Genomic DNA, 43,504 nt, shown 5'->3' with positions numbered 1-43,504 from the left:
GCTCCCGGTAGACGACCGGGTTGATAGGCCGGAGGTGGAAGCACGGTAACGTGTGGAGCTGACCGGTACTAATAGGCCGAGGACTTGACCACAAATTTTCTTGCTCGCGTCCACTAGGCAATTCTGAGACAGCAAACGGCGTTGTTCGTTTGACAGTTTCATAGGGTTACGGCGGTTATGGCGGGAAGGAAACACCCGGTTACATTCCGAACCCGGAAGTTAAGCTTCTCTGCGCCGATGGTACTGCACTCGGGAGGGTGTGGGAGAGTAGGTCACCGCCGGACAATCTTTGGGAAGGGCTCCGACTTCGGTCGGGGCCCTTTCTGCATTTCCGGGGGTATTTCCTTGTGTCGGGTGCTGGGGGTGGGCACCGGCTCAGGGGACAGGCTGATGGCGGGCCTCGGCGGACCGGTGGGACGGTAAATCGGCTTGCGGCTGGAGGGTGCGCTGTTCTGAGGCGCGGTACGGCTTTCGGCGGGTCCTAGTGGGTTCTGCTTCTGGTCAGTCCGAGCCGGCCCGTTTTGGAGACTGAGGGCTCGTGTCCCGCCCCGCTTCGAAGGAGGCTGAGGGGGCGTATCCGGCGCCGCCTCGCAGGAGACCCGTGAGGCTCGTCTCCGGCCCCTGAGCTGACGTTCCTCAAGCGCCGTCCTTGGGGGCGGCCCTACGCCTCCGCTGAGTGCCGGCCGTCAACCGCCTGCGCGCGGTGGCGCTGATCCCGCGACCGCAGACAGACTTCAGGTGTCGTCAGCCCGCACGCCCAGCACATCTCCGCGTTTCAGACCGGTCCCCGCCTACGTAGAGCCGATGGGGACTGGGCGGAGGTAGTGAGGCGAGTGTGGGTGCGTCATGCCCTCCACCTGATGTATCTCCGGCATACGCCAGGCATGCCCCGGACTGTCACCGCGTCCCAGGCTTCCCCGGGCTCTCGGGATCTCTCAGCCTCCTGGTCAGGCGCCCGGCCAGGAGGCTGGCTGGCCTTGATGCGCCGTCGATTCATGGAGTGGCGCTGGGTGGCCCTGCTGGTGGGAGCAGTGGGTTGGGGCGCCCCGGATCGTTCTCCCCAGCAGAGTCACTCACAGGCCCACCAACCGCGCCTCACACGCACCCCGCCACCTGACGCGGTGCAAGGCTGGGGTGTGGTTGTGAAGGTGGGAGACGGGAGAAGGGCCTCACGCTGGGTGCGTGGGGCCCTTCTGTTGTTGGGGGTCAGGATTTGGTGTTGACGTAGGTGACGGCGTATCTGGTGGCTACGGAGGTCCAGGGGACGGTGATCACTACGCCGTTGCGTTCGAAGACGCGGGCCTTTTCGGCCTCGGTGCCGTACTTCTGGGGGAGGGTGGCCAGTTCGGTGGCTTTGCCGGTGGCGGCGTCCAGGCGGATGAGGCGGGGGGCCAGGTCGCGGCGGTCGCCGGTTTCGACGGCCAGCAGGCCCTGGTCGTCGGCGCGGACGTAGGTGAGGATCGTGTCATGGGTGCCGGACGATTCCCACAGCTGCTTGCCGGTCTTCAGGTCGTAGGCGAGGGCCTTGTTGCGGGAGCGCATGCTCTGCGGGACGTTCTCCGGGAACGTGGCCAGGTAGAGGCGGTCGCCGTGGATGGTGTAGCGGTGTTGTTCGAACAGGCCGTTGACCATGGCCACGGTGTTCATGGCGAGCATGTCCACCTCGGGGGTCTTGAACTCGGTCACCTTGGTCGCGGCGTCGGAGTAGACCGTGAAGTTGTTCTGGCCGCCGGACTCGCTGCGGATGATGGCAGGAGAGGCTGACAGAAGGCTGGTCATGAGGCTGAGCTCGCCCAGCGTGGCCTGCTTGGTGATCTTGCCGGTCTTCGGGTCGAGGTACTGGAGGCGGGTGCCGCCTCTGAAGGTGCAGTCGAGGATGACGGCGACCCGGGTGGGGGCGGTGTTGATGTCCTTGATGTGGCAGCCGTCGTCGGGGGACGCGGCGGCGCTCCACATTTTGTGGCCGTCGGAGAGGCGGTAGGCGACCACCGCGTCGTCCAGCTCGGTGACGGCCACGCCGTCGGCGCTCATGATGCGGGGGACGTTGATGGAGTTGGCGAGGGTGGACTTCTCGGCCGGGATCTTGATCTTCCAGGTGAGCTTGCCCGTGGTGGCGTCGATGCCGGCCAGGTGGTCGCACGAGTTGCTGCTGCCGTACGCGATGGCGGCCTTGCCGCCGGACAGGTCCGGGGTGGCGCCGCAGAGCTGGGCGCCCGGCGAGGGGATGCCCCAGGAACGCTTTCCGGACGCCAGGTCGTAGGCGAGGACGCCGTCCTTCTGGGCGCGGATGACGACCTTGTCGGTCAGCCAGCTGCCGAAGGCCAGGGCGGTGGTGAAGTCCCAGCTTCCGGCGTTGGGGAGGGGGACGTCCCATTCTGCCCCGTCGCCGCCCCCGTCGCCGAATGCGGTGATGCCGCCGCCGGTCGTTCCGGTGGTGGCGACGAACCAGGCGGTGCCCGTGCTGACGGAGAGGAGGACCACGGCCGCGCCGGTGGCCAGCAGGGCGGTCTTCCACTTGGGCCGGGGGCGCTGCTGCGGGGGTGCGGGCTGGCCGCCGTACGGTGTGCCGCTGCCGGGTGCGGGGGGCTGCGGGGGTTGGCCGTAGGGCGAGGGTGCGCCGGGGGAGGGAGGGTTCGGCGGGTAGGTGGGCTGGTTGCCTGCGGGCGGTGGGTATGGGGGCTGGTTGCCCGTGGGGGGTGGGTAGGTGGGTTGGTTGCCTGGTGGCGGTGGGTATGCGGCTGGGTTGCCCGTTGGCGGGGCATACGCGCCGGGAGAAGGAGCGTAAGGATTGGCGGGCGGTTGCGGGTAGCCCGCGGGTGGGTAGGCGGCCGGGGCCGTGCCCTGCGGGGGGTACGCGGCCGGGCTCTGGGGCCACGGCTGCGCGGGCGGAGGGTAGGAGCCGGCGTTGGGAGCCGGCTGGCCGTACGGGTTGGGGGGTGGGGAGCCGTACGGGCCGGGTGGGGTGTTGGAGTGGTCGGTCATGGTTGCCCCCGTTCAGGCCAGCTGCCCGCGGACGTACGACGCCCACTGCCGTTCGAAGTCCGCCTTGCTCACGCCCAGCACCTTGAACAGTGCCGCCTCGCTGTCGTCGCCCTTGGCCCGGTAGGCCGCGATCACCGCGCTGGTCAGCTTCTGCTCGCCGTACCGCTGGGCGATGTAGCGCATGGCCAGGTGTCCCATCAGGTAGTGCACGTTCGTCATGCCGTTGGCGTCCCACGACGGGTTGTCGGGGAGCTGGCCCGAGAAGCGGGTGCTGAGGCGGCCGGCCAGGTAGGCGCGGCCTTCCTGGAAGCGGATGTTCTGGTTGATGGGGTGGCCGCGGTTGGCGGAGTACTCGGCGAAGCCCTCGATGACCCAGTTGGGCTTGCCGAAGAGGGAGAAGTCGGCGCTGTCCAGCCCGGCCAGCAGGGAGTGGGCCAGCTCGTGCGTGCTGATCTCCAGGATGCCCTCGGACGATCGGAAGAAGGACGTGGTGGTGTCCATGACCACCCGGGTGCCGCCGACCTTGACGTCGTCGCCCAGGGAGGCCCAGGCGAGCATGGGGATGGACACGCCCGCTTCGTGCGCCTTCTCCTTGCGGAACAGGTTGCCGAGCTGGTTCTGCCCCCCGACCAGCGCGACCGCGAACCCGGCCGGCACGGGCGCGGTGGCGTCGCCGTTGCGTTTCCAGAAGTCCAGGTTCTTCTTCGCCGCGTTGGCGACCACCGGGGCGACGCGCCTGGCCATGGCCGCGTCCTGGGGACGGGCCAGGACGATGCTGGCGCCCGCGCGGACCACGGTGATGTCGGGCCAGATGTCCCACGGGCCCGGGTAGTACACGGACTTGCTGCCCTCGCTCACCATGGGTGGCGGCGCGCCGTCCACCTTGGTGACGACCAGTGGCGCGTCCTTGGACGCCTTCTCCAGCGTCCAGCGGTACCACTCCGAGACCGGCCGCAGGTCGATGCCGGCGAACCGGTGGACGAACGCGACGTCCTGGGTGAACTTCAGGGCCCGCCCGAAGCTGTCCTCGGCGCGGCCCTCGCGACGCATCACCTTGTACGACGCCTCACTGAGCGGCACCTTGCGCAGGTTCGTGAACACCTTGCGCTGGTCGCGGACGAGCGCCGCGTTGCCCTTGTCGAAGATCGAGGTGAACGCGTCTGCGTTCCCGCTGCTCAGCGCCTTGCCGTGCTCGTAGACCAGCTTCTCGATCTCCTGGTCGGTGACGATCACGGCGTTCGGGTCGCTCTTGCCCGACGCCTCCTGGCGGCGTAACGGGTCCTGGACGCCGTTGATGCGGCCGCGCAGGACGAGGCCGACGCCGGCGCCCACGGCGATCGCCACCACGAGCGAGACGATGCCCATGGTGACCCAGAAGCCGGTCCGGCGCCTGGGCGGAGAAGGAGGATTGGATGGAGGTGGCGGCTGCATGGCCGGCCACTGTTGCTGCTGCTGTTGCCCCTGATACTGCGGAAAACTCGGCCCCGTTGTCACTTTTGCCCCGAGAGTGCTGACAAACCCCGAAAGAGGGGAATCGTACCAGTGGCCACATCGCGAGTCTTCGGGGTGGTCGGGTTCTTTGTGGAGTGGTGAGTAGGTGAAGATGTTTTCCGGCGACTCGTAGCGCGGTGTTGCCATTTTTCGTGATAATTCACCGCATGATCGCGGGCAGCGTGAGGACGCTTCCACGGCTGGCCATCGCGCTCGCCCTCCTGCCGCCGCTGCTCGCCCCAGGCACAGCCGCGGGGACGGCACTGCCGACGCACGCGGCGCCGGGGACCGTGAGCGCACACGTGGCGGTGCCAGGGCAGGGGAGCGTGGACGCGGCCCCGGAGCCGGTGACCGTGCGCGCCGCGCCCGGGCCGGTACGCATGCCGCACCACCTCGGCCCCCCGGCGATCGCCGTAACGGTCCCGGCCAAGAAGGCGAAGGCCGTGAGAACCGTCCAGGCCAAGACGGAGGCCGTGAGAACCGTCCAGGCCAAGAAGATCACCGAGCGGCTCGACCGCTTCCTGGCGGGCCGGCCGGGCCCGGTCACGGCCATGGTCAAGGATCTGACGACCGGCCGCGTCTACCGCTACCACCCGGGCGAACGGCTGATCACCGCCAGCACGGCCAAGGTCCAGATCCTGATGGCGCTGCTGCTCGGGAAACCGTGGCGCAGGCTGCCCGAGCCCGTCAGGCGCGACGCCGAGCTCATGATCCGCTACAGCGACAACCACGCGGCCGACCGCCTGTGGTTGCGCATCGGCGGCGCGGCGGGCTTCACCGAGGCCGGCAGGAGGTTCGGGCTCAGGCACACCAGGGGCGTCCCGGGAGACTGCGTCGACCTCTACTGCTGGGGCATCACCGAGACGTCGGTGGACGACCAGGTCCGCCTGATGAAGGCGCTGGTGTCCGGGAAGAGCCCGCTCAAGGCGAAGGAGCGCGCGCAAGTGCTCAAACTGATGGGCGCGGTCGTCCGCGGCCAGGACTGGGGCGTCTCCGCCGCGGCCTGCGCGGGCGAGCGCGTGCGTCTGAAGAACGGCTGGCTGAAGCGCGTCTCCAACGGGCGCTGGGCCACGGTCAGCGTGGGGCTGATCCGGGGCCGCGGCCACGACTACGCGGTCGCCGTCCTCACCGAGGGCAGCGCCGAGGTGGGGGACGGCATCGCGACCGTCGAGGGCGTCGCCGCGCGGATCATGCGGGACTTCCGGAGGTGCCGGGCGTGACCAGCCGGTAGCCGACGCCGCGCACGGTCTGGATGAGCTGGTCGTCGTTGTCGCCGAGGCGCGCCCGCAGCCGTTTGACGTGCACCGCGATCGTGTTCGTGGACGTGGTCGCGGCGGCGTGCCACACGTGCCGCATGATCTGCTCGCGGGTGACCGTGCGGTCGGCGTTGCGCATCAGGTACTGCAGCAGCTCGAACTCGCGCAGCGGGAGGTGCACGGCGCGGCCCTCGACGCGTACCTGGTAGGCCTGGACGTCCAGTTCGACGCCGCCGACGGCCAGGACCTTGCGGGACTCGGGGGAGGACGCCTGGATGAACGGCAGCAGTTCCGGCACCCGGTACGGCCGGGCCACGCAGGCCGCCGCCCCCGCCGCGAGCGCGCGTACGGCCTGCTCGGCGTTCCCCTCGCCGACGCCGAGCAGGACGGGCACGGCTCGCGCGAGCCGTACCGCGCGGACGAAGTCGACCGCGTCGATGACCGGGAGCGTGGCCGACACGAGCACCACGTCCGGCTGCAGCGCTCCTGCCTGGAGCAGCCCTTGGGCGCCGTCCGGCGCGCCGGTGACGGCCACGCCCTCGCGTTCCAGCGCCGTGGCCAGGTCGTCGACCACGGCGTCGTCGGGGTCGGCGATGAGCAGTACGGGCTTGGTCCGCGTGTCCCCGTTCATCGTGGATGCCGCCTGCTGTGGGGTCATCAGCCGAAGCGTCCCGTGATGTAGTCCTCTGTTGCCTTCTCCGAAGGGTTGGTGAACATGCGGGAGGTCTCGTCCATCTCGATGACCTTGCCGGGCTTGCCCTGGGCGGCCAGGTTGAAGAACGCGGTCCGGTCGCTGACCCGGGCGGCCTGCTGCATGTTGTGGGTCACGATCACGATCGTGAACTCTTCCTTGAGCTGGGCCATCAGGTCCTCGATGGCCAGCGTCGAGATCGGGTCGAGCGCCGAGCACGGCTCGTCCATGAGCAGGACCTGCGGCTTGACCGCGATCGCGCGGGCGATGCACAGACGCTGCTGCTGACCGCCGGACAGGCCGGCGCCGGGCTTGTTCAGCCGGTCCTTGACCTCGTTCCAGAGGTTGGCGCCCTTCAGCGACTCCTCCACGATGCCGTCGAGGGTGGACTTGCCGACCCGGCCGTTGAGGCGGAGCCCGGCGGCCACGTTCTCGTAGATCGACATCGTGGGGAACGGGTTGGGGCGCTGGAAGACCATGCCGACCATGCGCCGGACCGAGACGGGTTCGACGGTGGGGGCGTACAGGTCTTCGCCGTCGAGCATGACCTTGCCCTCGACGCGGGCGCCGGGGATCACCTCGTGCATGCGGTTGAGCGTGCGCAGGAACGTCGACTTGCCGCATCCGGACGGGCCGATGAACGCGGTGATCGAGCGCGGCTCGATGGTCATCGACACGTCCTCGATCGCCTTGTGCGACCCGTAGTACGCGTCGAGGCCCGAGACCTGGATCTGCTTGGACATTGTGGCGGTTACCCCCTATCGGCCCCTGGCGGGCCTGCGCCACCAGGCGATCAGGCGCGCCACCAGGTTGAGCAGCATGACGATCAGGATCAGCGTGAGGGCTCCGGCCCAGGCGCGGTCGATGGCGGTGTCGTTGGGACGGGCCGCCTGGTCGAAGACGAAGAGCGGAAGGCCCATCTGCGGCCCGCTGAACGGATCGTTGTTGATGGAGTCGGTGAAGAACACCGTGAGCAGCAGCGGCGCGGTCTCGCCGGCCACGCGGGCGACGGCCAGCATGACGCCGGTGACGATGCCGGTGAACGCGGTCGGCAGCACGACCTTCAGGATCGTGCGCCACTTGGCCACGCCCAGCGCGTACGAGGCTTCGCGCAGGTCGTTGGGCACCAGCCGGAGCATTTCCTCGGCCGATCTGACCACGGTCGGCATCATCAGGATCGACAGCGCCAGCGCGCCGGCGAAGCCGGAGAACGGGTTGCCCAGGAAGAGCACCCAGAAGGCCAGGATGAACAGGCCGGAAACGACTGAAGGGACGCCGGTCATGACGTCCACGAAGAAGCTGATGGCCCGGCTCAGGCGGCCGCCTTGGCCGTACTCGACCAGGTAGATGGCGGTGAACAGGCCGATCGGGACCGAGATGAGCGAGGCCAGCAGGACCTGCTCCAAGGTGCCGACGATGGCGTGGTAGGCGCCGCCGCCGACGTCGCGGGCGCCGATGTTCCGCATCGAGTGGGTGAGGAACTCCAGGTCGAAGCGGGCCAGGCCGTTCGAGATCACCAGCCAGAGGACCGAGATGAGCGGCACCACGGCCAGCGCGAACGCCAGGTAGACCAGCCCCTGGACGAACCTGTCCTTGATCCGGCGGCCGGTCGAGATGTGCTGAATGGTCATGCCCCCACCGCCCTGAACTCCTTGCGCCGGTTGATCACCATGCGTGCGCCCATGTTGACCAGCAGCGTGATGACGAACAGCACCAGACCGGAGGCGATCAGCGCGCCCCGGCCGACCTGGGTGGCCTCGCCGAAGCCGTTGGCGATGTTGGCCGCGATGCTGTTGGCGTGCGGGGTGAGGATCTCGAAGCTGATGTCGAAGGTGGCGGGGAAGATCAGCGCGACCGCGATGGTCTCGCCCATCGCGCGGCCGAGGCCGAGCATGGCGGCGCTGATGACGCCGGGCCGGCCGAACGGCAGCACGGCCATCCTGATCATCTCCCAGCGGGTGGCGCCGAGCGCCAGGGCCGCCTCCTCGTTCATCTTCGGGGCCTGGAGGAAGACCTCGCGCGAGATGGCCGCGATGATCGGCAGGATCATGATCGCCAGGACGATGCCGCCGGCGAGCATGGTCTTGCCGCCGATGGCCCCCTCGCCGGAGAACAGCGGGAACCAGCCCAGGTGCTCGTTGAGCCACTGCGACGGCGTGCGCAGCAGCGGCACCAGGAACGTCACGCCCCACAGGCCGTAGACGACGCTGGGCACGGCGGCCAGCAGGTCGACCAGGTAGCCGAGCGGCCCGGCCAGGCGGCGGGGCGCGTAGTGGGAGATGAACAGCGCCACGCCCACCGCGATGGGGGTGGCGATGACCAGCGCGATCGCCGAGCTGAGGACGGTGCCGAAGGCCAGCGCGCCGATGCCGAAGACCTGGCTGCCGTTGGGCTCCCAGATCAGGTCGGTGAAGAAGTTGCCCTTGTTCGCCTGCAGGGCCGGGACGGCCTCGCTGATGAGGAACACGGCGATGGCCGCCATGATCCCCAGCAGCAGGACGCCGGCACCGGTGGAGACGAACTTGAAGGGGCCTTCACCATGGCTGCGCCGCGAGGCGGACCGGCGCGTGGCCGGCCCGCCCCCACGGGTACGAACGTTGGTCGTCATGCTGTGCTAGGAGATCGCGCCGACGGCGGTGCGGACCTTGGTGAGCAGCTCGCCCGCGAGCGGGGCGTAGCCGAGGTCCTTCAGCGCGGCCTGGCCCTCGTCGCTGGAGGTGTAGGTGAGGAACTCCTTGACGATCTTGGCCTGCTCGGGCGCGAGGCCCTTCTCGCAGGTGATCTCGTACGTCACCAGCACGATCGGGTACGCGCCCGCCGTCTTGGTGGCGTAGTCGATGCTCAGCTTCAGGTCGTTGCCGGTGCCGGTGATCTCGGCGGTCTCGACCGTCTTGGCCGCGCTGTCGGCGGTCAGCTCGACGAACTCGCCGGAGCCGTTGGCCACCTTGGCCTTGCTGAGCTGGGAGTTCTCGGCGAAGGAGAGCTCGACGTAGCCGATGGAGCCCTCGGTGCTCTTGACGCTGGCCGCGACCTGGTCCGAGCCCTTGGCGCCCTGGCCCTTGGCCTCGGCGGGCCACGCCTTGGCGGGCTCGTACGGCCAGCCGGCGGTCGCCTTGAGGAACTTGGTGAAGTTGTCGCTGGTGCCCGACTCGTCCGAGCGATGGAAGGCCGAGATCGGCGTGGACGGGAGCTTGGCGTCGGGGTTGTCGGCCTTGATGGCCGCGTCGTCCCACTTGGTGATCTTGCTGTCGAAGATGCCGCCGATGGTCTTGGGCGACAGCTGCAGGCCGTCCACGCCGGGGAGGTTGTAGACCACCGCGACCGGGCCGGTCACCATCGGGATGTTGATGGCCTTGCCGGTCTTGCACCGGGCGTCGGCCTGGGCGGGCTCGCCCTTGTCGTCCTTGAGAGCGGAGTCCGAACCCGCGAAGTCGACCGTGCCCGCGATGAACGACTGCACACCGGCACCCGAACCGCTCGGCTGGTAGTTCAGGCTCACGCCCGAGTTCTTGGCCTGGAAGTCCTTCTTCCACTGGTCGATCGCGTTGGCCTGGGCCGACGAGCCGGCGGCGTTGATGGTGCCGCTCAGGCCGTTGTCGTTGCCCGCGGCGGGAGCACTGGCGGAGCTGGTGCCGGTCGTGCCCCCGGAGCTGTTGTTGTCTGTGCCGCACGCAGCGAGCGAGAGCGCGCCGACGACGGCGACGGCGGCGAGCCGGCCTGCATACTTCACGGTTGGGTTCCCCTCACTTGGTCCTTAGTCGTCCATGAAGCTATGCAGGCAAAGTGACTCAGACCCCCCAACAAGGGTGAACGTTCGGTGAACGCGCCTGGTCGTCTCCATCAATGTGACCAGCGAAGATGGGATGCATGAGCTATCGCGTGTGTCTCGTGTGCATGGGCAACATCTGCCGTTCCCCGATGGCGGAGGTGGTGCTCCGCCGGACCCTGGAGGAGCGCGGGCTCGGCGGCCGGGTCGTCGTCGAGAGCGCGGGCACCGGCGGCTGGCACGCCGGCGATCCGATGGACGAGCGGGCGCTGGGCATCCTGGCCGAGCACGGCTACGACGGCGCCGCCCATCGCGCCAGGCAGTTCACGCGGGACTGGTTCGACCGCTACGACCTGGTGCTGGCGATGGACCGCGACAACGCGGCCAACCTGCGCCGCCTGGCGCCCGCCGGCGTCGAGGTGCGCCTGTTCCGCTCGTTCGACCCCGGCGCGCCGGACGGCGCCGAGGTGCCCGACCCCTATTACGGTGGCCGCGAGGGTTTCGAGGAGGTGCTGACCATGCTGGAGACGGCCTCCAAGGGCGTGGCCGCGCACATCGCCGATGAGATCGACTGAGGACCTCGGCTCCTCCCACGGCCGGCGGCTCCAGCGCGGCGTGCTGGAGGACGGGCGGCAGGTGTTCGCCAAGATCGGTCCCGCCTCCGACATGTTCGCCTCCGAGGCCGCCGGGTTGCGCTGGCTGGGCGAGGCGATCACCGTGCCCGAGGTCCTGGAGGCCGGACCCGACCGGCTGGTGTTGTCGTGGGTGCCGCAGGAGGCGCCCACCGCCGAGGCGGCCCTGCGGTTCGGCCGTGACCTGGCCCGTCTGCACCGCGCCGGGGCGGCCGGGTTCGGCGCGCCCTGGCCGGGGTTCATCGCCGAGCTGCCCATGGACAACTCGCCCGACGGTGACTGGCCGTCCTTCTACGCCTCCCGGCGGGTGTTGCCGTTCCTGCGCCGGGCGCGGCTGCCGGCCGCGGACGTGACGCTGGTCGAGCGGGCCGTGGCGCGGTTCGCCGAGGTGGCCGGGCCGCCGGAGCCGCCCGCCCGCGTCCATGGGGATCTGTGGAGCGGGAACGTGTTGTGGTCCGGCGGCACCGGGGTGCTCGTCGATCCGGCGGCCCACGGCGGGCACCGGGAGACGGATCTGGCCATGCTGGCCCTGTTCGGGCTGCCGTACCTGGATCGGGTGATGGGGGCGTACCAGGAGGAGTTCCCGCTCGCGCCGGGGTGGCGGGCGCGGGTGCCGCTGCACCAGCTCCATCCGCTGCTGGTGCACGTGGTGCTGTACGGAGCCTCCTACCGCGACTCGTTGATGAATGCGGTCGCCCGGGTGTTGTCGCTCTGAACAACCGATAAAGAAATAGGGGATCCAGCCTCGCGATGCATTTCTCCGCCCAAGGGGAGGAAAGAGGACGGCGGCCGGGTAAAGTTGGCGGATTTCGTATCCGGCGGCCCCGGCCGAAAACTCATTAAGGCGTTTCCTTCTTCCCCCTGAGTCAATTGGAGGGCGCATGGCGGACGACTCCACGCACGGCGCACTGGCCCTGACCCCGCTGGTCTGGGGCCCGCCCGGAGCCCGTCCCGACGAACGCAGGCTGCGTCAGCTCGGGCAGGCGCTGGCCGAGGTGCTGACGGGCCGCCGTCCGCCGGAGTCGGTGGCCGACCGGCTCACCGGCGGGGCCTACCGCGACCTCGTCAGGGCCGGGCGGATGATCTCCGCCGATCGGCCGCCGTTCGTCGGGAGCCCGCACGTCAAGGAGCCGAGGGACGGGGCCGTCGAGATGTGCGTGCTGGTGCACTGCGGCGAGCGCAGCCACGTCCTGGCCGTACGGCTGGAGCGGCACGGCCATCGATGGTTGTGCACCGACTTCGAGACGGCCTGAAGCGGGCTCAGGAGGTGATCGTGGTGCCGTTGAGCCGGTTCAGCACCTCGTCGTGGAGGGCGCCGTTCGTGCAGACCAGGCTGCCGCCCTCCAGGCCGCGCACGCCGGCGAGGTCGGTCCAGACGCCGCCGGCCTCCTCGACGATCACGGTCAGGGCCGCCATGTCCCAGGGCGACAGCTCCGGCTCGGCGGAGATGTCGGCCGAGCCCTCGGCGACCATCATGTGCGACCAGAAGTCGCCGTACGCTCGGGTGCGCCAGCAGGCGCGGCCGAGGTCGAGGAAGTTGTCCAGCTTGCCGAGTTCCTCCCAGCCGCCGAAGCTGGAGTAGGAGAAGGAGGCGTCCTCCAGCGCGGTGACCGAGGAGACGCTCATCCTGGTGGCCTTCGCCAGGCTCCTGCCGGTCCAGGCGCCGCCGCCGGTGGCCGCCCACCAGCGACGGCCGAGCGCGGGGGCCGACACCAGGCCGACGACGACCTTGCCGTACTCCATGAGCGCGATCAGCGTGGCCCAGACGGGCACGCCGCGCACGTAGTTCTTGGTGCCGTCGATGGGGTCGATGATCCACGACCGGGCTCCCCACCCGGTCTTGCCGAACTCCTCGCCCACCACCGCGTCGCGCGGCCGGGCCCGGCGCAGCGTGCCGCGGATGGCCTCCTCGACGGCGCGGTCGGCGTCGCTGACCGGCGTCAGGTCGGGCTTGGTCTCGACCTTGAGGTCGACCGCCTTGAAGCGCCGCATGGTCAGGTCGTCGGCGGCGTCCGCCATGACGTGAGCGAGGCGTAGATCGTCGTTGTAACCCTGCACGGTCAGCCACGCTATCGCGTCGGTCGTGCCGGACATCAGTCACCGGCGACCCTTTTCTGGTAACTCCCTTTTCACCTACTGACCAGTAACATGTCTCCTATGTCCACTGATGTAGGTGCCTTCCTTCTCGAAACCGTTCCCTTCGCCCGGACGTTGGGGATCGTGTTCGACTCGGTCGAGGACGGCCGGGCGGAATGCCGGCTGCCCGACCGGCCCGAACTGCACAACCACGTGGCCGGGCCGCACGCGGGCACGCTGTTCACCCTGGCCGAGTCGGCGTCGGGCGCGGCGGTGCTGTCCAGGTTCGGCGACCAGCTCAGCCGCAGCGTGCCGCTGCCCACGACGGCGACCATCGAGTTCCGGAAGGTGGCCCTGGGGGAGGTGCGGGCCGAGGCGCGCGTGGCCGCATCGAGGGAGGAGGTCGTCGGCAAGCTGGACGCCGGCGAGCGGCCCGTCTTCGACGTGCTGGTCGACGTGCGCGACGCGGCCGGCACCCTGGTCTCCAGCCTCACCGTCACCTGGACGCTGCGCCCCAACCGCCGCTGAACGGCCGGTGATCAGGCGGCGGGCTCGTCGGGGGCGCCCTCGCGGCTGGACAGCAGGCGGCGCAGCGACTCCAGGCGGGCCGGGTCGGCGTTGCCCGCGGCCGCCCAGGCGTCGAGCGCGCAGCCGTCGCCGAGATGGGTGCAGCCCTTCGGGCAGGTGACCGTGCCCTCCACCAGGTCGGGGAAGGCGGCCAGCACGGTCTCGACCGACACGTGGGCCAGGCCGAAGCTGCGCACCCCCGGCGTGTCGATGATCCAGCCGCCCTCGGGCAGCTCCAGCGCGACGGCCGAGGTGGAGGTGTGCCGGCCGCGGCCGGTGACCGCGTTGACGTGCGAGACCGCGCGGTTGGCATCGGGCACCAGGGCGTTGACCAGGGTGGACTTGCCCACGCCCGAATGGCCCACCAGCACGCTGATGCGACCGGCCAGGTGGTCGCGCAGCTCGTCGAGGGAGCCGCCCTTGTGGACCACGATGTGCGGCACGCCCAGCGGCTCGTACAGGGCGACCAGCTCGTCGGGTGGGGCGAGGTCGGACTTGGTCAGGCAGAGCAGGGCGTCGATCTCGGCGTCGAACGCCGCCACCAGGATCCGGTCGATCATCCGGGGCCGGGGCGGCGGGTCGGCCAGCGCCGTGACGATCACGAGCTGGTCGGCGTTGGCCACGACCGGGCGCTCGATGCCGTCGGTGTCGTCGGTGTCGTCGGCCGAGCGGCGCAACATCGAGGTGCGCGGCTCCACCCGGACCACCCTGGCCAGCGTGTCGGGCAGGCCCGACACGTCGCCGACCAGGGCCACCCGGTCGCCGACCACGATGCCCTTGCGGCCCAGCTCGCGGGCCTTCATGGCGACCACGAGCCGGCGCTGCTGCTGCTTGCGCTTGTGGCCGCGGTCGGGCTCGACCAGGGTGGTGTAGCGGCCCCGGTCGACGGCGACCACGAAGCCCTCCACGGCGTCCTCGTGCGCGGGACGGATGCGGGTGCGCGGGCGCGAGCCCTTGCCCGGCCTGACCCGTACGTCGTCCTCGTCGTATTCCCGCTTTCTCAGCGGTCCGCTCCCATGCGCTCGCTTCCTCTCACGCCGGACCCTCCTGCGAAGTGCCCCCGCCGCCTGCCGCGAAACGCGCGATCATCGCCGCTCATCGGGCCTCCAGCATCGCCGCCCACATCTGGACGAACTCGGGCAACGTCTTGGCGGTCGTCGCGATGTTCTCCACCTCCACACCCGGCACGGCGAGGCCGATCACGGCCCCGGCCGTGGCCATGCGGTGGTCGTCGTAGCTGTGGAACACGCCGCCGTGCAGCGGGCGGGGACGGATGAGCAGGCCGTCGGCCGTCTCCTCCGCGTCGCCGCCGAGGGCGTTGATCTCGGTGGCCAGCGCGGCCAGCCGGTCGGTCTCGTGGCCGCGCAGGTGGCCGACCCCGCGGATGCGGCTCGGCGTGGTGGCCAGGGCGGCCAGCGCGGCGATCGTGGGGGTCAGCTCGCCCACCTCATGGAGGTCGGCGTCGAGGCCCTTGACCTCGCCCGTGCCGGTGACGACCAGGTCGTCGCCGTCGCGGGTCACCGTGGCGCCCATGGTGGTGAGCAGGCCGCGCAGCGCGTCGCCCGGCTGGGTGGTCTCCGCCGGCCAGCCGGGGACCGTGACCGTGCCGCCCGTGACCAGCGCGGCGGCCAGGAACGGCGCCGCGTTGGACAGGTCGGGCTCGACCGTCATGTCCCTGGCCGCGATCGGGCCCGGCTCGACCCGCCACACGTCGCGCTCGGTGTCGTCGACCTTGACCCCGGCCTCCCGCAGCATGTGGACGGTCATCTCGATGTGCGGCTGGGAGGGCACCGGCGGGCCGACGTGCCGGATCGTCACGCCCTTCGCGAACCGCGCCGCCGTCAGCATCAGCCCCGAGACGAACTGCGAGGAGCCGGAGGCGTCGATCGTGACCTCGCCGCCGGTCAGCGGCCCGGTGATGGTGAAGGGGAGCGCGTCGTTGTCGATGCGCGCCCCGAGCGCGCGCAGGGCGTCGAGGATCGGGCCCATCGGACGCCTGCGGGCGTATGGGTCGCCGTCGAAGAAGACCGGGCCGTCGGCCAGCGCCGCCATCGGCGGGACGAACCGCATGACCGTGCCCGCGAGCCCGGCGTCGATGCGCGCGCCGCCGCGGACCGGGCCCGGCGTCACCTCCCAGTCGACCGCGTCGGTGGTCTCGCGCACGGCCGTCAGCGTGGCGCCGAGCGCGCGCAGGGCCGACACCATGAGGTCGGCGTCGCGGCTGCGCAGCGCCTGGCGGACGACGCCCGGACCGTCGGCCAGCGCGGCGAGCAGCAGCGCCCGGTTGGTGACGGACTTGGAGCCGGGCAGGCGGACGGAGGCGTTGACGGGCGTGTCGGCCGTCGGCGCGGGCCAGTGCTGAGCGGGCATGTCCAAAGCCTACTGGCCCTGGTACGGCCCGTTCACGGCCTGTGGACGACGCGTCGCTTTTCCGCCGGGCCGAGACGCCCCGGCCGGAGGCGAAGCCGCGAGCGACACCCCGGCGTATGGCAATGTGGGGACATGTGCGGTAGATACGCCTCGGCGCGCAAGAAGCACGAGCTGCTGGAGGAGTTCCAGGTCGAGCTCGACGGCGAACCCGACAAGGAGCTGGGCGCCGACTTCAACGTCGCCCCCACCAAGAACGTCTACGCGGTCATGAGCCGGTCCTCCAAGGAGGACGAGCACGCGGTCCGGCAGCTCAGGATCGTCAGGTGGGGCCTCGTGCCCGTCTGGGCCAAGGATCCGTCGATCGGCTCCCGGCTGATCAACGCCAGGGCCGAGACGCTGGCCGAGAAGCCGTCGTTCCGGCAGGCGTTCGCCAAGCGCAGATGCCTGATCCCGGCCGACGGCTACTTCGAGTGGATGGCCGTCGAGGGCGAGAAGAAGAAGCAGCCGTACTTCATCCACCCGGCCGACGGCGGCGTGCTGGCCATGGCGGGCCTGTACGAGTTCTGGAAGGACCGCACCCGCGACGACGACGACCCGCTCAAGTGGCTGGTGACCTGCACGGTCATCACCACGGACGCCGAGGACCAGCTCGGCCGCATCCACGACAGGATGCCCATGATGATCGAGCGCGACCGCTGGGCCGACTGGCTCGACCCGGCCCTCACCGACACCGAGCGCGCCTCGCGACTCCTGGTGCCCGCGGAGGCCGGGAGGCTGGCGGCATATCCCGTTTCTACTGATGTCAATAATGTCCGGAACAATGGGCCGGATCTCATCAAACCGCTCCCCGACGAGGAGGAAGCCGGCCTTTTCTAAAGGTGTAAGAAGCATGGTAAGTGGGCATTCGGTGAGGAAAGCGATGCGACCGTTCACTCGGTGTCACCGCCACGACATGCCCCTAATTGCGCCGGGCGGGACAACCGGGGAGTCCCAGCCGCGGGCTTCCCCCCTTGCACCCGGAGGTGCGGATTCGTGGACGTCACGACCGCTCGTCAGCGGCTCGAAGACATGCTCGCGGAGCTGGACCGTTCGATCGGGGTCCTCCAGGGCGACCCCGTCGCGATCCGTGAGCACTCGGCGGCCGACGCGGGCTCCGACCTCACCGACGCCGACCGCGCGCAGGCCATGCTCACCGTGGCGACCGCGCAACGCCGCGCGGTGACCGAGGCGATCAGACGCCTGGACGAAGGCGCGTACGGCAGGTGCGTCGACTGCGACGAGCCGGTGCCCGAGGGCCGGCTGGAGGCCCGCCCGGAGGCCGCCCGCTGCGTGCCGTGCCAGGGAAGACGCGAACGCCGCCGCTGACCGCGGAGGAACCGGAGGCCGCCGGACGAGGAGAACGGCGGCCCTGGGAACGGCCGGCGGCCCCCGGAAACCGACCCGCGGCCCCGGGAACGGTCGGCCGCCCCCGAAAACCGACCCGCGGCCCCCGGAAACCGGCCGGCGGGGCAGTCAGCTCTTGCGGGCGCTGGCCACCAGGTGGATGCCCACCGTGTCGTCGTCGTCGGGATGGGCGTCGAGCTCGGTGCGCACGAGCCAGGTCAGGGCCCGCCCGTCGGACCCGAGCACGTGGTCCACCGTGGACGGCGACAACACCGTGCGCGGCCGCATCCACTCCACCTCCAGCCCGGCCCCCATCAGCAGCTCGCGGAGCTGGCCGCTGCTGAAGCAGCGCGTGATGCTGCCGTCGGGCCAGGGCACCAGCATGACCTCGCCGGTCTGCCGCAGGTGCTGCCACTGCTCCTGCTCGGCCAGGATCGCCATGCCGAGCACCAGCGAGTCGACGCACACCAGCGCCCGCCCGCCCGGACGCAGCACCCTGGCCACGTCGCTCATCGCCGACTCGGCCATGAGCTCGATCGACATCGCGCGTTCCTCGGCGACCACCGCGTCGACGCTCTCATCGGGAAGAAACGCCAGGTCATCGGCGCGTACGTGCCGAACCCGGTCGGCGTCCCGCAAACGGGACTGCGCGTCCACGGTCCGGCGGAAGTCGAGCACCTCGATCACCCGGTGTCCCGCCCTCGCGGCCTGGCCGGACCAGCGTCCGCGGCCGCCGGACAGATCGAGGATCACCGACGGTTCGCCGGGGAGCCAGCGGTTCAGTTGCTCGGCGGCGACGGCGCGGTAGAAGGTCCAGTACGGCCCGAGCGTCCCAGAGCCGTTCAGTTCCTCGGCCGGAATGGGCAGCACACGCGACTCCTGAGTTCCGGAAAAAGGGCTACCAGCCGGTACGTATGGACGTTCCCCGCACCGGGTCCTCTGTACCTTCTATCTTGCGGGAACAGACAAGGGCGCGGGCGTGTTGCGACGAGCATGCTCACATTGGAAAGACCGCGCCCCGATGACCAGGAGGTCATCGGCCAGCGGGTATTCTCCCCTGAGTACGGTGTACCGCCACAGCCGGCCACCGGTGATCTTAGGGGGGTGGGTCCGGTGCCCGCGACAGGCGCGGAGACTCTGGAGCAGCGCAGCGAGCGGTTCGAGCGCGACGTCATGCCGTATCTCGAACAGCTCTACTCCGCCGCGCTCCGGATGACCCGGAATCCAGCGGACGCGGAGGACCTGCTTCAGGAGACCTTCGCCAAGGCGTTCGCGTCGTTCCACCAGTTCCAGGAGGGCACGAACCTCAAGGCGTGGCTCTACCGGATCCTGACGAACACGTTCATCAACAGCTACCGCAAGAAGCAGCGTGAGCCCAAGCAGTCCGGCACCGAGGAGATCGAGGACTGGCAGCTCGCGCGCGCCGAGTCCCACACCTCGAGCGGGCTGAAGTCGGCCGAGGTCGAGGCGCTGGAGCACCTCCCCGACGGCGACATCAAGCAGGCGCTCGCGGCGCTGCCGGAAGAGTTCAGGATCGCCGTCTACCTCGCCGACGTCGAAGGCTTCCCCTACAAGGAGATCGCCGACATCATGGGCACTCCCATCGGCACCGTGATGTCCAGGCTGCATCGGGGACGCAGGCAGCTCCGGGGCCTCCTTGAGGACTACGCCCGCGAGCGCGGCCTGGTCCCCTCGGAGGGATCGAAATGAGCTGTGGCAACCCGCACGACACCGACTGTCGCGAGGTGCTGGACAAGGTCTACGCCTATCTCGACGGCGAGCTGACCGACGGTGACGTCTCCGACATCCGCGTGCATCTCGACGAGTGCAGCCCGTGCCTGAAGGAGTACGACCTCGACAAGGCGGTCAAGGCGCTCGTGGCCAAGCACTGCGGTTGCGACCCCGTCCCCGCCGATCTGCGTTCCAAGGTGCTGGCGCGGATCGAGCAGGTGAGGTCGGAGCTGGCCGACTAGGATTCACGCCATGCGCGTCCTAGTCACCGGTGGTGCCGGTTTCATCGGGTCGAATCTCGTCGACCGCCTGCTCGCGGACGGACACGAGGTCGTCGCCGTAGACGACCTGTCCTCCGGCAGCAGGGACAACCTGGTCAACGCCGCCGAGAGCGACCGTTTCAGCCTGCACGTCCTCGACGTGCGCGACCCGGCGATCATCGGGCTGGCGGCCGAGCTGCGGCCCGAGGTCATCTGCCACCTGGCCGCCCAGATCAGCGTACGCAGGAGCGTCGCCGACCCCGTCCACGACGCCCGGCTCAACGTCGAGGGCACCGCGTCGGTGCTGACGGCGGCCAAGGAGGGCACCACGCGCAAGGTGGTGTTCGCCTCGTCGGTGGCGGTCTACGGCCGGCCCGCCACGATCCCCGTGCCCGGCGACGCGCCCACCGACCCGCGCTCGCCGTACGCGGCCTCCAAGCTGAGCGCCGAGATCTACCTGGCGACCTTCCGCGCCCTGTACGGCCTGGAGTACACCACGCTGGTGCTCTCCAACGTCTACGGCCCGCGCCAGTCGCCCGACGGCGAGGCCGGCGTCGTGTCGATCTTCACCGACGCCCTGCTCAACGGCACCCCCACCGTCCTCTACGGCGACGGCACCCAGACCCGCGACTACGTCTACGTCGACGACGTGGTCGACGGCTTCGTCCGGGCCTGCGGCAGCGAGGGCAACGGCCGCCGCTTCAATCTCGGCACCGGCATCCAGACCACCGACAGGCGCCTGCACTCGCTGATCGCCGACGCGGCCGGGGCCCAGGACAAGCCGGGCTTCGCGCAGCCGCGCGTCGGCGACCTGCCGGCGATGGCCGTCGATCCGGTGCCCGCCCACGAGGGGCTGCGCTGGGAGCCGCGCACCGACCTGCCGACCGGCGTGAAGAGCACCGTGGCCTGGGCGCGGAGTCGCGCCAGGTAGTTGCTTGATTACACTTTGCTTGCGATTTCCCGCTCGGCCCTTACGGTGACGTCCTCTTCTGTAGCGTGAGCTCCAGAAGTCGACGTGGAGGCATGTGGGATGTTGAAGGACAGGTTCACCCGGTCGCTCGCCGCCGTCATCGTGCTCACCTCGATGGTGGCCCTGGCCGGCATCGGCGCGCTTCCGCCAGGGGTTTCCTGGACCTGACCGCCGTAGGGGGCCGCAATGCGTGACCTGCCCTGGCCCGCGAGGGTCTACCTGGTCGCCGTGATCGCGGCGGCGGCCGCGCTCATCGGGCACAGCGCGATCGTCTCCGGCCCGCTCGTGGCGCCGGAGAAACTCGACATCCTGCTGGTGCTCGGGCTGCTCTTCCTGGTGTGCGAGTCGATGCCGACGCTGCTCAACGTGGAGCAGTTCGCGGTGTCGGTGAGCTTCTCGGCGTCGCTGGCCGCGGTCGTGCTGATCGGGCCGGAGGGCGCGGCACTGGTGGGGCTCACCGCCGCGGTCAGCGTGCGCCCGGGGCTGCCGCTGATCAAGCGGCTGTTCAACGGCGCGCAGTTCGCCGTCTGCGGCTACGCCTCCGGCTGGGTCTACGAGTGGCTGCACGGCGCGGTCGGGGTGCCGCGGGTCAACGAGTTCGACAGCCTCATCGGCCCCTACGCCGCCGCGACCGCAGTGTTCGTGCCGCTCAACATCGTGCTCACGCTGACCATGATCAGCCTGGCGACCAGCGTGCGGGCCACGGAGGTGCCGCTGCGCGGCATGGTCCAGTTCCTGCTGTCCTATCTCGGTTACGGCACGTTCGGGCTGCTGGTGGCCGGGTTGTGGGCGACCGTGCAGTCCATCTCGGCGGTGCTGGTGCTGATGCCGCTGTTCGTGGCCCGGTGGGCGTTCGGCCAGTACCACGCCCAGCAGCGCTCGTACGACGCCACCATCGCCGCGCTGTGCCAGGCCGTCGAGACCAAGGACTACTACACCCGGGGCCACTGCACGCGGGTCTCGCTCGCCTCCAGCATGATCGCCGAGGAGATCGGCATGCGGCTCGAACGCCTGCGCGCCATCCGCTACGCCGGCATGCTCCACGACGTCGGCAAGCTGGGCGTGCCCACGAAGGTGCTGCAGAAGGACGGCCCGCTCACCGAGGGGGAGCTCGCCGCGATCCAGCTCCATCCGATGCGCGGGCTGGAGATCGTCCGCGGCATCGGCTTCCTCGACGAGGCCTACGCCGGGATCATGCACCACCACGAGCGCCACGACGGCACCGGCTACCCGATGGGCCTGGCCGGCGACGAGATCCCCGAGTTCGCCAAGGTGATCGCGGTGGCCGACGCGTTCGACTCGATGACCTCCGACCGTTCCTACCGGGGGGCGCGCCCGGTCGAGGTGGCCGTGGAGGAGCTGCGCAAGTGCTCCGGCACGCACTTCGACCCGGTCATGGTGGCCGCGTTCATCCGGGCGCTGGAACGCAATCCCTGGCAGCCGCCGCGCCGGGTCGAGGCGCCGCCGCCCGACGCCGCCGAGGCGACGATCAAGGACCACGACGACCCGACGATGCCGATCCAGGTCGTGAGCGGGCCATGACCACCACAGAGCGCGTCCGGCGCGCCGACCGGGCGCAGGCGACCGTCCTGCGCCGGCTCGACTCCGGCCAGTTGTTGCTGATCTGCGCGGCCGGGCTGGTCGCCGTCGCGGGCGTGGCGCACACGGCGGCCGTGGGGCTTGACCGTCCCGAGATCGCCATCGGGTTCGGCGCGTTGATCGCGGTCGGCGAGCTGGCCCGGCTGACCATGCCGGGCAACCGGGAGGTCGCGCCCATCGGCGCCGCCGCGGCGCTCGGCTACACCCTGCTGCTCGACCTCAGCCAGAACCAGTTGCGCCACTCCGCGCTGCAGGTCGTGGCCGTGATCGCGGCAGGGATGATCGCGGGCGCGCTGCCCCACCTGGCCGTCGGCCGGCCGCCGCGGCTCGACGCGATGGCCCGCCGCCTGCTCACCGGCGCGCTGCTGGCCTTCGCCTTCCGCCCGCTGGCCGACCCGCTCTACCAGCTCACCAAGCCGCCGCCGGGCGCCCACACCTGGTGGCCGGCGCTCGTGGTGATGGTCTCGCTGATCACGGTGACGCTGCTGGTCGACGTGCTGATCGCGGCACTGCTGCGGGCCGAGCGGCTGCGCACGGCGTTCCGGGTGGCGGTGCGCGACGAGATCAACATGGCGTTCCCGCTGGGCGCCGCGGTGGCCGCCTCCGGCGTGCTGCTCGCGCTCGCCACGCACAGCATGGATCTGGTGGCGTTGCTGGTGTTCGCCGCGCCGCTGCTGGTCACGCAGGTGGCCTTCCGCAAGTACGCCGGCATCCGCGCCACCTACCTGCAGACCGTCCGCGCCCTGTCGCGGGTCACCGAGGTCGGCGGCTACGTCGAGCCAGGCCACTCGCGCCGGGTGTCCCGGCTGGCCGTGGCGGTCGGCCGGGAGCTGGGCATGGCCGAGCCCGAGCTGCTGGAGCTGGAGTACGCGGCCCTCATGCACGACATCGGCCAGCTCTCGCTGCGCGACCCCATCCCGGGCGGCGCCACCGTGCTGGCCGATCCGGAGCAGGCGCGGCGCATCGCCGAGCTGGGGGCCGAGGTGATCAGGCAGACGGGCGTGCTCGACCGGGTGGCCGAGGTGGTCCGGAGGCAGTGCGACGAGATCGCCGACGACCCGCCGCTGTCCAGCCGGATCATCAGGGTCGCCAACGCCTACGACGACCTGGTGGGGCCGTCCACCGATCGCGACCGGTCGGGGGCGGCGCTGGAGCGCATCGGGCTCACGGCGGGCAGTGCGTACGACGCCGCCGCGCTCGACGCCCTGACCCGGGTGGTCGGCAGAGGCCGCGTGTAGCCGATTGCCCGCCTTTGTGGGGTTCCTACAGATCATTCTCCGCTGATCGGTACTTCACGAGGAAAGGGACGAGCCGACGCCGGTCATAGGGTTGTCCGCGTGACTGCTGAGACGCTCGGACCCGTTCTGATCGCCAACCGGGGGGAGATCGCCCGGCGGATCATCCGTACGGTCAGGCGCATGGGCCTGCGTGCCGTCGCCGTGCACTCCGAGGCCGACGCCGGGCTGCCGTTCGTGCGCGAGGCCGACGAGGCGGTGCTGATCGGCCCGGCCGACCCCGCGCAGAGCTATCTCGACCCCGCCCGGGTGCTGGACGCGGCCCGCGCCACGGGAGCGGGCGCGGTTCATCCCGGTTACGGCTTCCTGTCGGAGAACGCCGCGTTCGCGCGGGCGGTGATCGAGGCCGGGCTCGTGTGGATCGGGCCGTCGCCGGAGTCCATCGACCGCATGGGCGACAAGATCAACGCCAGGAACCTCATGGAGCAGGCGGGCGTGCCCGTCGCCGCGGGCACCAGGGAACCGGTCACCGACCTGGTCGCGGCGCTCGACGCGGCCGAGCTGATCGGCTACCCGGTCATGGTCAAGACCGCCGGCGGCGGTGGCGGGATCGGCATGAGCGTGGCCCGTGACGACGCCGGGCTGGCCAAGGCGTTCGAGCAGGCGGCCAGGGCGGCGGCCAGGTTCGCCGCGGCGGCCGCGGCGGGCGGCGCGGGCGACGCGCTGGCCGGGCCCGCGGTCCTGCTGGAGCGTTACGTCGAACGTGCCCGCCACGTCGAGGTGCAGATCCTCGGCCTGCCCGACGGCCGGGTGCTGGCCCTGGGCGAGCGCGACTGCTCGGTGCAGCGCCGCCACCAGAAGGTCGTCGAGGAGTCGCCGTCCCCCGGCATCGGGCCCGAGCTGCGCGAACGCATGCTGGCCGCGGCCGTGCGGGCCGGCGAGGTCGTCGGCTATCTCGGCGCGGGCACGGTCGAGTGCCTGGTCGACGCCGACGCCCAGGACTTCGTGTTCCTGGAGATGAACACCAGGCTGCAGGTCGAGCACCCGGTCACCGAGCTGGTCACCGGCCTCGACCTGGTGGAGCTGCAACTCCGCGTGGCCGCCGGGGAGAGCCCGGAGATCACGGTGGCGCCGCAGGGGCACGCGATCGAGTTCCGGGTCTACGCCGAGGACCCCAAGCGTTTCCTGCCCGGTTCCGGCCGGATCACCACCTGGGACGAGCCCGCCGGCGCCGGCATCCGCGTCGACGCGGGCTACGCGGCGGGCGACACCGTGACCATGTTCTACGACCCGCTGATGGCCAAGCTGTGCGTGCTCGGGGCCGACCGGACCGAGGCGCTGGAGCTGGGCCGCAAGGCGGTCGCGGAGTTCATCGTCGAGGGGCCGAGGAGCAATCTGCCCTTCTGCGCCGAGCTGCTGGAGAACCCGGCATTCGTCGCGGGAGACTACGACACGGGTCTGGTCGGGCGAATGCGGGCCTGACCCGGTCGACATTGTTGGTGACGTCGGAAGAGGAGAGCGCCGGTGGCCGAGGTACGCGCCGAGATGGTGGCGAACGTGTGGAAAGTGGTCGTCCGGGAGGGCGAGGCGGTCTCCGAGGGGGACACGCTGGTCATCCTTGAGTCGATGAAGATGGAGATCCCCGTGCTCGCCGAGGACGCGGGCGTGGTGTCGCAGCTCAAGGTGGCCGAGGGCGACGTGATCCAGGAGGGCGACCTGATCGCCGTCATCGACTGAGGCGGGCCAGGAACCTGGCGCGGTCGACGACCGTCCGCTCGACCGTGCCGCGGCCCACGAGCGTGCCCTGCCGGTCGCGGGCCTCGAAGGCGAAGACCAGGCGCCGGCCGTCCACGGCGGTGAGCTCGGCGGTGAGCTGGACGTGGTCGCCGACGGCGCTGGCGGCCAGGTGTTCGAGCTCGACCCGGGTGCCGACGGACGTCTCGCCCTCGGCCAGGTGCGGGCGCACGGCCTCGACGGTGGCCCGTTCGGCCAGCGCGAGCAGCCTGGGCGTGGCCAGCACGGGCACGTCGCCGCTGCCGGCTCGCTCGGCTGTGTCGGATCTCTCGACCATGGTGAGCAGTTGCGAGCGGAGGCCAGGTGAGAGCGTCATGGGGGTCAGCCTACCGAGGGCGGTTCTGATCTCCTGGAAACGCGGACAACGCCGCCCATAAGGCTCCAGGATAGGGTTTGTACGGCTTGCGGCATATGAGTGGCATATGGGGCTCCTGAGACAGGTACACTCTCGGAGTTTCCGTGACCACTGTGTTACCTCACCGCGACAAAAGTTCGCTTTGTTGGAGAACCGCGGGGTGGGCGAGGTTACCGATGTAGGGGGGTAGCGGGGGAGTCATGGTTGCCCAAGGCACGACGCTGGCGGGGCGGTATCGACTGGATACCCGCATCGGCGCCGGCGGCATGGGCGAGGTGTGGCGAGGCGAGGACATCGTGCTCGCCCGCACCGTCGCCGTCAAGGTGCTGCTCCCAGGCCGCATGGATGATCGGGGGTTCGTCGCCAGGTTCCAGGGGGAAGCCAGGGCGATGGCCACGATCAACCATTCCGGCGTGGTCGACGTCTACGACTACGGGGTGAGCGGCGACACCGTCTACCTCGTGATGAAGTTCGTGGACGGGGAGCCGCTCGACCGGCTGCTGGCCCGGCTCGGCCGGATCCCGCCGCAGGCGGCCATGGAGCTCATCGCGCAGGCCGCCTCGGCCCTGCAGGCGGTGCACGACCAGGGAATCGTGCACCGCGACGTGAAACCGGGCAACCTGCTCGTCCAGCGCGACGGCACGCTGGTGCTCACCGACTTCGGCATCGCCCGTTCCGACCTGGCCAACCGGCTGACCGACGCCGGCATGGTGCTCGGCACGGCCGCCTACTGCGCGCCCGAGCAGGCCGAGGGCGCGCCCGTCACCCCGGCCGTGGACATCTACGCGCTCGGCGTGGTCGCCTACGAATGCCTGGTGGGACAGCGGCCGTTCGACGGTGACAGCGCGGTCACGATCGCGCTCAAGCACATCCGCGAGGCCCCGCCGCCGCTGCCCGCCGACATCCCGCCGCAGATCCGGACGCTGGTGGAGGTGGCGCTGTCGAAGGACCCCGCCCGGCGTTTCCCGACGGCGAAGGCCATGAGCGAGGCGGCCCGCGCGGCCGGTCAGGGCCAGGCGATCACGCCGGTGGCCGAGATCGCGCCGCCTGCCACGGGCGCCACGATGGCCGCGCCGCCCGAGTCGTACCAGACCGGCGCCTACCAGGCGGGCCACTCCCAGCCGACGGGCGCCTACCAGGCGGGCCACTCGCAGCCGACGGGCGCCCACCAGCCGGGCCAGCCGCCCGCCTACCCGGGAGGACAGCCGCCGGCCGGAGCCGGCGGGTTCCAGACGGGGGCGCACCTGCCCGCGTCGTCGGAGGAGACCTCCGCCGCCGTCGGCGAGCGCCGGCCGGGCGGCCGCCGCGCCGCCAAGGCGCCGCGCAGGACCGGCCTGGTCGTCGGCCTCGCGGTCGCGGTGGTGCTCGGCGTGGGGGCGGGGGCGGTCGCGCTGACGGGCATGGTGCCCGGCGCGCCGACGCCGACCGTCACGGCTACCCACGACGGCAACAGCGACGACATCCCCGGCCCGACGAAGACCGGTTCCAAGAAGCCCAAGCCTTCGACGACGCCTCCCACGAAGCCGCCCACGACGCCCACCACCAGGCCGCCCACGCGCGTCGAGACCGAGGAGCCGACGGAGACCGAGGAGCCGACGACCACGCCCACCACCACCCCGACCACCACGAAGGAACCGACCAAGTCGCCGTCGAGCACGCCGACGCCGACGGTCAAGAACATCACGGTGCCCAAGGTCGCCGGGCAGCCCTTCCTCAAGGGGCAGGAGATGGTCGAGGCGGCGGGGCTGCAGGTGCGCGTCCGCGACTCGTCCGTGACCACCGACGACCCCGCCTGCCGCAGGATCACCAAGACGGTGCCGGCCGGCGGCACGGTGGTCCCGGAGACGAAGGTGGTCACGCTCTACGTCATCGACGGCATCTGCACGACGCCGTCGCCGTCGCCGTCCCCCACGGCGACGCCGAAGTCGTAGGGGGTCAGATCCCCGTGGTGTTGCGGGGATAGGCGATCTGCGGGTCGGTGGCGATGTTCACCATGTACGGGATGCCGGAGTCGAACGCCCTGCGCAGCGCCGGCCCGATCTCCGACGGCTTGGTGACCAGCTCGCCGCCGCCGCCCAGCGCGGTCACGACCTGGTCGTAGCGGCACTGCGGCTGGAGGTCGGCGGCCACGTCGTAGCCGTACAGGAACCGCATGGGGTGCTTCTCCAGGCCCCACATGCCGTTGTTGCCGCAGATCATGACGACCGGCAGCCGGTGGCGGACGAGGGTGTCGACGTCCATCAGGGAGAAGCCGGCGGCGCCGTCGCCGAGCAGGAGCACGACCTGCGAGGACGGGCGGGCCAGGCGGGCGGCGATGGAGTAGCCGAGCCCGGTGCCGAGGCACCCGTACGGGCCGGGGTCGAGCCAGTTGCCCGGCTGCTTCGGCTCGACGTACTTGCCGGCGTAGGAGACGAAGTCGCCGCCGTCGCCGATCACCACGGCGTCGTCGGCCAGGACCTTGCCCAGCTCGCCGTAGATGCGCATGGGGTGGATCGGGTCGGTGTCGGCGGCCAGCAGCTCGGCGTCGTCCTCGATCGCCGCGGCGGCGGCCTCGGCCAGCGTGGAGGCCCAGGAGGCGTACGAGCTGGGCTTGACGCCCGCGTCGCCGCAGGCCGCGCCGAGGCTCCACAACACCACCGACAGGTCGCCCGCGGCCTTGGCGGCGGGCTGCATGTGGGTGGCGAGCTGCGAGGGCGCGTCGGCGATGTGCACGACGCGGGCCAGGGGCGCGCCGTCCTTGCCGCCGAACTTGCCGTAGCCGAGCCGGAAGTCGAGCGGGGCGCCGATCACGATGACCAGGTCGGCCTGGGAGAAGGCCACGCTGCGGGCGCGGGTGACGAGCAGGTCGTGCCCGGCGGGCAGGATGCCGCGGCCCTGGCCGTTGGGGATGACCGGCAGCCGCCAGGTCTCGGCGAAGTCGCGCGCGGCCTCCTCGGCGCGGTCCATCCACACGTCGGAGCCGTAGACCAGCACCGGGCGCTCGGCCTCGGACAGCAGCCGGGCGATGGCGGCCAGGTCGGCGGGGTCGGGCTCCAGGGGCGAGGGCGACTGCGTGTGCACCTCGTGGGCGGGCGAGGGGGCGAACAGGTGATCCATGTAGAAGTCGAGGAAGACCGGGCCGCGCTGGGGCGCGACGGCGGTGCGGAAGGCCGACTCGACGTCCTGGCCGATCGAGTCGGCGCCGGAGGCGGTGAACGACAGCTTGGTGATCGGGCCGAGCAGCGGCGGGTGGTCCATCTCCTGGAGGGCGCCGCTGCCCCAGCGCGACTGCGGGGCGCGGCCGCCCATGACGACCACCGGCGAGCCGTTGAAGTGCGCGGTCGCGATGCCGCTGACGCCGTTGGTGATGCCGGGCCCGGCGGTCAGCACGGCCAGGCCGGGCTTCCTGGTCAGCCGGGCCGTCGCCTCGGCGGCGAAGACCGCGCTCTGTTCGTGGCGCACGTCGAGGATGCGCATGCCCTCGTGGACCGCGCCGTCGTACAGCGGGAAGACGTGGCCTCCCGAGAGGGTGAACATGGTCTCGACGCCGTAGGCCTTGGACACGGCGACGGCGACGTCACCGGCGTGCTTCGCAGACTCCATGCCGGGAACTTACCAACCAGTGATAAGAGTAAACAGATCTCAAGAGTTGCGTCCGGCCGCGTCCTAGCCCTGTCCGCAGCAGACCCGGACCGAGCCCAGCGGCGCCCGCGCCTCGATCTTCCGCGGCGCGCCCTTCACCGCGTCGACCTCCACCTCGGTGCGGCGGCCCTCGGTCGTCACGTCGTAGGTCTCCGGCGGCAGCCGCAGGTCGACGTCGCCGGTGGCCCGCGCGACGGCCCTGACCGTGAGCGGCGGGTTGGCGAAGTCCAGCCGTACGTCGCCCGAGCCGGTCTCGACGTCGGCCTGGCCGCCGAGCATCGCGTCGCCGTAGACGGACCCGGAACCGGACCTGGCCCAGACCTCGCCGGTGACCCCCTCGGCCCGCACGTTCCCCGACACGGTCGTCAGCCGCACGGCGCCGACCACGCTGTGGACCCCGAGGTCGCCGACGGTCGTCCGGGCCTCGACCCCGGTCTCGTAGGGCACCAGCAGCGTGTAGTCCGCCCGGCACACCGGACCGTCCGGCCGGGGTGCGGTGCCGCACCGGATGTCCAGCCGCAGGGTGTCGCCGTTCCAGTCCTCGGTGATCACCGGCCGGTCGATCGAGGTCCAGTTCACGGACCGGGAGATCGTCAGCTCTCCCGCGGGGCCCGGCACGATCTCGACGTTCACCTCGCCGCTGCCCGCGGTGACCTTCAGCGTGTCCAGCGCGAACGGGACCGTCCTGGCCCGCGTCTCCTGCGGCGCGGTGGCGCGGGCGAACCCGTTCCAGACCAGCAGGACGGACAGCAGCAGGGCGGTCACCGTCGCCACGGTTCCCGCCGTCAGCCAGATGGCCCTCACGGCATGCTCCTGATCTTGAGGAACTGCAGGACGGCGAGGACCCGGCGGTGATCGCCCTCCGCGGGGGACAGGTCGAGCTTGGTGAAGATGTTGCCGATGTGCTTGCCCACGGCCCCCTCGCTGAGCACGAGGGCCTGGCCGATGCCGGCGTTCGAGCGGCCCTCGGCCATGAGCTTGAGCACCTCGTGCTCACGGGGCGTCAGCCGTTCCAGCGGGTCGCTGTCGCCGCGCAGCAGGAGCTGGGCGACGACCTCGGGGTCGAGGGCGGTGCCGCCGCCGGCGACCCGGCGCAGGGCGTCGATGAACTCGGCCACGTCGGCCACCCGGTCCTTGAGCAGGTAGCCGACGCCGCCGGCCGCCGTGGACAGCAGGCGGGCGGCGTAACGTTCCTCGACGTACTGGGAGAGCACCAGCACGGCCAGGCCGGGATGCTGGCGGCGCAGCACGAGAGCGGCGCGCAGCCCCTCGTCGGTGTGCGTGGGCGGCATCCGGACGTCGGTGATCACCAACTCCGGCTGGTGCTCCTCGACGGCCCGCAGCAGGCCCTCGGCCTCGTCCACGGCCGCCACCACCCGCATGCCGGACGCGTCGAGCAGCCTGATCAGCCCCTCGCGCAGCAGGACGGAGTCCTCGGCCAGCACTACTCGCACGGCAGCTCCACCTCGATCGTGGTCGGCCCGCCGAACGGGCTGGACAGGCGCAGCGTCCCGTCCACGGAGTCGATGCGCTGGGCCAGGCCGCGCAGGCCGGTGCCGCCGTCCAGCCGGGCGCCGCCGCAGCCGTCGTCGTGGACGAGCACGTGCAGGCGGTCGCGCTCGCGCCGGACCGTCACCTCGGCCCTGGTCGCGGCGGCGTGTTTGGCGATGTTGGTCAGTGCTTCGGACACGATGAAGAAGGCCACCGCCTCGATGGTCGGGGACGCGCGCCGGTCGATGTCGACGCGCAGGCGTACGGGGAGAGGGGCCCGGGCCGCGACGCCGGACAGCGCCGCGTCGAGCCCCTGGTCGTTGAGCACGGCCGGATGCAGGCCGCGGACGAAGTCGCGCAGCTCCTTGAGCGCCTGCTTGGCCTCCTCGTGGGCCCGCTCGATCGCCTCACGGGCGGGCTCGGGCAGGTCGGTGAGGGTGGCCCTGGCCAGGCCGAGGTTCATGGCGAGCGAGACCAGGCGCTGCTGGGCGCCGTCGTGCAGGTCGCGCTCGATCCTGCGGCGCTCGGCGTCGGCGGCGTCGATCACGCCGGCCCGGCTCTCGGTCAGCGTCTCGATGCGCTGCCCCAGCTCGGTGCGGCTGGGCCCGAGCAGCGTGCGCGCCACCGACAGGTCGAGCGCCGCCATGCCCCTGGCCAGGACCGGGGCGAGCAGCAGCAGCGCCAGGCCGGTCGCCGTGGAAATCCCCACGATGACCGGATCGCGCAGATCGACGAGGAACACCAGCGGCGGCGCCTGCACCCGCGGCGGCACGAACGACAGCAGCCCCACCACGGCCGCGCCCCACGCCAACGCGACGAGGAAGGCCGCCGCCGCGCCCACGAAGGGCGACAGCAGGTGGTAGGCGATCTGCCGCCAGGTGGCCGCCCTGCGCCAGCCGGCCGGCGCCACCGGGGGCGGGATGCGGACGTCGAGGAAGGCCGCGAACCTGGACCGCTGCACCCGGGTGAACACCGGGACGCCGCGCCGCAGCAGCGGCGGGGCCACGGCCAGCAGCAGCGTGAGCCCGCCGAGCACCACGGCGACCGGCAGCCCGATCATCACGTGGGACGTGTCGAGCCAGGCACGCGCCGACCAGGGACGGGGGACTTTCATGCGTCAAAGGTATTGACCCACCAGACCCCCACGAAATGGGCCTGGTGTGCCGGTGGACGGTAGAGCTAACCCCACCCTCGAACAATTGCCGCGCACCGAACATCTCACTCCCCAACAGACCAAGGGGAGGTTCGGATGTTCGCAGCAGGGGTCGCCGCGCTGGCGGCCGCGTCCACGGTCCTGGGCGGGTTACCGCACGGCATGTTGTTCCTGGAGAAGCACCCGCCCGCCAAGCAGTGGGAGACCTACACCGTCAAGAACTCCGCCACGCTGCCGCTCCAACTCGACCCGTGCCTGTCGCACCGGCGGCGGGACGGCGGCCGGCTGATGGCGCGGGCCGTCCTGTACTCCAGCGAGGACGAGATGAAGTACGAGCAGCTCGTCGTCTACCGGAGCGTCCGGCACGCCAAGGCCGCCATGCGCGTCCTGCGCGCGGACCTCAGGCGCTGCGCCGACGTGGGCAAGGGCGTCAACCGCCACCGCTACTTCACCAAGCCCCTGGACATGGGCGACGACGGCCTGCGCGCCGGCGGCCGGTTCTTCGAGAGCGGCGAGCACGCGGTCGCGGTCAGGCGCGGCGCGGCCCTCTACATCGCCGGCGAGTCGGCCTGGCCCACCGAGAGCCTGCCGCTCAAGGGCTTCCGCGGGCTGATCGACCAGGCCCGCCGGATGACCGTCAAGGTCTGCCGCCTGCCCGAGGCCGCCTGCTAGAGCACCCCCACCCGCCGCTTGAAGGCGGACGGGTCGAAGGAACCGCCCAGCGTGGCGCCCAGCCCCTCGCGCGCCATTCGGGCGAACGCCTCGCGGCCGAGTCGCCCGGCCCCTTCGGGCAGCACTCCCGCCAGCGGCCGCGCGGCCAGCATCTCCAGGTCGGCGACGTTGCTCCGCTCGATGATCCCGGTCTCCGGCGGCCAGCGCCCGATCACCACGCCCGCCGGGTCGAGCCCCCGGTGCGCCAGCGCCTCCAGGGTCAGCGCCGTGTGGTTGAGCGCCCCGATCCCGGCCCCCGCCACGACCAGCACCTGCGCGCCCACCAGCCGGGCCAGGTCGGCGATCGTCGCGCCGTCCTCGTCGAAGCGCACCAGCAAGCCGCCGGTGCCCTCCACGACGACCAGCCGGTTGCTCTCGGCCAGCTCCTCGACGAACCGGGCGGCGGCCGTCAGCGACACCGGCGGCACCCCGGCCACCCGCGCGGCGGCGGCCGGCGAGAGCGGCTCGCCGAAGCGCGCCAGCTCGAACGTGGTGCTCACCCCGGAAAGCCGGATCACCTCGTCGAGGTCGCGCCCGCCGCCGGTCTGCGCCGGCTTCACCACGGCGACGGACGCCCCCCGCTCCCTGGCCAGGGCGGCCACGGCGGCCGTCACGACGGTCTTGCCCACGCCGAAGTCGGTGCCGGACACGACGAGAACGCTCATCGTCCCAGCCTAGAAGCCGCCGCCCGCCATCCCGGTCAGGGACGCCGCAGGCGCGTGACGAACTTGTACCGGTCGCCGCGGTAGAGGGACTGCGCCCACTCCACCGGGTGGCCGTCGGCGTCGAAGGCGTGCCGGGTCAGCAGCAACATCGGCAGGCCGACGTCCACGCCCAGGGCCTTGGCGTCGTACGGGGTGGCGAGGACGGTCTCGATGATCTCCTCGGCGTCCGTGAGCCGTACGTTGTAGGCGTTGTGCAGCGTCTCGTACAGGGAGGCGTGCACCTCCAGCTCCCGCCGCAGGCGGGGGAAGCGCCGCGCGGACAGGTGGGTGGTGTCGATCGAGACCGGCTCGCCGTTGGCCAGCCGGAGCCGGTGGATGCGCAGCACCCGGCCGCCGGGGTTGATGGCCAGCCGCCGCGCCAGGGCCTCGTCCGCGGTGATGTAGCCGATCTCCAGGATCTTCGTGTCCGGCTCAAGGCCGGCGGTGCGCAGGTCGCCGATGTAGGAGGTGAGCTGGAGCACCTGCGCCACCTTCGGCTGGGCCACGAACGTGCCCTTGCCCTGGATGCGCAGCAGCCTGCCCTCCACGACCAGCTCGGTCAGCGCCTGGCGGACGGTGGTGCGCGAGGTCTCGAACCGCACGGCCAGCGTGCGCTCGGGAGGCAGGGCGGTGCCCGCGGGCAGGCTCTTGGTGAGCTCCAGAAGACTGCGTTTCACGTCGTAGTACTTGGGAACGCGGGGGCCGTCGTCGGTCACGCTCTCACCTTCACTTCTGGCACGGCGGTGAGGGCGTGTCTGATCACCGCGAGATCATCGGAACTCATATCGGCCCGAGCGGTCAACCACCTGGGAGGACGGCATATCCGCACGGAGCGCGCACACCGCCAAGTACGCGCGAATCCGGGCAGCTCAGACTGATTGTGAAGGATATCCACAGCTGCGTGCGCGATCGCAACCGAGGCCGGTGTCAGGCCCGCGTCGTCGAGGAGCCACCCGCCCGTGTCGATCACCTCCGGCAATGCCCGTGAAGCGCCGTCATGGGGATCGGGCGATCCCGCCGTGTGACGGTTCTCACAGTACGAGATTCCCCGAAAGTCGCGCCGGGTGCACGGCGACGCACCCGTGCCGCCCGCGTGCGGCGGCTTCACCGGGCAGGAGCTGCGCATTCGATCAGGGGGTCGGTTTGGCTGTTGGCGGCGAAAGCACGCATGATGCACTCGTGCCGACTCTCAGCGACCTCGTCGCCCGCCACACCGCACTCGACGAGGCGGACCTCGACTGGCTGCACTCGCTGGTCTCCGACTGGCAGCTGCTGGCCGACCTGTCCTTCGCCGACCTCATCCTGTGGGCGCCGCTGCTCGGTGAGAACGGCTGGATCGCCATCGCCCAGATGCGCCCCACCACCGGCCCCACCGTCTACCACGACGACATCGTCGGCAGCGTGGCCGCCAAGGGCGAGCGCCACCTCATCGACACCGCCTGGAACGAGCGCCGCATCTGCCGCGAGGGCGATCCCGACTGGTCCACGGGCGTCCCGGTGCGCGAGGAGACGATCCCGGTGCGCCGGGCGGTCGACAACGGCGAGGGCCGCTTCCTCGGGGTGATCCAGCGCTCCACGAACCTGTCCTCGGCGCGCACCCCGTCCCGGCTGGAGCTGACCTACCTGCAGAGCGCGTCGGACCTGGCGCAGATGGTGGCCGAGGGGCGTTTCCCGTTCTCGGGGGAGGAGCCGATCCTGGTGCGCTCGCCGCGCGTCGGCGACGGTCTGCTGCGGCTCGACCGGGCCGGGCGGGTCACGTACGCCTCGCCCAACGCGTTGTCGGCCTACCGGCGGCTGGGCCTGCACGCCGACCTGGTCGGCGCCGAGCTGGGCCGGGTGACGGCGACGCTGTGCTACTCCGACGAGCCGATCAACGAAGACCTGATGATCGTGGCCAGCGGGCGGGCGGCCAAGGAGACCGAGGTCGAGTCGGGCGGCACGATCGTGCAGCTCAGAGCCATCCCGCTGATCGTCGGCGGCGGCCGCATCGGCGCGCTCGTCCTCATAAGGGACGTCACCGAGCTGCGGCGGCGCGAGCGCGAGCTGATGACCAAGGACGCCACGATCCGCGAGATCCACCACCGCGTGAAGAACAACCTCCAGACGGTCGCCGCGCTGCTGCGGCTCCAGGCGCGGCGCCTGCAGGTGCCCGAGGGCCGCGAGGCGCTGGAGGAGGCCGTGCGCCGCGTCGGCTCGATCGCCATCGTGCACGAGACGCTGTCGCACGCGCCGGAGGAGTTCGTCGACTTCGACGAGATCGCCGACCGGGTGATCGCGATGGCGGGCGAGGTGTCGGCGGCCGAGGCGGCGGTCACGCCGCGCCGGGTGGGCGCGTTCGGCGTGCTGCCCTCGCTCATCGCCACGCCGCTGGCCATGGCGCTGACCGAGCTGCTGCAGAACGCGTTGCAGCACGGGCGTCCCAAGCGGATGGAAGTGCTGGTCGAGCCCGCCCCCGACCGGCTGAACGTCACCGTCTGGGACGACGGGCGCGGCCTTCCCGCGGACTTCGACCTCGACAAGTCCACCAGTCTGGGGCTGCAGATCGTCCGCACGCTGGTGGAGGGGGAGCTGTCGGGCAAGCTGACGATCGAGCCGCGGGAGGGCGGCGGCACGCACGTCGGGTTGTCGATCCCGCTGCCGTCCGCCTGAAGAGTCCGCCGGGCCGGGCGACCGTCGTCAAGGGCGGCGCCCGGTCCGTGCGAGCCTGGCCGCCGCGTGCACGACGCGACGGGGTCTTGGCGGAAACGTCGATCACGCCAAGCTGGGCGGCTCCTGCGGGGAAAGCAGGGTCGATCGGAGGTGGATCAGACGGGGCAGATCAGGCGGGGCAGATCAGGCTGAGGCGCGGGCGCGGGCGCGGGCGGTGCGGCGCTTGAGGGCGCGGCGCTCGTCCTCGCTCAGACCGCCCCAGACGCCGGCGTCCTGTCCGGACTCCAGCGCCCACTTCAGGCAGGCGTCGACGGCCGGGCAGGACCGGCAGACCTGCTTGGCCTCTTCGATCTGCATCAGGGCAGGGCCGGTGTTGCCGATCGGGAAGAACAGCTCGGGGTCCACGTCACGGCAGGCAGCTCGGTGGCGCCAGTCCATGCGTCCACTCCTTAGTAGATGGAACCTTTGGTCGGCTCCGTGCGGCTACTACTTTGTGAAGAGTTTCACTAACTCGCGCGAACAATTACCCGGATCCAGGTGTTGGACCGGGGGTTGTCCGCCTGACGGCCGGAGGGCCTTGGGGTTGTTAAAGGTCCTACGTTCCGACGTCAGTCTTGAGCCTTCCAGCCACGCAGAGTGCACGCAAGAGGGGTGGGGCGAAGTTTTGGCGGTTATGGATGTCGGATGCGTCACACAATGACCGAATGTAACCAGCTAGACCAGAACTTGTAACGCGTTCGGGGTAGACCGGAACGTTACGGATTCGCGTTCGCCCAGGTAGTCCCCGTCCAGCTGGAAGGCCACGGGACGGTCGGCGGCGAGGGTGAACTCGGCCTCGTCGTGCAGCTGGACGAGGTGTTTGCCGGACGGGACGGCGTCACTCTCCGTGAGGATCTGCCGGATCAGCCCGGCGATCTGGACGGGCCCCATCCGCCTCAGCCCGAGCAGGTCGAGCCCGGTCTCGAAGCTCGCCCACGGCGTCGGCGTCACCGGCTTGGCCCCCAGGTACGTCCACGGCGAGGTGTTGGAGATGATCGCCATGAACACGCCGTCGGCCGCCGGGATGCCAGGCCCGGTCAGGGTCATCGGAGCGTGCCGTTTGTCCGTGGCCAGATAGTGCCGCAGAGCGGTGTTCACATACCGGGCGGGAGTGGCCTTCCTCCCGGTGCCGCGCAGGCCCTCCACGGCCCGTACGACCTCGGCGTCGTACCCCATGCCCGCGCAGAACGTGAAGTACCGGCTCTCTCCCTCCCAGAGCGCGTGGCCCAGGCCCACGGTCCGGCGCCGGCCCTCTCTCAGCGCCTCCAGGACCGCGCCGGTGGCCTCGACCGGGTCGTTCGGCAGCCCGAGGGAACGGGCGAACACGTTCGCGCTGCCGCCGGGGATCACGATGAGGCCGGGACGGCCGGAGCTCGGATCGTCGGCCGGCGGGACGTCGTGGCCGTCGACCGGGTTGAGCAGGCCGTTGACGGTCTCGTTGATCGTGCCGTCGCCGCCGAGCACCGCGACCACGTCGAAGCCCTTGGCGCGGGCCGTGGCCGCCAGCGTCGCGGCGTGCCCCCGGTAGCCGGTCTCCTCCACCGACAGCTCCACGGCCGCGCCCAGCGCGCGGATCAACACGTCCCTCGTGCGGGCGTTGGTGGTGGTGGCCTTGGGATTGACCAGCAACATTGCGCGCATATCGCCAGCGTAGTCGCTGATCGCCCACCCGCTCGGGGTGGGGGAACATCCCCGGCGGGACCGGCCCCGGGGGCGGATAGGGTTTGGCTGTGTCGAAGCGTCCGTGGAGTTTGCTCGTCGCCGCCGTCGTCGTGGCCCTGGAGGGGCTCATCGCGCTCGGGCTCGGGATCTACGTCGCGGTGGAGACGGTGGTGAGCACCCCTGACAGTCTCACCACGGCCATCGCGGAGTCGGCCTTCGGGCTGCTGATCGGGGCCGGGCTGCTCTGGGTCGCCTGGGGCGGCCTGCTGCGGGCGGAGCGGTGGGGGAGGTCGCCCGGCGTGGTGACGCAGATCTTCCTGCTGCCCGTCGGGGGCACGCTCATCCAGTCAGCTCAGCCGCTGATCGGCGTGCCGCTGATCGTGCTGGCCCTGACCGGGCTGGGGGCGCTGTTCGCGCCCCCCACCACCCATGCGCTCTACGGGGACGGTTAGTCCTCCGCGGTCAGCCCTTCGCGCAACTGGGCGAGAGTACGGGCCAGCAACCGGGACACGTGCATCTGCGAGATGCCGAGCTCGGTCGCGATCTGCGACTGCGTCATGTTCCCGAAGAACCGCAGCAGCAGGATGCGCTTCTCGCGCGGCGGCAGCCGTTCGAGCAGCGGCTTGAGCGACTCGCGGTACTCGACGCCCTCCAGCGACTCGTCCACGATGCCCAGCGAGTCGGACACCGCGGGGGCGTCGTCGTCGCCGGAGTCGGGCGCGTCGAGGGACACCGTGGAGTAGGCGTTGGCCGACTCCAGGCCCTCGAGCACCTCCTCCTCGGTCATCTTGAGGTAGGCGGCCAGCTCGGCGACCGTGGGCGCGCGGCCCTCGCGCTGCGACAGGTCGCTGATCGCCTTGGTCAGCGAGAGCTTCAGCTCCTGCAGGCGGCGCGGCACCCGGACCGCCCAGCCCTTGTCGCGGAAGTGCCGCTTGATCTCGCCGACGATGGTGGGCGTGGCGTAGGTGGAGAACTCCACCCCGCGCTTGAGATCGAACCGGTCGATCGACTTGATCAGGCCGATCGTGGCGACCTGGGTGAGGTCGTCGAGCCACTCGCCGCGGTTGCGGAAGCGGCGGGCCAGGTATTCGACCAGCGGAAGGTGAAGCTCGACCAGCTCGTCCCTGATGCGCTGGCGTCGCGGTTCCTCGGGACCCAGCTCGGCCAGCTCGGCGAAGAGCAAGCGGGCGCGAACCCTGTCGGGCACGGCGTGTTCGCTGGTGGCCATGGCTCCAGTCCTTTCCGTCACGCCGGCCTCGCTGCGCCTCGGCGCTTACGCAGGACGATCGCCATGCGGTCGGGGGAGTCGGTCACGGCGTCGACGTCGTCGGCCAGGGCGGTCAGCACCATCCAGGCGAAGTCGTCGCGCTTGGGGGCGGAGCTGCCGACGGTGGCCACCTCGACGCTGACCTTCATCACGTCGCCGGTCAGCTCGAACTCGGCGGTCAGGTCGGTGCCCGGAACCGCCTCGCTCAGCAACATGGCGCACGCCTCGTCGACCGCGATGCGCAGATCTTCGATCTCGTCCAGGGTGAAGTCAAGCCGGGCGGCCAGGCCGGCGGTGGCCGTGCGCAGCACCGACAGGTAAGCGCTCGCGGCGGGGAGCCTGATGCTCACCACGTCGCGGATGCCCGCTACACCCTCCGCACGCGTCTCGGTTTCCTCGGTCACGTTCCTCCTCGCGTTTCCGACGCCAACTGCAACTTACCGCCCCCGGGAGGTCCTTGGCGGATTCAGACTCGCCATCAACGGAAAAGGCTCTGTGCGGTCTGGACCGCACAGAGCCTTTTATGCCGTTTAGGCGGCCTTGGTCTCCCAGAAGATCTTGGAGATCTCGTCGATCTTGGCCAGGAGCTCGTCGGCCTTGCCGCCGTCGACGGTGCCCTTGGCGGCCGCGGCGCCCGCCAGCTTGGTGGCCTCCCAGAAGAGCTGGTGCAGCTGGGGGTACTGCTCCAGGTGCGGCGGCTTGAAGTAGTCGGTCCAGAGCACCCACAGGTGGTGCTTGACCAGCTCGGCCCGCTGCTCCTTGATGATGAGCGCGCGGGTGCGGAAGACCGGGTCGTCGCTGGCCTCGTACTTCTCCATGATCGCCTTGACCGACTCGGCCTCGATCCGGGCCTGGGCGGGGTCGTAGACCCCACAGGGCAGGTCGCAGTGGGCGGAAGCGACATGCTTGGGTCGTAGCAGTCGTGCGAGCATCAGAAAGTCCTTCCTTGATGCTGAATCAGCTTGGTCCACAACCGACCTTACTCGGGTCCCAACGCCTGTGGAGTAGGGGGTCTCTGCCCATGAGAGTGCGTGTCGAGGGCGATTCGATGCGTCCGGCGCTGGTCCCCGGCGACTGGCTCCTCGTCCGCCGGGGGGCCGCCGTCCATCCGGGTGACCTCGTCGTGGCCCGGCTGCCCGGCGACCCCGATCAGCTCATCGTGAAACGCGCCCAGTGGCACGGCGAGGGCGGCTGGTGGCTGGAGAGCGACAACCAGCGCGCCGGCGGGCGTCGCGACAGCTGGGACTTCGGGCCGGTCGAGGAGATCGTCGGGCGCGTCGTGTTGCGCTACTGGCCGCTGGTGCGCCGCAGATGACCCCTCAGAGGCCCCCTCAGCCCTCCTGGGCGTTCCTGCGGCGCCGGTAGGCCGCCACATTGGCGCGCGTGGCGCAGCGGGGCGAGCAGTAGCGGCGGGAGCGGTTGGAGGAGGTGTCGAGGAAGGCGCGGGCGCAGCGCGGCTCGTGGCAGCGGCCCAGCCGGTCGGCGCCCACCTCGGCGACGACCGCCGCCAGGCCCATCACCGCGCTGGCGGCGGAGTCCTCGGCCAGGTGGAGGTGCCAGCCCTGGCCGTCGTGGTCCGACAGTCGCGGGTGCACCGGATAGCGCACGAGCAGGGCGTTGAGACGCTCGGCCACCGCGCGCGCGTCGCCCGCGACGTCGAACACGGCGGCCAGCTCGGCGCGCAGGGCGGTCAGCTCCGGGGGAGGGGCGGGATCGTTGATCAGGCGGACCGCCCACTCTGCGTAAGAGGTCAGGTCCATGCGGGAGTATTACACGAGTCGCCGGGCCCCCGGCACCTCCGGGGGCCCGGACGGCTCACTCCTCCGGGTGCAGCACCCGGTGCAGGAACGCGCGGGTGCGCTCGTGCCGCGGGTCGCCGATCACCTGGGCGGGGTCGCCGTCCTCGACGACGACGCCGCCGTCCATGAAGACCACCCGGTCGGCCACCTGGCGGGCGAAGCCCATCTCGTGGGTGACCACGAGCATGGTCATGCCCTCCTCGGCCAGCTTGCGCATGACCGTGAGCACGTCGCCGACCAGCTCGGGGTCGAGCGCCGAGGTGGGCTCGTCGAACAGCATCAGGTCGGGGTTCATGGCCAGCGCCCTGGCGATGGCCACCCGCTGCTGCTGCCCGCCGGACAGCTGGGTCGGGTAGGAGTCGCACTTGGCGCCGACGCCCACCTTCTCCAGGTTCTCCCGGGCCACGACCTCGGCCTCCCGCCGGCCGCGCTTCAGCACGCGCTGCTGGGCGATCATGACGTTCTGCAGCGCGGTCATGTGCGGGAACAGGTTGAACTGCTGGAAGACCATCCCGATGCGGCGTCTTACGGCGTCGATGTCCACGTCGGGGTCGGTCACCTCCACGCCCTGCACGAACACCTTGCCCTTGGTGGGCTCCTCCAGCAGGTTCACGCAGCGCAGCAGCGTGGACTTGCCCGAGCCGGACGGCCCGATGACGCACACCACCTGGCCCGGCTCGACCGTCATGTCGATGCCCTTGAGCACTTCGTTCTGGCCGAAGTACTTGTGCAGCTCTCGTAGCTCGATGGCGTGCGTCATTGGCTCCTCCGCTTACGCCCCTCAAGCCGGGACGCGAGGTAGCCCAGCGGGATCGTGACGATCAGGTACGTCACGCCGGCGACCATGATGGGCGTGGCGTTGGCGTACTGGGAGGCCAGGTCGTTGCCGAACTTGGCCAGCTCGACGTACTCGCCGGAGACGCCCAGGAACAGCACCAGCGAGGAGTCCTTGAGCAGGGACACGAACTGGTTGGTGGTCGGCGGGATCACCATGCGGATGGCCTGCGGGATGACCACCGTCACCTGCGCCCGGGTCGCGGACATGCCGAGCGACCTGGCGGCCTCCGTCTGGCCCTTGGGGACCGCCTGCAGGCCCGCCCGGAAGACCTCCGCCTGGTAGGCGGCGCCCACCAGGCCGAGGCCCAGGATGCCCTGTCCGTACGTGCCGAACGGCACCTCGAACCCGGGCAGCGCGAGCGGCAGGAAGGTGATCATCAGGAAGATGAGCAGCGCCGGCAGGCCGCGGAAGATCTCGATGTAGACGGTCGCGATCCACCGGTACGGCCGCACCTGCGACAACCGCATGAGCGCGAGCAGCAGCCCGAGCACGAACGCGAAGACGAAACCGCCCACCGTGTAGATGATCGTGTTGCGCAGCGCGATCGTGAACAGGTCGGGCAGCGCCTGCTTGGCCACGTCGACCTTGGCGAAGTTCTGGGCGAGGCTGGCCCAGTCGGCGTACAGGACGACAGCGACGAGCACGGCGGCCAGCACGACGTACTGGACGGCCCGCGTGATCCGCTGTTTCTTCCGAGGGCTGAGCCCGGCCCGGCCGGGCTCAGCGGTCTTCGGCTGGTCGGCCATGGATCAGCCCAGCTCGCCGGGCTTCTTGCCGAACCACTTCACGTAGATCTTCTCGTAGTTCCCGTCCTGCTTGGCCTTGGTGATCTCTTCGTTGATCGTCTTGAGCAGGGTCGGGTCGGCGCCCTTCTTCAGGCCGATGCCGTACTGCTCGCCGGTGTCCAGGCTGGCGATCAGCTCGAACTTCTCGGCGATCTCGGGCTTCTTCAGCCAGGTCAGCACCACGGGAAGGTCCTGGACGATCACGTCGGCCTGCCCGGCCTGCAGGGCCAGCAGCTCCTTGGCCGAGTCGGCGTACTCGGTGGGGTTGAGGCCCTGCTTCTTGACGTAGTCGAGGCCGGTCGTGCTGGCCTGCGCGCCCAGCTTGAGGTTCTTGGCCTTGACGTCCTCAAGGGACTTGGCGCCCGAGCCCTTCTTGGCCAGCAGCGCCTGGGTGGCGTCGAAGTAGGGCTCGGAGAAGTCGATGTTCTGCTTGCGCTCGTCGGTGATCGTCATGCCGGCGGCGGCCACGTCGCACTTGCCCGCGGCCATGGCGGCGCCACTCTTGATCACCGCGAAGTCGATGTCCACGATGTTCTGGGTCACGCCGAGCTTCTTCGCGGCGAGGTCGACGATGTCCACGTCGAACCCGACGATCTTGCCGCTGTCGTCCTTGAACTGGAACGGCTCGTACGGGATGTTCGTGCAGACCGTGAGCTTGCCGGGCTGGACGAGCTTCACGCCGCCGGCCGCGGAGGCGCTCGCGCCGGTCGTGCTGCCGGAGGAGCCTCCGGTGTCGCTGCCACAGGCGCTGAGGGCGAGAGCGGCGGTCAGGGCGAGCGCGCCGACAGCGTAGCCACGGCGGCCCTTGGGGCTGAGGGCCATGTACGGCCTCCTCGAAAGAGTTATGCCACGTAACTTGCGTTTTGTGCAGTTTAAATGGGGTTTAGCTGCGGTCCGTCATCCCGCGTTTAACGATGCGTCAACGGAACGGCGTCGGCTCCGACACCATCGACCATCTCACCATGTGGCACTATGGGGAGACGGGTGACCCCCGTAACCCCTCAGAGACGACCGACGAGGGGGAGCTTGGCAGCTACCGAAGCCAGCCCACTCGCGCTCGTACGCCGAAGGTCTCTTCCGCTCCGATGAATACAGGGGTCGCTGTGTCTGCCACGCCCGCTTCTGCTTCCGTCGAACCGCTCGACCTCGATCCGGCCTTCGCGCTCCACCGCGGGGGCAAGCTGGAGGTCCGCTCGACCATTCCCGTCCGCGACGCCGACGACCTGTCGCTCGCCTACACGCCCGGCGTCGCCCGGGTCTGCACCGCCATCGCCGAGACGCCTTCGCTGGTCAACGACTACACCTGGGTCTCCAACGTGGTCGCCGTCGTCACCGACGGCACCGCCGTGCTCGGCCTGGGCGACATCGGGCCGTCGGCCGCCATGCCGGTCATGGAGGGCAAGGCGCTGCTGTTCAAGGAGTTCGGAAACGTCGACGCCGTCCCGATCTGCCTCGACTGCACCGACGTCGACGCGCTGGTCGAGACCGTCGTGCGCCTCGCGCCGTCGTTCGGCGGCGTCAACCTGGAGGACATCAGCGCCCCGCGCTGCTTCGAGGTCGAGGACCGGCTGCGCGACCTGCTCGACATCCCGGTCTTCCACGACGACCAGCACGGCACCGCCATCGG

Annotated in this window: 47 protein-coding genes and 2 rRNA genes; 22 read left to right on the top strand and 27 right to left on the bottom strand. The window is 70.7% G+C overall.

From position 1 onward, the window contains the following. A 23S ribosomal RNA gene (locus ACWCSD_RS10130) occupies positions 1-92 on the top strand; the annotation flags it as partial. 75 nt (positions 93-167) lie between these two features. After that, a 5S ribosomal RNA gene (gene rrf, locus ACWCSD_RS10125) occupies positions 168-284 on the top strand. 922 nt (positions 285-1,206) lie between these two features. On the opposite strand, the gene ACWCSD_RS10120 is transcribed toward rrf, so the two are convergent. After that, positions 1,207-2,481, bottom strand: a complete 1,275-nt coding sequence (locus ACWCSD_RS10120; protein ID WP_449913959.1) for an outer membrane protein assembly factor BamB family protein — start codon at positions 2,479-2,481, stop codon at positions 1,207-1,209. Between the two features lie 513 nt (positions 2,482-2,994). Continuing rightward, positions 2,995-4,347 (bottom strand): hypothetical protein, encoded by a 1,353-nt coding sequence (locus ACWCSD_RS10115; RefSeq protein ID WP_449913957.1) that lies wholly within the window; start codon positions 4,345-4,347, stop codon positions 2,995-2,997. A gap of 308 nt (positions 4,348-4,655) precedes the next feature. Between ACWCSD_RS10115 and ACWCSD_RS10110 the strand changes: the two genes are divergently transcribed. Beyond that, a complete protein-coding gene (locus ACWCSD_RS10110; protein ID WP_449913955.1) occupies positions 4,656-5,693 on the top strand; it encodes a serine hydrolase in 1,038 nt (345 codons plus the stop codon). On the opposite strand, the gene ACWCSD_RS10105 is transcribed toward ACWCSD_RS10110, so the two are convergent. Genes ACWCSD_RS10105 through pstS form a run of 5 tightly spaced genes read right to left on the bottom strand, consistent with a single transcriptional unit; the run spans position 5,662 to position 10,150 of the window. Beyond that, on the bottom strand, positions 5,662-6,387 hold the full coding sequence (locus tag ACWCSD_RS10105; RefSeq protein ID WP_358289033.1) for a winged helix-turn-helix transcriptional regulator: 726 nt from the start codon (positions 6,385-6,387) through the stop codon (positions 5,662-5,664). The genes ACWCSD_RS10110 and ACWCSD_RS10105 overlap by 32 nt on opposite strands. Then, the gene (gene pstB / locus ACWCSD_RS10100) at positions 6,387-7,163 is read right to left on the bottom strand and encodes a phosphate ABC transporter ATP-binding protein PstB (RefSeq protein ID WP_352322866.1); all 777 of its coding nucleotides are present in this window, start codon (positions 7,161-7,163) and stop codon (positions 6,387-6,389) included. Before pstB ends, ACWCSD_RS10105 begins: the two co-directional genes overlap by 1 nt. A gap of 15 nt (positions 7,164-7,178) precedes the next feature. Continuing rightward, a complete protein-coding gene (gene pstA / locus ACWCSD_RS10095) occupies positions 7,179-8,051 on the bottom strand; it encodes a phosphate ABC transporter permease PstA (protein ID WP_358289030.1) in 873 nt (290 codons plus the stop codon). Then, positions 8,048-9,028 (bottom strand): phosphate ABC transporter permease subunit PstC, encoded by a 981-nt coding sequence (gene pstC / locus ACWCSD_RS10090; RefSeq protein ID WP_352322868.1) that lies wholly within the window; start codon positions 9,026-9,028, stop codon positions 8,048-8,050. The genes pstA and pstC overlap by 4 nt, the downstream gene beginning before the upstream one ends. 6 nt (positions 9,029-9,034) lie before the next feature. Continuing rightward, positions 9,035-10,150 (bottom strand): phosphate ABC transporter substrate-binding protein PstS, encoded by a 1,116-nt coding sequence (pstS, locus tag ACWCSD_RS10085; protein ID WP_397164374.1) that lies wholly within the window; start codon positions 10,148-10,150, stop codon positions 9,035-9,037. 137 nt (positions 10,151-10,287) lie between these two features. Here pstS and ACWCSD_RS10080 point away from each other — a divergent pair, with 137 nt between their 5' ends. The 3 genes from ACWCSD_RS10080 (at position 10,288) to ACWCSD_RS10070 (ending at position 12,071) form a co-directional block, all read left to right on the top strand. Continuing rightward, a complete protein-coding gene (locus tag ACWCSD_RS10080) occupies positions 10,288-10,761 on the top strand; it encodes a low molecular weight protein-tyrosine-phosphatase (protein ID WP_387671284.1) in 474 nt (157 codons plus the stop codon). After that, on the top strand, positions 10,748-11,533 hold the full coding sequence (locus tag ACWCSD_RS10075) for a fructosamine kinase family protein (protein ID WP_397164376.1): 786 nt from the start codon (positions 10,748-10,750) through the stop codon (positions 11,531-11,533). Before ACWCSD_RS10080 ends, ACWCSD_RS10075 begins: the two co-directional genes overlap by 14 nt. 166 nt (positions 11,534-11,699) lie before the next feature. Continuing rightward, on the top strand, positions 11,700-12,071 hold the full coding sequence (locus tag ACWCSD_RS10070) for an Rv3235 family protein (RefSeq protein ID WP_352366048.1): 372 nt from the start codon (positions 11,700-11,702) through the stop codon (positions 12,069-12,071). A gap of 7 nt (positions 12,072-12,078) precedes the next feature. Here ACWCSD_RS10070 and hisN read toward each other — a convergent pair whose 3' ends face one another. After that, on the bottom strand, positions 12,079-12,912 hold the full coding sequence (gene hisN, locus ACWCSD_RS10065; RefSeq protein WP_397164378.1) for a histidinol-phosphatase: 834 nt from the start codon (positions 12,910-12,912) through the stop codon (positions 12,079-12,081). Positions 12,913-12,966: 54 nt separating this feature from the next. Between hisN and ACWCSD_RS10060 the strand changes: the two genes are divergently transcribed. Further along, positions 12,967-13,422, top strand: coding sequence for a DUF4442 domain-containing protein (locus tag ACWCSD_RS10060; RefSeq protein WP_358289017.1), 456 nt, complete (start codon positions 12,967-12,969; stop codon positions 13,420-13,422). An 11-nt stretch (positions 13,423-13,433) separates the two neighbouring features. Here the strand turns inward: ACWCSD_RS10060 and rsgA are convergent, their stop codons facing one another. Together rsgA and aroA are read right to left on the bottom strand one after the other, a co-directional pair. Next, the gene (rsgA, locus tag ACWCSD_RS10055) at positions 13,434-14,465 is read right to left on the bottom strand and encodes a ribosome small subunit-dependent GTPase A (protein WP_358289078.1); all 1,032 of its coding nucleotides are present in this window, start codon (positions 14,463-14,465) and stop codon (positions 13,434-13,436) included. 91 nt (positions 14,466-14,556) lie between these two features. Beyond that, a complete protein-coding gene (gene aroA, locus ACWCSD_RS10050) occupies positions 14,557-15,831 on the bottom strand; it encodes a 3-phosphoshikimate 1-carboxyvinyltransferase (RefSeq protein WP_358289015.1) in 1,275 nt (424 codons plus the stop codon). Between the two features lie 132 nt (positions 15,832-15,963). On the opposite strand from aroA, the gene ACWCSD_RS10045 reads away from it, so the two are divergent. Together ACWCSD_RS10045 and ACWCSD_RS10040 are read left to right on the top strand one after the other, a co-directional pair. Further along, entirely contained in the window at positions 15,964-16,707 is a 744-nt protein-coding gene (locus ACWCSD_RS10045; RefSeq protein WP_358289013.1) for an SOS response-associated peptidase, read from the top strand. 156 nt (positions 16,708-16,863) lie between these two features. Then, a complete protein-coding gene (locus tag ACWCSD_RS10040) occupies positions 16,864-17,196 on the top strand; it encodes a TraR/DksA family transcriptional regulator (RefSeq protein ID WP_364330906.1) in 333 nt (110 codons plus the stop codon). Positions 17,197-17,343: 147 nt separating this feature from the next. Here ACWCSD_RS10040 and ACWCSD_RS10035 read toward each other — a convergent pair whose 3' ends face one another. After that, a complete protein-coding gene (locus ACWCSD_RS10035) occupies positions 17,344-18,084 on the bottom strand; it encodes a class I SAM-dependent methyltransferase (RefSeq protein WP_352322877.1) in 741 nt (246 codons plus the stop codon). Positions 18,085-18,318: 234 nt separating this feature from the next. Between ACWCSD_RS10035 and ACWCSD_RS10030 the strand changes: the two genes are divergently transcribed. The 7 genes from ACWCSD_RS10030 to ACWCSD_RS10000 all read left to right on the top strand — a co-directional run bounded on the left by ACWCSD_RS10030 (position 18,319) and on the right by ACWCSD_RS10000 (position 24,746). Next, the gene (locus tag ACWCSD_RS10030) at positions 18,319-18,924 is read left to right on the top strand and encodes a sigma-70 family RNA polymerase sigma factor (protein ID WP_125648071.1); all 606 of its coding nucleotides are present in this window, start codon (positions 18,319-18,321) and stop codon (positions 18,922-18,924) included. After that, the gene (gene rsrA, locus ACWCSD_RS10025; RefSeq protein WP_352322878.1) at positions 18,921-19,187 is read left to right on the top strand and encodes a mycothiol system anti-sigma-R factor; all 267 of its coding nucleotides are present in this window, start codon (positions 18,921-18,923) and stop codon (positions 19,185-19,187) included. Before ACWCSD_RS10030 ends, rsrA begins: the two co-directional genes overlap by 4 nt. Positions 19,188-19,197: 10 nt before the next feature. After that, on the top strand, positions 19,198-20,136 hold the full coding sequence (locus ACWCSD_RS10020) for an NAD-dependent epimerase/dehydratase family protein (RefSeq protein WP_358289007.1): 939 nt from the start codon (positions 19,198-19,200) through the stop codon (positions 20,134-20,136). A gap of 225 nt (positions 20,137-20,361) precedes the next feature. After that, on the top strand, positions 20,362-21,717 hold the full coding sequence (locus tag ACWCSD_RS10015) for an HD-GYP domain-containing protein (RefSeq protein ID WP_358289004.1): 1,356 nt from the start codon (positions 20,362-20,364) through the stop codon (positions 21,715-21,717). Then, positions 21,714-23,012 (top strand): HD-GYP domain-containing protein, encoded by a 1,299-nt coding sequence (locus ACWCSD_RS10010; protein ID WP_449913951.1) that lies wholly within the window; start codon positions 21,714-21,716, stop codon positions 23,010-23,012. The genes ACWCSD_RS10015 and ACWCSD_RS10010 overlap by 4 nt, the downstream gene beginning before the upstream one ends. Positions 23,013-23,111: 99 nt before the next feature. Beyond that, positions 23,112-24,491, top strand: a complete 1,380-nt coding sequence (locus ACWCSD_RS10005; RefSeq protein ID WP_449913950.1) for an acetyl-CoA carboxylase biotin carboxylase subunit — start codon at positions 23,112-23,114, stop codon at positions 24,489-24,491. Positions 24,492-24,533: 42 nt separating this feature from the next. After that, on the top strand, positions 24,534-24,746 hold the full coding sequence (locus ACWCSD_RS10000; RefSeq protein WP_358289001.1) for a biotin/lipoyl-binding carrier protein: 213 nt from the start codon (positions 24,534-24,536) through the stop codon (positions 24,744-24,746). On the opposite strand, the gene ACWCSD_RS09995 is transcribed toward ACWCSD_RS10000, so the two are convergent. After that, positions 24,736-25,119: a thioesterase family protein gene (locus ACWCSD_RS09995; protein ID WP_358288998.1), complete on the bottom strand. Its 384-nt coding sequence runs from the start codon at positions 25,117-25,119 to the stop codon at positions 24,736-24,738. The two genes, ACWCSD_RS10000 and ACWCSD_RS09995, sit on opposite strands and share 11 nt — an antisense overlap. A 239-nt stretch (positions 25,120-25,358) precedes the next feature. Here ACWCSD_RS09995 and ACWCSD_RS09990 point away from each other — a divergent pair, with 239 nt between their 5' ends. Continuing rightward, entirely contained in the window at positions 25,359-27,089 is a 1,731-nt protein-coding gene (locus ACWCSD_RS09990) for a serine/threonine protein kinase (RefSeq protein WP_449913949.1), read from the top strand. Positions 27,090-27,093: 4 nt separating this feature from the next. Here the strand turns inward: ACWCSD_RS09990 and ACWCSD_RS09985 are convergent, their stop codons facing one another. From ACWCSD_RS09985 to ACWCSD_RS09970, 4 genes are all read right to left on the bottom strand, one after another. Beyond that, positions 27,094-28,740, bottom strand: coding sequence for an acetolactate synthase (locus ACWCSD_RS09985; protein ID WP_449913947.1), 1,647 nt, complete (start codon positions 28,738-28,740; stop codon positions 27,094-27,096). 63 nt (positions 28,741-28,803) lie between these two features. Continuing rightward, positions 28,804-29,583, bottom strand: coding sequence for a DUF4097 family beta strand repeat-containing protein (locus ACWCSD_RS09980; RefSeq protein ID WP_449913945.1), 780 nt, complete (start codon positions 29,581-29,583; stop codon positions 28,804-28,806). After that, positions 29,580-30,233 (bottom strand): response regulator, encoded by a 654-nt coding sequence (locus ACWCSD_RS09975; RefSeq protein WP_397164391.1) that lies wholly within the window; start codon positions 30,231-30,233, stop codon positions 29,580-29,582. Before ACWCSD_RS09975 ends, ACWCSD_RS09980 begins: the two co-directional genes overlap by 4 nt. Further along, complete coding sequence (locus tag ACWCSD_RS09970) at positions 30,224-31,384, bottom strand: histidine kinase (protein WP_449913942.1); 1,161 nt, start codon at positions 31,382-31,384, stop codon at positions 30,224-30,226. The genes ACWCSD_RS09975 and ACWCSD_RS09970 overlap by 10 nt, the downstream gene beginning before the upstream one ends. Before the next feature lie 135 nt (positions 31,385-31,519). On the opposite strand from ACWCSD_RS09970, the gene ACWCSD_RS09965 reads away from it, so the two are divergent. Then, on the top strand, positions 31,520-32,095 hold the full coding sequence (locus ACWCSD_RS09965) for a hypothetical protein (RefSeq protein ID WP_449913940.1): 576 nt from the start codon (positions 31,520-31,522) through the stop codon (positions 32,093-32,095). Here the strand turns inward: ACWCSD_RS09965 and bioD are convergent. Then, positions 32,092-32,799 (bottom strand): dethiobiotin synthase, encoded by a 708-nt coding sequence (gene bioD, locus ACWCSD_RS09960; RefSeq protein ID WP_449913938.1) that lies wholly within the window; start codon positions 32,797-32,799, stop codon positions 32,092-32,094. The genes ACWCSD_RS09965 and bioD overlap by 4 nt on opposite strands. 35 nt (positions 32,800-32,834) lie before the next feature. Then, positions 32,835-33,554 (bottom strand): GntR family transcriptional regulator, encoded by a 720-nt coding sequence (locus tag ACWCSD_RS09955; protein ID WP_125648113.1) that lies wholly within the window; start codon positions 33,552-33,554, stop codon positions 32,835-32,837. 463 nt (positions 33,555-34,017) lie between these two features. On the opposite strand from ACWCSD_RS09955, the gene ACWCSD_RS09950 reads away from it, so the two are divergent. Next, on the top strand, positions 34,018-35,487 hold the full coding sequence (locus ACWCSD_RS09950) for a histidine kinase N-terminal domain-containing protein (protein WP_357985039.1): 1,470 nt from the start codon (positions 34,018-34,020) through the stop codon (positions 35,485-35,487). A 183-nt stretch (positions 35,488-35,670) separates the two neighbouring features. On the opposite strand, the gene ACWCSD_RS09945 is transcribed toward ACWCSD_RS09950, so the two are convergent. Further along, a complete protein-coding gene (locus ACWCSD_RS09945; protein ID WP_113705541.1) occupies positions 35,671-35,925 on the bottom strand; it encodes a WhiB family transcriptional regulator in 255 nt (84 codons plus the stop codon). A gap of 276 nt (positions 35,926-36,201) precedes the next feature. After that, on the bottom strand, positions 36,202-37,167 hold the full coding sequence (locus tag ACWCSD_RS09940; RefSeq protein WP_358288977.1) for a diacylglycerol/lipid kinase family protein: 966 nt from the start codon (positions 37,165-37,167) through the stop codon (positions 36,202-36,204). Positions 37,168-37,256: 89 nt separating this feature from the next. Here ACWCSD_RS09940 and ACWCSD_RS09935 point away from each other — a divergent pair, with 89 nt between their 5' ends. Next, the gene (locus tag ACWCSD_RS09935) at positions 37,257-37,640 is read left to right on the top strand and encodes a hypothetical protein (protein ID WP_387671255.1); all 384 of its coding nucleotides are present in this window, start codon (positions 37,257-37,259) and stop codon (positions 37,638-37,640) included. Here ACWCSD_RS09935 and ACWCSD_RS09930 read toward each other — a convergent pair. The 3 genes from ACWCSD_RS09930 to sodN form a co-directional block, all read right to left on the bottom strand. Next, positions 37,637-38,416 carry an RNA polymerase sigma factor SigF gene (locus ACWCSD_RS09930; RefSeq protein ID WP_352352343.1) on the bottom strand — a complete coding sequence of 260 codons (780 nt, stop codon included), beginning with the start codon at positions 38,414-38,416 and terminating at the stop codon, positions 37,637-37,639. The genes ACWCSD_RS09935 and ACWCSD_RS09930 overlap by 4 nt on opposite strands. 17 nt (positions 38,417-38,433) lie before the next feature. Beyond that, complete coding sequence (locus ACWCSD_RS09925; protein ID WP_352352342.1) at positions 38,434-38,859, bottom strand: ATP-binding protein; 426 nt, start codon at positions 38,857-38,859, stop codon at positions 38,434-38,436. Positions 38,860-38,985: 126 nt separating this feature from the next. Beyond that, positions 38,986-39,387, bottom strand: coding sequence for a superoxide dismutase, Ni (sodN, locus tag ACWCSD_RS09920; protein WP_352331376.1), 402 nt, complete (start codon positions 39,385-39,387; stop codon positions 38,986-38,988). A gap of 89 nt (positions 39,388-39,476) precedes the next feature. On the opposite strand from sodN, the gene ACWCSD_RS09915 reads away from it, so the two are divergent. Then, positions 39,477-39,770 carry a S24 family peptidase gene (locus ACWCSD_RS09915; RefSeq protein WP_352331378.1) on the top strand — a complete coding sequence of 98 codons (294 nt, stop codon included), beginning with the start codon at positions 39,477-39,479 and terminating at the stop codon, positions 39,768-39,770. A gap of 16 nt (positions 39,771-39,786) precedes the next feature. Here ACWCSD_RS09915 and ACWCSD_RS09910 read toward each other — a convergent pair whose 3' ends face one another. Genes ACWCSD_RS09910 through ACWCSD_RS09895 form a run of 4 tightly spaced genes read right to left on the bottom strand, consistent with a single transcriptional unit; the run spans position 39,787 to position 42,699 of the window. After that, a complete protein-coding gene (locus ACWCSD_RS09910) occupies positions 39,787-40,215 on the bottom strand; it encodes a CGNR zinc finger domain-containing protein (RefSeq protein ID WP_397164400.1) in 429 nt (142 codons plus the stop codon). 55 nt (positions 40,216-40,270) lie between these two features. Then, positions 40,271-41,014, bottom strand: a complete 744-nt coding sequence (locus ACWCSD_RS09905; protein ID WP_352352340.1) for an amino acid ABC transporter ATP-binding protein — start codon at positions 41,012-41,014, stop codon at positions 40,271-40,273. Beyond that, positions 41,011-41,838: an amino acid ABC transporter permease gene (locus ACWCSD_RS09900; RefSeq protein WP_358288969.1), complete on the bottom strand. Its 828-nt coding sequence runs from the start codon at positions 41,836-41,838 to the stop codon at positions 41,011-41,013. The genes ACWCSD_RS09905 and ACWCSD_RS09900 overlap by 4 nt, the downstream gene beginning before the upstream one ends. 3 nt (positions 41,839-41,841) lie before the next feature. Beyond that, positions 41,842-42,699 (bottom strand): ABC transporter substrate-binding protein, encoded by an 858-nt coding sequence (locus ACWCSD_RS09895; RefSeq protein ID WP_397164402.1) that lies wholly within the window; start codon positions 42,697-42,699, stop codon positions 41,842-41,844. A 263-nt stretch (positions 42,700-42,962) separates the two neighbouring features. Here ACWCSD_RS09895 and ACWCSD_RS09890 point away from each other — a divergent pair. Further along, a partial coding sequence (locus ACWCSD_RS09890; RefSeq protein ID WP_449913933.1) for an NAD(P)-dependent malic enzyme occupies positions 42,963-43,504 on the top strand: 542 nt, incomplete at its 3' end.

Source organism: Nonomuraea sp. NPDC001684 (genome assembly GCF_053596515.1).
The sequence above is the reverse complement of the archived record's forward strand: the minus strand, read 5'-3'. Positions and strand labels throughout refer to the sequence as shown.

What these genes read in the sequence shown, in the direction of transcription:
- ACWCSD_RS10115 (WP_449913957.1), bottom strand. Translation starts at nt 4,347, where the DNA reads ATGGGCATCGTCTCGCTCGTGGTGGCGATCGCCGTGGGCGCCGGCGTC.
- ACWCSD_RS10105 (WP_358289033.1), bottom strand. Translation starts at nt 6,387, where the DNA reads ATGACCCCACAGCAGGCGGCATCCACGATGAACGGGGACACGCGGACC.
- pstB (WP_352322866.1), bottom strand. Translation starts at nt 7,163, where the DNA reads ATGTCCAAGCAGATCCAGGTCTCGGGCCTCGACGCGTACTACGGGTCG.
- pstA (WP_358289030.1), bottom strand. Translation starts at nt 8,051, where the DNA reads ATGACCATTCAGCACATCTCGACCGGCCGCCGGATCAAGGACAGGTTC.
- pstC (WP_352322868.1), bottom strand. Translation starts at nt 9,028, where the DNA reads ATGACGACCAACGTTCGTACCCGTGGGGGCGGGCCGGCCACGCGCCGG.
- ACWCSD_RS10080 (WP_387671284.1), top strand. Translation starts at nt 10,288, where the DNA reads ATGAGCTATCGCGTGTGTCTCGTGTGCATGGGCAACATCTGCCGTTCC.
- ACWCSD_RS10075 (WP_397164376.1), top strand. Translation starts at nt 10,748, where the DNA reads ATGAGATCGACTGAGGACCTCGGCTCCTCCCACGGCCGGCGGCTCCAG.
- ACWCSD_RS10070 (WP_352366048.1), top strand. Translation starts at nt 11,700, where the DNA reads ATGGCGGACGACTCCACGCACGGCGCACTGGCCCTGACCCCGCTGGTC.
- hisN (WP_397164378.1), bottom strand. Translation starts at nt 12,912, where the DNA reads ATGTCCGGCACGACCGACGCGATAGCGTGGCTGACCGTGCAGGGTTAC.
- ACWCSD_RS10060 (WP_358289017.1), top strand. Translation starts at nt 12,967, where the DNA reads ATGTCTCCTATGTCCACTGATGTAGGTGCCTTCCTTCTCGAAACCGTT.
- aroA (WP_358289015.1), bottom strand. Translation starts at nt 15,831, where the DNA reads ATGCCCGCTCAGCACTGGCCCGCGCCGACGGCCGACACGCCCGTCAAC.
- ACWCSD_RS10045 (WP_358289013.1), top strand. Translation starts at nt 15,964, where the DNA reads ATGTGCGGTAGATACGCCTCGGCGCGCAAGAAGCACGAGCTGCTGGAG.
- rsrA (WP_352322878.1), top strand. Translation starts at nt 18,921, where the DNA reads ATGAGCTGTGGCAACCCGCACGACACCGACTGTCGCGAGGTGCTGGAC.
- ACWCSD_RS10020 (WP_358289007.1), top strand. Translation starts at nt 19,198, where the DNA reads ATGCGCGTCCTAGTCACCGGTGGTGCCGGTTTCATCGGGTCGAATCTC.
- ACWCSD_RS10015 (WP_358289004.1), top strand. Translation starts at nt 20,362, where the DNA reads ATGCGTGACCTGCCCTGGCCCGCGAGGGTCTACCTGGTCGCCGTGATC.
- ACWCSD_RS10010 (WP_449913951.1), top strand. Translation starts at nt 21,714, where the DNA reads ATGACCACCACAGAGCGCGTCCGGCGCGCCGACCGGGCGCAGGCGACC.
- ACWCSD_RS09995 (WP_358288998.1), bottom strand. Translation starts at nt 25,119, where the DNA reads ATGACGCTCTCACCTGGCCTCCGCTCGCAACTGCTCACCATGGTCGAG.
- ACWCSD_RS09990 (WP_449913949.1), top strand. Translation starts at nt 25,359, where the DNA reads ATGGTTGCCCAAGGCACGACGCTGGCGGGGCGGTATCGACTGGATACC.
- ACWCSD_RS09985 (WP_449913947.1), bottom strand. Translation starts at nt 28,740, where the DNA reads ATGGAGTCTGCGAAGCACGCCGGTGACGTCGCCGTCGCCGTGTCCAAG.
- ACWCSD_RS09970 (WP_449913942.1), bottom strand. Translation starts at nt 31,384, where the DNA reads ATGAAAGTCCCCCGTCCCTGGTCGGCGCGTGCCTGGCTCGACACGTCC.
- ACWCSD_RS09965 (WP_449913940.1), top strand. Translation starts at nt 31,520, where the DNA reads ATGTTCGCAGCAGGGGTCGCCGCGCTGGCGGCCGCGTCCACGGTCCTG.
- bioD (WP_449913938.1), bottom strand. Translation starts at nt 32,799, where the DNA reads ATGAGCGTTCTCGTCGTGTCCGGCACCGACTTCGGCGTGGGCAAGACC.
- ACWCSD_RS09945 (WP_113705541.1), bottom strand. Translation starts at nt 35,925, where the DNA reads ATGGACTGGCGCCACCGAGCTGCCTGCCGTGACGTGGACCCCGAGCTG.
- ACWCSD_RS09940 (WP_358288977.1), bottom strand. Translation starts at nt 37,167, where the DNA reads ATGCGCGCAATGTTGCTGGTCAATCCCAAGGCCACCACCACCAACGCC.
- ACWCSD_RS09930 (WP_352352343.1), bottom strand. Translation starts at nt 38,416, where the DNA reads ATGGCCACCAGCGAACACGCCGTGCCCGACAGGGTTCGCGCCCGCTTG.
- sodN (WP_352331376.1), bottom strand. Translation starts at nt 39,387, where the DNA reads ATGCTCGCACGACTGCTACGACCCAAGCATGTCGCTTCCGCCCACTGC.
- ACWCSD_RS09915 (WP_352331378.1), top strand. Translation starts at nt 39,477, where the DNA reads ATGAGAGTGCGTGTCGAGGGCGATTCGATGCGTCCGGCGCTGGTCCCC.
- ACWCSD_RS09910 (WP_397164400.1), bottom strand. Translation starts at nt 40,215, where the DNA reads ATGGACCTGACCTCTTACGCAGAGTGGGCGGTCCGCCTGATCAACGAT.
- ACWCSD_RS09905 (WP_352352340.1), bottom strand. Translation starts at nt 41,014, where the DNA reads ATGACGCACGCCATCGAGCTACGAGAGCTGCACAAGTACTTCGGCCAG.
- ACWCSD_RS09900 (WP_358288969.1), bottom strand. Translation starts at nt 41,838, where the DNA reads ATGGCCGACCAGCCGAAGACCGCTGAGCCCGGCCGGGCCGGGCTCAGC.
- ACWCSD_RS09895 (WP_397164402.1), bottom strand. Translation starts at nt 42,699, where the DNA reads ATGGCCCTCAGCCCCAAGGGCCGCCGTGGCTACGCTGTCGGCGCGCTC.